General features: G+C 62.9%; 61 protein-coding genes (2 of these 61 cut by a window edge). 36 read left to right on the top strand and 25 right to left on the bottom strand.

What is annotated here, in order from left to right; translation table 11 throughout:
* Positions 1-1,178 carry the 5' portion of a putative bifunctional diguanylate cyclase/phosphodiesterase gene (locus AC4EEV_RS12165; RefSeq protein WP_491329061.1) on the bottom strand. The gene continues 940 nt to the left of window position 1, outside the view, so 1,178 of the gene's 2,118 nt are visible here — the first part of the coding sequence; the start codon lies at positions 1,176-1,178; its stop codon lies off the left edge, out of view.
* Positions 1,179-1,294: 116 nt separating this feature from the next.
* Positions 1,295-1,954, bottom strand: a complete 660-nt coding sequence (locus AC4EEV_RS12160; protein WP_491329060.1) for a GntR family transcriptional regulator — start codon at positions 1,952-1,954, stop codon at positions 1,295-1,297.
* A gap of 334 nt (positions 1,955-2,288) precedes the next feature.
* On the opposite strand from AC4EEV_RS12160, the gene AC4EEV_RS12155 reads away from it, so the two are divergent.
* The 6 genes from AC4EEV_RS12155 to AC4EEV_RS12130 are packed head-to-tail and all read left to right on the top strand — an operon-like array spanning position 2,289 to position 8,286.
* Positions 2,289-3,383, top strand: a complete 1,095-nt coding sequence (locus tag AC4EEV_RS12155) for a 4-oxalomesaconate tautomerase (protein WP_491329059.1) — start codon at positions 2,289-2,291, stop codon at positions 3,381-3,383.
* Complete coding sequence (locus AC4EEV_RS12150) at positions 3,380-4,405, top strand: amidohydrolase family protein (RefSeq protein WP_491329058.1); 1,026 nt, start codon at positions 3,380-3,382, stop codon at positions 4,403-4,405. Before AC4EEV_RS12155 ends, AC4EEV_RS12150 begins: the two co-directional genes overlap by 4 nt.
* Positions 4,406-4,424: 19 nt before the next feature.
* On the top strand, positions 4,425-5,108 hold the full coding sequence (gene ligK / locus AC4EEV_RS12145; protein ID WP_491329057.1) for a 4-carboxy-4-hydroxy-2-oxoadipate aldolase/oxaloacetate decarboxylase: 684 nt from the start codon (positions 4,425-4,427) through the stop codon (positions 5,106-5,108).
* Between the two features lie 46 nt (positions 5,109-5,154).
* Complete coding sequence (locus AC4EEV_RS12140; protein ID WP_491329056.1) at positions 5,155-6,075, top strand: amidohydrolase family protein; 921 nt, start codon at positions 5,155-5,157, stop codon at positions 6,073-6,075.
* Positions 6,076-6,104: 29 nt separating this feature from the next.
* Positions 6,105-7,511 carry an MFS transporter gene (locus AC4EEV_RS12135; RefSeq protein WP_491329055.1) on the top strand — a complete coding sequence of 469 codons (1,407 nt, stop codon included), beginning with the start codon at positions 6,105-6,107 and terminating at the stop codon, positions 7,509-7,511.
* Between the two features lie 34 nt (positions 7,512-7,545).
* On the top strand, positions 7,546-8,286 hold the full coding sequence (locus AC4EEV_RS12130; protein ID WP_491329054.1) for an SDR family NAD(P)-dependent oxidoreductase: 741 nt from the start codon (positions 7,546-7,548) through the stop codon (positions 8,284-8,286).
* A 5-nt stretch (positions 8,287-8,291) separates the two neighbouring features.
* Here the strand turns inward: AC4EEV_RS12130 and AC4EEV_RS12125 are convergent, their stop codons facing one another.
* Positions 8,292-9,845 (bottom strand): glycoside hydrolase family 32 protein, encoded by a 1,554-nt coding sequence (locus AC4EEV_RS12125; protein WP_491330881.1) that lies wholly within the window; start codon positions 9,843-9,845, stop codon positions 8,292-8,294.
* A gap of 275 nt (positions 9,846-10,120) precedes the next feature.
* On the opposite strand from AC4EEV_RS12125, the gene AC4EEV_RS12120 reads away from it, so the two are divergent.
* The 5 genes from AC4EEV_RS12120 to AC4EEV_RS12100 all read left to right on the top strand — a co-directional run bounded on the left by AC4EEV_RS12120 (position 10,121) and on the right by AC4EEV_RS12100 (position 15,868).
* Entirely contained in the window at positions 10,121-11,557 is a 1,437-nt protein-coding gene (locus AC4EEV_RS12120; protein ID WP_491329053.1) for a glycoside hydrolase, read from the top strand.
* 65 nt (positions 11,558-11,622) lie between these two features.
* Positions 11,623-12,957, top strand: coding sequence for an ABC transporter substrate-binding protein (locus AC4EEV_RS12115; protein WP_491329052.1), 1,335 nt, complete (start codon positions 11,623-11,625; stop codon positions 12,955-12,957).
* 9 nt (positions 12,958-12,966) lie between these two features.
* Positions 12,967-13,848, top strand: a complete 882-nt coding sequence (locus AC4EEV_RS12110; RefSeq protein WP_018762754.1) for a carbohydrate ABC transporter permease — start codon at positions 12,967-12,969, stop codon at positions 13,846-13,848.
* Positions 13,845-14,750 carry a carbohydrate ABC transporter permease gene (locus AC4EEV_RS12105; RefSeq protein ID WP_133831363.1) on the top strand — a complete coding sequence of 302 codons (906 nt, stop codon included), beginning with the start codon at positions 13,845-13,847 and terminating at the stop codon, positions 14,748-14,750. The genes AC4EEV_RS12110 and AC4EEV_RS12105 overlap by 4 nt, the downstream gene beginning before the upstream one ends.
* Before the next feature lie 47 nt (positions 14,751-14,797).
* Positions 14,798-15,868 (top strand): LacI family DNA-binding transcriptional regulator, encoded by a 1,071-nt coding sequence (locus AC4EEV_RS12100; protein WP_491330880.1) that lies wholly within the window; start codon positions 14,798-14,800, stop codon positions 15,866-15,868.
* A gap of 25 nt (positions 15,869-15,893) precedes the next feature.
* Here the strand turns inward: AC4EEV_RS12100 and AC4EEV_RS12095 are convergent, their stop codons facing one another.
* From AC4EEV_RS12095 to AC4EEV_RS12080, 4 genes are all read right to left on the bottom strand, one after another.
* Entirely contained in the window at positions 15,894-16,862 is a 969-nt protein-coding gene (locus AC4EEV_RS12095; RefSeq protein WP_491329051.1) for a ribokinase, read from the bottom strand.
* A complete protein-coding gene (uriT, locus tag AC4EEV_RS12090; protein WP_491329050.1) occupies positions 16,859-18,286 on the bottom strand; it encodes a uridine transporter UriT in 1,428 nt (475 codons plus the stop codon). The genes AC4EEV_RS12095 and uriT overlap by 4 nt, the downstream gene beginning before the upstream one ends.
* On the bottom strand, positions 18,287-19,360 hold the full coding sequence (gene uriH / locus AC4EEV_RS12085) for a uridine-preferring nucleoside hydrolase UriH (protein WP_491329049.1): 1,074 nt from the start codon (positions 19,358-19,360) through the stop codon (positions 18,287-18,289).
* A 68-nt stretch (positions 19,361-19,428) separates the two neighbouring features.
* Positions 19,429-20,370, bottom strand: coding sequence for a GAP family protein (locus AC4EEV_RS12080; RefSeq protein WP_491329048.1), 942 nt, complete (start codon positions 20,368-20,370; stop codon positions 19,429-19,431).
* Positions 20,371-20,495: 125 nt separating this feature from the next.
* Between AC4EEV_RS12080 and AC4EEV_RS12075 the strand changes: the two genes are divergently transcribed.
* From AC4EEV_RS12075 to AC4EEV_RS12055, 5 genes are all read left to right on the top strand, one after another.
* Positions 20,496-21,701, top strand: a complete 1,206-nt coding sequence (locus tag AC4EEV_RS12075; RefSeq protein ID WP_491329047.1) for a sensor histidine kinase — start codon at positions 20,496-20,498, stop codon at positions 21,699-21,701.
* Entirely contained in the window at positions 21,698-22,003 is a 306-nt protein-coding gene (locus AC4EEV_RS12070; RefSeq protein WP_491329046.1) for a response regulator, read from the top strand. The genes AC4EEV_RS12075 and AC4EEV_RS12070 overlap by 4 nt, the downstream gene beginning before the upstream one ends.
* Entirely contained in the window at positions 21,970-22,329 is a 360-nt protein-coding gene (locus AC4EEV_RS12065; RefSeq protein ID WP_491329045.1) for a LuxR C-terminal-related transcriptional regulator, read from the top strand. Before AC4EEV_RS12070 ends, AC4EEV_RS12065 begins: the two co-directional genes overlap by 34 nt.
* A gap of 141 nt (positions 22,330-22,470) precedes the next feature.
* The gene (locus AC4EEV_RS12060; RefSeq protein ID WP_491330879.1) at positions 22,471-23,460 is read left to right on the top strand and encodes a LacI family DNA-binding transcriptional regulator; all 990 of its coding nucleotides are present in this window, start codon (positions 22,471-22,473) and stop codon (positions 23,458-23,460) included.
* Positions 23,461-23,505: 45 nt separating this feature from the next.
* Entirely contained in the window at positions 23,506-24,612 is a 1,107-nt protein-coding gene (locus AC4EEV_RS12055; RefSeq protein WP_026264859.1) for a GTP pyrophosphokinase, read from the top strand.
* 59 nt (positions 24,613-24,671) lie between these two features.
* Here the strand turns inward: AC4EEV_RS12055 and AC4EEV_RS12050 are convergent, their stop codons facing one another.
* Positions 24,672-25,013 carry a YegP family protein gene (locus tag AC4EEV_RS12050; RefSeq protein WP_133831371.1) on the bottom strand — a complete coding sequence of 114 codons (342 nt, stop codon included), beginning with the start codon at positions 25,011-25,013 and terminating at the stop codon, positions 24,672-24,674.
* Positions 25,014-25,310: 297 nt separating this feature from the next.
* Between AC4EEV_RS12050 and AC4EEV_RS12045 the strand changes: the two genes are divergently transcribed.
* Positions 25,311-25,526: a transcriptional regulator gene (locus AC4EEV_RS12045; RefSeq protein ID WP_109044167.1), complete on the top strand. Its 216-nt coding sequence runs from the start codon at positions 25,311-25,313 to the stop codon at positions 25,524-25,526.
* 147 nt (positions 25,527-25,673) lie between these two features.
* On the opposite strand, the gene AC4EEV_RS12040 is transcribed toward AC4EEV_RS12045, so the two are convergent.
* Positions 25,674-25,928 (bottom strand): IS1096 element passenger TnpR family protein, encoded by a 255-nt coding sequence (locus tag AC4EEV_RS12040; protein ID WP_491330878.1) that lies wholly within the window; start codon positions 25,926-25,928, stop codon positions 25,674-25,676.
* A 9-nt stretch (positions 25,929-25,937) separates the two neighbouring features.
* On the opposite strand from AC4EEV_RS12040, the gene AC4EEV_RS12035 reads away from it, so the two are divergent.
* Complete coding sequence (locus AC4EEV_RS12035) at positions 25,938-26,393, top strand: IS1096 element passenger TnpR family protein (RefSeq protein ID WP_491330877.1); 456 nt, start codon at positions 25,938-25,940, stop codon at positions 26,391-26,393.
* Between the two features lie 117 nt (positions 26,394-26,510).
* On the opposite strand, the gene AC4EEV_RS12030 is transcribed toward AC4EEV_RS12035, so the two are convergent.
* Complete coding sequence (locus tag AC4EEV_RS12030) at positions 26,511-27,164, bottom strand: GntR family transcriptional regulator (protein WP_133832764.1); 654 nt, start codon at positions 27,162-27,164, stop codon at positions 26,511-26,513.
* 104 nt (positions 27,165-27,268) lie between these two features.
* On the opposite strand from AC4EEV_RS12030, the gene AC4EEV_RS12025 reads away from it, so the two are divergent.
* From AC4EEV_RS12025 to AC4EEV_RS12010, 4 genes are all read left to right on the top strand, one after another.
* Positions 27,269-28,711, top strand: coding sequence for a purine-cytosine permease family protein (locus tag AC4EEV_RS12025; RefSeq protein WP_491329044.1), 1,443 nt, complete (start codon positions 27,269-27,271; stop codon positions 28,709-28,711).
* On the top strand, positions 28,708-29,364 hold the full coding sequence (locus AC4EEV_RS12020; protein ID WP_476741550.1) for a flavin reductase family protein: 657 nt from the start codon (positions 28,708-28,710) through the stop codon (positions 29,362-29,364). The genes AC4EEV_RS12025 and AC4EEV_RS12020 overlap by 4 nt, the downstream gene beginning before the upstream one ends.
* 982 nt (positions 29,365-30,346) lie before the next feature.
* Positions 30,347-30,784 (top strand): hypothetical protein, encoded by a 438-nt coding sequence (locus tag AC4EEV_RS12015; RefSeq protein WP_476741549.1) that lies wholly within the window; start codon positions 30,347-30,349, stop codon positions 30,782-30,784.
* A gap of 317 nt (positions 30,785-31,101) precedes the next feature.
* Positions 31,102-31,455 carry a DUF3846 domain-containing protein gene (locus AC4EEV_RS12010; protein ID WP_491329043.1) on the top strand — a complete coding sequence of 118 codons (354 nt, stop codon included), beginning with the start codon at positions 31,102-31,104 and terminating at the stop codon, positions 31,453-31,455.
* A gap of 287 nt (positions 31,456-31,742) precedes the next feature.
* Here AC4EEV_RS12010 and AC4EEV_RS12005 read toward each other — a convergent pair whose 3' ends face one another.
* The 8 genes from AC4EEV_RS12005 to AC4EEV_RS11970 form a co-directional block, all read right to left on the bottom strand.
* Positions 31,743-32,216 (bottom strand): DUF488 domain-containing protein, encoded by a 474-nt coding sequence (locus tag AC4EEV_RS12005; RefSeq protein WP_491329042.1) that lies wholly within the window; start codon positions 32,214-32,216, stop codon positions 31,743-31,745.
* A gap of 283 nt (positions 32,217-32,499) precedes the next feature.
* Positions 32,500-34,644, bottom strand: a complete 2,145-nt coding sequence (locus AC4EEV_RS12000) for an amylo-alpha-1,6-glucosidase (protein WP_491329041.1) — start codon at positions 34,642-34,644, stop codon at positions 32,500-32,502.
* A gap of 341 nt (positions 34,645-34,985) precedes the next feature.
* Entirely contained in the window at positions 34,986-35,480 is a 495-nt protein-coding gene (locus AC4EEV_RS11995) for a hypothetical protein (RefSeq protein WP_491329040.1), read from the bottom strand.
* A 245-nt stretch (positions 35,481-35,725) separates the two neighbouring features.
* Positions 35,726-36,034, bottom strand: coding sequence for a DUF3040 domain-containing protein (locus AC4EEV_RS11990; protein WP_491329039.1), 309 nt, complete (start codon positions 36,032-36,034; stop codon positions 35,726-35,728).
* 198 nt (positions 36,035-36,232) lie between these two features.
* Positions 36,233-36,445 (bottom strand): DUF488 family protein, N3 subclade, encoded by a 213-nt coding sequence (locus AC4EEV_RS11985; RefSeq protein WP_491329038.1) that lies wholly within the window; start codon positions 36,443-36,445, stop codon positions 36,233-36,235.
* A gap of 136 nt (positions 36,446-36,581) precedes the next feature.
* Positions 36,582-36,812 (bottom strand): hypothetical protein, encoded by a 231-nt coding sequence (locus AC4EEV_RS11980; protein ID WP_476741543.1) that lies wholly within the window; start codon positions 36,810-36,812, stop codon positions 36,582-36,584.
* Between the two features lie 57 nt (positions 36,813-36,869).
* Positions 36,870-37,283 (bottom strand): VOC family protein, encoded by a 414-nt coding sequence (locus AC4EEV_RS11975; RefSeq protein ID WP_491329037.1) that lies wholly within the window; start codon positions 37,281-37,283, stop codon positions 36,870-36,872.
* Positions 37,284-37,443: 160 nt separating this feature from the next.
* Positions 37,444-38,109 carry a helix-turn-helix transcriptional regulator gene (locus AC4EEV_RS11970; protein ID WP_476741541.1) on the bottom strand — a complete coding sequence of 222 codons (666 nt, stop codon included), beginning with the start codon at positions 38,107-38,109 and terminating at the stop codon, positions 37,444-37,446.
* 28 nt (positions 38,110-38,137) lie between these two features.
* Here AC4EEV_RS11970 and folE point away from each other — a divergent pair, with 28 nt between their 5' ends.
* The 13 genes from folE to AC4EEV_RS11905 all read left to right on the top strand — a co-directional run bounded on the left by folE (position 38,138) and on the right by AC4EEV_RS11905 (position 48,921).
* Positions 38,138-38,824, top strand: a complete 687-nt coding sequence (gene folE, locus AC4EEV_RS11965) for a GTP cyclohydrolase I (protein WP_476741540.1) — start codon at positions 38,138-38,140, stop codon at positions 38,822-38,824.
* Between the two features lie 45 nt (positions 38,825-38,869).
* Positions 38,870-40,126: an NAD(P)/FAD-dependent oxidoreductase gene (locus AC4EEV_RS11960; protein WP_491329036.1), complete on the top strand. Its 1,257-nt coding sequence runs from the start codon at positions 38,870-38,872 to the stop codon at positions 40,124-40,126.
* On the top strand, positions 40,123-41,109 hold the full coding sequence (gene folP, locus AC4EEV_RS11955) for a dihydropteroate synthase (protein WP_476741538.1): 987 nt from the start codon (positions 40,123-40,125) through the stop codon (positions 41,107-41,109). Before AC4EEV_RS11960 ends, folP begins: the two co-directional genes overlap by 4 nt.
* 89 nt (positions 41,110-41,198) lie before the next feature.
* Positions 41,199-41,897, top strand: a complete 699-nt coding sequence (locus AC4EEV_RS11950; protein ID WP_491329035.1) for a pyrimidine reductase family protein — start codon at positions 41,199-41,201, stop codon at positions 41,895-41,897.
* 217 nt (positions 41,898-42,114) lie between these two features.
* Positions 42,115-42,591: a hypothetical protein gene (locus AC4EEV_RS11945; RefSeq protein ID WP_491329034.1), complete on the top strand. Its 477-nt coding sequence runs from the start codon at positions 42,115-42,117 to the stop codon at positions 42,589-42,591.
* A 41-nt stretch (positions 42,592-42,632) separates the two neighbouring features.
* Positions 42,633-44,495 (top strand): glycoside hydrolase family 15 protein, encoded by a 1,863-nt coding sequence (locus tag AC4EEV_RS11940; RefSeq protein WP_491329033.1) that lies wholly within the window; start codon positions 42,633-42,635, stop codon positions 44,493-44,495.
* Between the two features lie 32 nt (positions 44,496-44,527).
* A complete protein-coding gene (locus AC4EEV_RS11935) occupies positions 44,528-44,917 on the top strand; it encodes a DUF488 domain-containing protein (protein ID WP_491329032.1) in 390 nt (129 codons plus the stop codon).
* A gap of 144 nt (positions 44,918-45,061) precedes the next feature.
* Positions 45,062-45,355 (top strand): DUF3040 domain-containing protein, encoded by a 294-nt coding sequence (locus tag AC4EEV_RS11930; protein WP_491329031.1) that lies wholly within the window; start codon positions 45,062-45,064, stop codon positions 45,353-45,355.
* Between the two features lie 45 nt (positions 45,356-45,400).
* Entirely contained in the window at positions 45,401-45,901 is a 501-nt protein-coding gene (locus AC4EEV_RS11925; RefSeq protein ID WP_491329030.1) for a YegP family protein, read from the top strand.
* A 199-nt stretch (positions 45,902-46,100) separates the two neighbouring features.
* Positions 46,101-46,274: a hypothetical protein gene (locus AC4EEV_RS11920; protein ID WP_491329029.1), complete on the top strand. Its 174-nt coding sequence runs from the start codon at positions 46,101-46,103 to the stop codon at positions 46,272-46,274.
* A gap of 85 nt (positions 46,275-46,359) precedes the next feature.
* On the top strand, positions 46,360-46,650 hold the full coding sequence (locus tag AC4EEV_RS11915; RefSeq protein ID WP_491329028.1) for a hypothetical protein: 291 nt from the start codon (positions 46,360-46,362) through the stop codon (positions 46,648-46,650).
* Positions 46,651-47,421: 771 nt separating this feature from the next.
* On the top strand, positions 47,422-47,652 hold the full coding sequence (locus AC4EEV_RS11910; RefSeq protein ID WP_491329027.1) for a hypothetical protein: 231 nt from the start codon (positions 47,422-47,424) through the stop codon (positions 47,650-47,652).
* A gap of 111 nt (positions 47,653-47,763) precedes the next feature.
* Complete coding sequence (locus tag AC4EEV_RS11905) at positions 47,764-48,921, top strand: Fic family protein (protein WP_491329026.1); 1,158 nt, start codon at positions 47,764-47,766, stop codon at positions 48,919-48,921.
* Between the two features lie 257 nt (positions 48,922-49,178).
* Here the strand turns inward: AC4EEV_RS11905 and AC4EEV_RS11900 are convergent, their stop codons facing one another.
* The 7 genes from AC4EEV_RS11900 to AC4EEV_RS11870 all read right to left on the bottom strand — a co-directional run bounded on the left by AC4EEV_RS11900 (position 49,179) and on the right by AC4EEV_RS11870 (position 55,033).
* On the bottom strand, positions 49,179-49,538 hold the full coding sequence (locus AC4EEV_RS11900) for a cupin domain-containing protein (RefSeq protein ID WP_491329025.1): 360 nt from the start codon (positions 49,536-49,538) through the stop codon (positions 49,179-49,181).
* A gap of 42 nt (positions 49,539-49,580) precedes the next feature.
* Entirely contained in the window at positions 49,581-50,339 is a 759-nt protein-coding gene (locus AC4EEV_RS11895; RefSeq protein ID WP_491329024.1) for an SDR family NAD(P)-dependent oxidoreductase, read from the bottom strand.
* Positions 50,340-50,507: 168 nt separating this feature from the next.
* Positions 50,508-50,765: a hypothetical protein gene (locus AC4EEV_RS11890; RefSeq protein WP_486416345.1), complete on the bottom strand. Its 258-nt coding sequence runs from the start codon at positions 50,763-50,765 to the stop codon at positions 50,508-50,510.
* A 139-nt stretch (positions 50,766-50,904) separates the two neighbouring features.
* Complete coding sequence (locus tag AC4EEV_RS11885; RefSeq protein WP_491329023.1) at positions 50,905-51,168, bottom strand: hypothetical protein; 264 nt, start codon at positions 51,166-51,168, stop codon at positions 50,905-50,907.
* Between the two features lie 394 nt (positions 51,169-51,562).
* A complete protein-coding gene (locus AC4EEV_RS11880; protein ID WP_486416344.1) occupies positions 51,563-52,387 on the bottom strand; it encodes an IclR family transcriptional regulator in 825 nt (274 codons plus the stop codon).
* 387 nt (positions 52,388-52,774) lie between these two features.
* Entirely contained in the window at positions 52,775-53,581 is an 807-nt protein-coding gene (locus AC4EEV_RS11875) for an HpcH/HpaI aldolase family protein (protein ID WP_491329022.1), read from the bottom strand.
* A gap of 90 nt (positions 53,582-53,671) precedes the next feature.
* Positions 53,672-55,033 carry an MFS transporter gene (locus AC4EEV_RS11870; RefSeq protein WP_486416342.1) on the bottom strand — a complete coding sequence of 454 codons (1,362 nt, stop codon included), beginning with the start codon at positions 55,031-55,033 and terminating at the stop codon, positions 53,672-53,674.
* A gap of 301 nt (positions 55,034-55,334) precedes the next feature.
* On the opposite strand from AC4EEV_RS11870, the gene AC4EEV_RS11865 reads away from it, so the two are divergent.
* Positions 55,335-55,493 carry the start of an LLM class flavin-dependent oxidoreductase gene (locus AC4EEV_RS11865; protein ID WP_491329021.1) on the top strand. Its footprint extends 1,239 nt past the window's final position, so 159 of the gene's 1,398 nt are visible here — the first part of the coding sequence; it begins with the start codon at positions 55,335-55,337; its stop codon lies beyond the right edge, outside the window.

The raw sequence follows: 55,493 nt of genomic DNA, 5'->3' as shown, positions 1-55,493 counted from the left end.
CTCAGGCTCGGCGTGATCTGGACACCCCCCACATCTATGGGTCGACGGGACAGATCTACGAGCCTCTCCGCGATACTGTCCGCGTCACAGCCGTCTGGGATGATCACGACAAACTCGTCGCCCCCTATCCTGGCGACAATGTCGTCGTTACGGATAACGCCACGGATACGTCGGGCGAGCTCGATGAGCATCCGGTCTCCGGACTGGTGCCCATAGACATCGTTGACCTCTTTGAAATCATCCAGGTCCAACAGCAGCAACGCCGCATGCTGCGGACCGCCGGAGCTGCATGCCCTTCGCAATTCCTCATTGAACAGCGCCCGGTTCCCCAAGCCAGTCAGTGGATCGGTAAACGCGAGCCTCCTCAGGTCATCTGCCCTTTTGGCCAGGTCGCGCATGGCTTGATCGGCCTTGACCTCAGCCTGCCGCTTCGCAGTAACGTCCCGGAAGCTCCATACCCTCCCGACGATTCGATCCCCAATCATCTGGGGGCGGGAAAAACGCTCGAAAACCCTGCCGTCCTTGAACTCCAAAACATCCAGGCTCTCGGCCTGCGGCTGGTCATAGAGCTCCCGGACCTTGGCCAGGAATGCGTCCGGTTCCTCCAGCTGCTCTACCACCAGATCAATCACTGCTTGATCGTCGTGGGTCGCCAGCATGGTGCGCGGAATCCTCCACATAGACGCAAAATTTGCGTTGATGCCGGTGATCCGGCCATCCACTCCAACGACCAAGAGCCCGTCAGCAGTAGACTCAAGCGTCGCGTTTAGCAGCGAGACGAGATTCTGCAGCTCTGCCGTTCCACCCTCATGGTCCCGCAGTTCACGAATGGTGAGCACCACGTACGGGTCCCGGCTCGATCCGCCGAAGCCGACTTCAACCGTAAAGCTGTGGCCCCCTACCCACTGTCCACGCGTATGGAAAACGTCGGGGTCGCCTGCGGGTTCATTTGCCCCGGCGACACCCGTGGTTGTTTGCATCTTCCACTCAGGAAGCAGGGACGTGACAGGTACTTCGTCAAGCTCTCCCGGGCCGCGCCCGAACAGTTTTTCCGCGGACGGATTCGCCGAGACGATAATCCCGTCTTCCCGCCTCAGGACGAGAATGGCGCACCGCGCCAGCTCAAGTACCTTCATGGCCGAAAAGGCGGGCCGAACAGCTGCCGCGTGACTGTCCATAAACCCCTCACATCCTCGAATCAGTTGCTGTCCAAGGTAACTTACTCCCGGGTAACCATGTGTGCCGGGTCCTCAGCACGCGTGGCGGGACCGCACGTTGTGCGGGGTGGCGCGTCCTAGGTGTGCGTTGAGCGGATGACGTCAGCGACGCTTTCCAAGTGCACCCGCATCGCATCAGCGGCCGCATCCGGATTGTGCGCGCAGACGGCGTCGATGATCGCAAGGTGCTGGGGCAGCGAAACTGCCGGCCGGCCAGGCTGCCGGGCGAGCCGGAACTGGAAGCGAACGGCCTGGCCGCGGAGCCGGTGGATGGTAGCTGCGGCCGTTTGCTGTGCGCTGATGTCGATGACCCTGGCATGCAGGATCTGGTTGCACTCCGAATAGGAGTCCCGGTCGCCGCGTTCCACGGCGTCCTTCATCCGCCCGGCAAGCTCCTGAAGCTCGACGGCTTCATCGTCCGTGATCCGTTCGGCCGCCTTCCGTGCGCAGAGCGCCTCGAGGGCGGCACGGACCTCGGTGATCTCAACCGCCTCTTCCACGGAAACAGCGCGCACGCGGGCGCCGCGGTTCTGGACCCGCTCCACCAAGCCTTCGACCGTCAGTTCTGCCAACGCCGCCCGAATGTTTCCCCGGCTGGCTCCATATTCGGCGGCCAGGTCCGCCTCCACCAAGCGCTGGTTTGGCACCAGGTCTCCGCCCACGATGGCAGACCTCAGCATATCCACCAGTTCGGTAACCGTAAGGGACCGGGCCGTGGTACCTCCCAGGGTTTCCATGCTTCGCCACCTCCGTGCGCCTGTCCAAGGCAAGCAATATTGTCAACAACTTCGTACCAGCCTACTTGCCCCTCCTTCCAGGGACATCCACGGCAAAGCAGACCGTCAACATAAATGTATAAGAAATTGTTGACAATCCTGAATGTAACTTGGTTCACTTGAGGCGACGGCGTCGCAACCGAGGGCGCCCTCCCACATCACGGAAGGACAGACCATGGATGAGGGCATTCCCTTGACGGCGAGCGCGGGCCGTGTGGACCCAGTGGCGCCGCATACCAAGCATGCTCACGTCGGACAGCCAGACGGGGGCCAAACCCCCGTACCCTGTTGGCTTATGCGCGGCGGGACGTCGAAGGGCCCGTTCTTCCGTGCCACCGACCTCCCGGCCGACACAGCCACCCGGGACGCGGTCCTGCTTGCTGCCATGGGCTCGCCGGATCCGCGACAAATCGACGGACTGGGCGGCGCTCACCCATTAACCAGCAAAGCCGGGATTGTCTCGATCTGTGATCGGGATGGGGTGGACCTTGAGTTCCTGTTTGCTCAACTCCAGCCGGACAGCAGCCAGGTGGATACCACGCCCAACTGCGGTAACATGCTGGCGGCCGCGCTCCCGTTCGCGATTGAGTCAGGCCTTCTAACTCCCGACGGCGACACCACCACGGCGCGGGTCCTCACCGTGAACACCGGCATGGTCGCCGAGATTACGGTCCGGACGCCCTTGGGGCCGGCAGGACGGTACGTCGAATACGCCGGAGACGCCCGGATCGACGGTGTTCCCGGCACGGCCGCGCCAGTGACCATCAACTTCCTGGACACGGCGGGCTCGGTCTGCGACTCACTGCTGCCCACCGGCAACCTCCGCGACACCGTGGATATCGCCGGGATGGGGGCGGTGGAGGTGACCTGCATCGACAATGGCCAACCGCTGGTGATCATCAACGCCGGTGACCTGGGGCGCACGGGGCGGGAGTCCGTCGTCGACCTTAACAAGGACACCGAACTCAAGGGCCGCCTTGAGGACCTGCGGCTGGCATGCGGAAAACTCATGGGCCTCGGCGACGTGACGGGCAAGAACTACCCCAAAATGACCCTGGTCTCAGCGCCGGCCTCCGGCGGTGCGGTCAATACCCGCAGCTTCATCCCGCACATCTGCCATGAATCCATCGGCGTGCTCGCCGCGGTCACGGCCGCCACCGCCGCAATCCTCAAAGGGACTGTGGCGCACGACGTCGCCGTACTGCCAGACGGAACCGCGCCCACGGTCGCAGTTGAACACCCCAGCGGTGAATTCACCGTCGAGCTCGGCCTGGACGCCCAAGACCCCACCAAAGTGGTCAAATCCGCGCTGATCCGCACGGCCCGGCTTCTCATGGCGGGCGCCGTCATGGTCCCCGCCCATCCCTCATTCCAGGAGCACACACTGTGATTATCGACATCCACGGCCACTACACCACGGCCCCGGCCGCCCTGGGGCAGTGGCGGGACCGGCAGGTCGCCGCACTGCAGGATCCCGCCTTGGCGCCGTCCCCGTCAGATTTGAGAATTTCCGACGACGAACTCCGGGAGAGCATCGAAGCGAACCAGCTGCGGCTCATGGACGAACGCGGGATCGACCTCACCGTCTTCTCGCCGCGGGCTTCCTTCATGGCACACCACATCGGTTCCTTCGAGACCTCGGCCGAGTGGGCGTCGATCTGCAATGAGCTCTGCTACCGGGTCAGCCGGCTCTTCCCGGACCGGTTCGTCCCGGCCGCGATGCTTCCCCAGTCCCCCGGCGTGGATCCGGCCACATCCATCCCGGAACTCACACGCTGCGTTGAGGAATACGGAGCCGTGGCCTTGAACCTGAACCCCGACCCTTCCGGCGGGCACTGGACCGCTCCGCCGCTGACGGACCGGTACTGGTACCCGATCTACGAAAAAATGGTCGAATTCGACATCCCCGCCATGGTCCATGTCAGCACGAGCGTCAATCCAGCCTTCCACACCACGGGCGCGCACTACCTCAACGCCGATACCACCGCTGTCATGCAACTCATCCAGGGCGACCTGTTCACCGACTTCCCCACCCTAAGACTCGTCATCCCGCACGGCGGCGGTGCCGTCCCGTACCACTGGGGACGCTTCCGGGGCCTGGCCATGGCACTGGGCAAACCGGCCCTCGAAGAACACCTGCTGCGCAACGTCTTCTTCGATACCTGCGTCTACCACCAGCCCGGGGTCGATCTGCTCCTGGACGTCATCCCCAACAGGAACATCCTGTTCGCCTCCGAAATGATCGGCGCCGTCCGGGACATCGACCCCTGCACCGGCCACAATTTCGACGACACTGCCCGCTACCTCGACGCCGCCGGGCTGAACGAAGCCGACCTGGCCGCCGTCCACGAACAGAACGCCCGCACCGTCTACCCCCGCCTCAACGCCCTGCTCAAGCAGCAGGGCCGCTAGCCATCCCAGGAGCCCGAACATGCAGGAACTCGGCGTGGTCCACACCACCATCACCCGCGCAGCGGAACAGGACGTCAAAGCCCTCTCCGCCTTCGGCGTCAGCACCATCCACGAAGCCATGGGCCGGCTGGGCCTCATGCGCCCCTACCTTCGCCCCGTCTACCCCGGCGCCGCCATGTGCGGCACCGCCGTCACCGTGCTGCTCCAGCCCGGAGACAACTGGATGATGCACGTCGCCGCCGAACAGGTCCAGCCCGGGGACGTCGTGGTGGCCGCGTGCACCACCGAAAGCGAAGACGGCTTCTTCGGCGACCTGCTCGCCACCTCACTCAAAGCCCGCGGCGCACGCGGATTGATCATCGACGGCGGCTGCCGCGACGTCGCCGCGCTGGAGGAGATGGACTTCCCGGTCTTCAGCCGCGCCATCAACTCCAAAGGCACCGTCAAAGCCACCCTCGGATCCGTCAACATCCCCGTTATCTGTGCCAACGCCCTGGTCAACCCGGGCGACGTAGTGGTCGCGGACGTCGACGGCGTCGTCGTCGTCCCCGCCGCGCGCGCCGCGGACGTCGCGGAGGCTGCGCGGAAGCGCGAAGACAACGAAGAGGCGAAACGCCTCCGTTTTGCCAACGGAGAACCCGGACTCGACATTTACAACATGCGCGGACCCCTCGAAGCGGCAGGCCTGCGCTATGTCCACTGACGCACGCGGGACTGCCGCCCATTCACCTGCCGGCCAAAGGAACCCCATGGACAGCACCTTCACCAAGTCACCCGGCTGGCTCGACTGGTACAGCAACCCCTCCACGCCACGCTTCACGCTTCCGGCGGGCACAGTGGACGCGCACTGCCACGTCTTCGGGCCCGGGAACGAGTTTCCGTTCGCGCCGGAGCGGAAGTACACGCCCTGCGACGCCGGCAAGGACCAATTGTTCGCCCTGCGGGACCACCTGGGCGTCAGCCGCAACGTGATCGTGCAGGCCACCTGCCACGGCGCCGACAACAGCGCCATGGTGGACGCCGTCCGAGCCTCCAAGGGCCGCGCCCGCGGAGTGGCCACCGTCCGCCCGGACATCAGCGACGCCGAGCTGGAACGGCTGGACGCCGCAGGGGTGCGTGGTGTCCGGTTCAACTTCCTGAAGCGGCTGGTCAACGCGGCACCGCAAGAGGAACTGGCCGCAATCGCCCGCAGGATCGCCCCGCTGGGCTGGCACGTGGTCATCTACTTCGAAGGCCAGGACCTCGAAGGGCTGGAAGGTTTCTTCGGTTCGCTGCCCACGCCGCTGGTGGTGGACCACATGGGGCGCCCCGACGTGGCCAAACCGGCGACCGGGCCGGAGTTCGGCAGGTTCCTGCGCTTCGTGGAGAACAATGACGTCTGGGTCAAGGTCAGCTGCCCGGAACGGCTCAGCATCTCCGGTCCGCCCGCGCTGGACGGGGAGCCCGCCCCGTACCGCGACGTTATGGCGTTCGGCCGCACCGTCGTCGAGGCATTTCCGGACCGTGTCCTGTGGGGAACCGACTGGCCACACCCGAACCTCACGCACCACATGCCGGACGACGGACTCCTGGTGGACTACATCCCGCACGTGGCCACCACCCCGGAGCTTCAGCACAAACTGCTCGTCAGCAACCCCATGAACCTCTACTGGCCCGGCGAAAACGCCTAGCCTGCCTCCCTCTTGCCCCAAGGATTCCAATGATGCATTCCAACGCCGCCAACCGCCTTGACCGGTTGCCAATCTCAAAGTTCCACAAGATCGCCCTGGTGGCCGTCTCGTTCGCCTACTTCTTCGAGTTCGCCGACATCAACAGCTTCGCCACCACCGTGCCCAAACTGATCAAGCTGTGGGGTGTCAGCGTCAACGAGGTGGCGTACGTGACGTCCGCTTCCTTCGTTGGCATGTTCTTCGGCTCACTCATCGCCAGCTGGATGGCAGACCGCTGGGGCCGCAAGAATGCCCTGGTCATCACCACCCTCTGGTACGCGTCCTTCTCGCTGGTAGCCGCGTTCTCCTGGGACATCGTGTCGCTGGGCCTCTTCCGGATCCTCACCTCGGCCGGGCTCTCCGCCATGACCGTGGTGGCGGTCATCTACGTCAACGAACTGTTCCCCGCGGCCAAGCGCGGCAAGTACCAGGCATACGCGATCGTCATCGGCATCTGCGGGACACCGGCCACCAACCTCATCGCCAGCCTGGTGGTCCCCCTGGCGGACTGGACCTGGCGGCTGGTCTACGTATGGGGCGCACTGGGCATCCTCTTCATCCTGTTCACGCGGCGGCTCAAGGAATCCCCGCGCTGGTATGAAAACAAGGGCGACTACGCCAAAGCAGACGCCATCCTCAAGGAAATCGAGGCCACCGTCAGCGCGGAGAAGGGAGCCCTCCCCGCGCCCGCCGCCCCGGTCGAAACTCCCGCCGCCGCCAAGGCACCCCTGACGCTGCTGCTGCAGAAGAAATACCTGGCACCCACCCTCCTCCTCACCGTCCTCTGGGTCACCCAGACCATCGGCTTCTTCGGCTACTCCAGCTGGGCACCCACGCTGCTGGCCAAGGAAGGCTTCAGCGTTGAAAACTCCATCTTCTACGTGGCACTGACCACGGTCGGCGCACCCCTCGGCTCCTACCTCGCGTCTCTGGTCACGGACCGCTTCGAGCGAAAGTGGTGCCTGGTGGTCTTTGGCACCATCATCGCCGTATGCGGCCTCCTCTACGGCCTCACGTTCAACCCGGTGCTGATCGTCCTGTTCGGCTTCCTGGTCAACCTGTTCGAGCGCGGCTACACGGCACTTGCCTACGCCTACTCGCCCGAACTGTTCGACACCAACGGACGCTCCATGGGCACCGGCGTGTCCTACGGCCTGGGCCGGCTTTCCAATGCCGCCGGTCCGCTGATCATCGCTGCCCTCTATAACGGCAGCGGCTACCAGAGCGTCTTCTTCTTCATCGCCGGCACCTGGCTGTTCGGCGCCGTCGCCCTGGCCATCTTCGGCCCGGCAACGCGGAAGGCACGCCTGTTCGCGGCAACGGGGGCAGACCCCGCAGCCGGCCCGGTTGATGGCGCCGCCGCCGTCGGGACGCCCGACGGCGGCATCCGCCACTAGTCTGGGGACAACACCACCAATCCGGGAGGACCCAGTGGCACGCATCTTCATCACCGGCTCCACTGACGGGCTGGGCCTGGCGACGGCGGAGACGCTGCTCCGGGACGGCCACGAGGTGATCGTGCATGCGCGGTCCTCCCGGCGGCTCCCCGCAGTACAGCACCTGCTGGACCGCGGGGCGCAGAGCGTCGTCGGAGACCTGGCCGTCCTGGCGGACGTCAGGCAACTGGCGGCGGACGCCAACGGAATCGGCGGCATCGACGCCGTCATCCACAACGCCGGCGTACTCAGCGGCCCGGCGCTGCTGCCCGTCAACGTGGTTGCCCCTTACCTGCTGACGGCCCTCATGCCCGGTCCGCGCCGCCTGGTCTACCTGAGCAGCGGCATGCACCGGGGCGGGGACGCCGGCCTAGGCGGCCTGGACTGGGAAGGGCGGACGACGACGGCCTCCTACTCCACCACCAAGCTCCAGGTCACTGCGCTGACCTTGGCGCTGGCCCGGCTGGTGCCACACGTCGCCAGCAACGCCGTCGACCCCGGCTGGGTGCCCACCCGGATGGGTGGCCGGTCGGCGCCTGACAGCCTGGAACTGGGCCACCGCACCCAGGAGTGGCTGGCCACCAGCGATGATGCGGAGGCCTTGGCCAGCGGCGGCTACTGGTTTCACCAGGAGCGGCAAACCCCGCATCCGGCAGCCGGCGACCCCCGTTTCCAGGATGCTTTGCTGGCGCAGCTCGCGGACTGCACCGGCACCACCCTGGAAGCGCTCAGCTAGACCGTTCAGAAGGCACGGATGGTGATTCCGGAAAAGACGGCCGGTCCCCCGTCACTGTAGAACGAGATGCCGGTATCGCCGCCGGTGAACTGCACCTGCTGCGACAAAACCGTGTGCCCGGCGTTCACGAACACCTCCACGCTCTGGGTGTCCACGAAGATGCGCAGGTGCACGGACCTGGCGGCGGCGTCAATGGGGGCCGCGGCACGGGTATACGGCACCAGTGAGTAGCCGGCAAGGTCCGAGGGTGCGCGGTCGACGTAGAGCTCAGCACCGTATTTGCCGATATTTGTGTGGCGGGCACCGTCCGCGGAGCGGCCGACGGACACGCCCACATTTGCCGCGGCGCTCCAGGAGATGTCCAGCTCCAGCTCATAGGCCCTGCCATTCCAGGGCAGGACGACGCTGCCCTCCACCGTCCGGTCCGGGAGCACCGTGGTGGAGGTGGCGTAGCCTGCCAGCGCGGGAACCGGGCTGCTCAACAGGCTGTACCAGCCTCCGCCCTGGCGCACCAGGCGAATTTCGCGGACGATCGAGTTTTGGCCGTTGTACCCGTCGGTGGCGTCTGTGGGAACATCCCGGGCCGCATATTTCCAGTTGTTCATCCAGGCGACGGCGTACCGGCGCGTCTCCGGCGCATTCGGCACCGGCCAGGTCACCGCCGCATACCAGTCCCAGCCCCAGTCCAGCCATTGCGGATTGTCCACGTCGTCGGCAAGGAACTGGTTACCGTCCCAGGTTCCGGTCCAGTAGGCGTACGTCATGGGCAGCCCGATGCTGTAGGCGTCCATGCTGGCGCCCAGCACCCAATGCCAGGTGCCGTCGTCGGCCTTCATCTGGAACAGGTCCGGACACTCGATGCCGCCCAGCGCGTGGTTGGGGTAGTCGAAGTTGCGTTTCAGCTGCCAGTCCCGCAGGTTCACGGATGTGTAGAAGGCGGCGTACCGGGCGCGGCCGATCACGCACACCCATTCGTTGCGGGCAGCGTCCCAGTGGATCTTGGGGTCCCGGAACCATTCCGCGTTGTCGATCTCTGCCTGTGTGGTGGCCGCCCGGCCGTCCGTGTTGACGATTACCGGGTCCGCGAGGGCCGTGAACGTGTAACCGCCGTCGATGGACCAGTAGAGGTACTGCTCCTGGTATTTCCTGATGCCGTCCGTGGGCTGCGTGGCGAGCACGACGATCGCTCCGGCGCCGAAGCCTGCGGTGTTGGCGGTGTCCACCACTGCGGATCCGGACCACACGGGAAAATCGGGCTGCAGCGGCAGCGCCACGCCGTGATGGGTGAAGGCCACGGCGTCGGTGGTGCTGGCATGGTCCCACCCGCCCTGCCCGTTGTTTTGAGTGGAATGCAGGTAGTACAGGTGGTGGGCACCGTTGACGAACACCGGCCGCTGGGGATCGCACAGCCATCCCGATGGCGGGGTCAGGTGGAAGACCGCGCGCAGGGAATCCCGAGCGTGCGCGGGTGGGGCGGAGATGGCTCCGGCCGCCAGGAGGGCGAACGCTCCTGCTCCGGTGCCTTGCAGAATGTGGCGGCGGGACATGGCATGGGTCATCATTGACTTCCTCTCGCGGGGGCGGCTCCTCCGCCGCCGGGCGCTCCGTGGGGAACACTCGTTGGTCCGCACGGTCACCGCAGTGATTAAGCGCTTTAGCAGGACAAGATACCCAGCGGCGGCCGGATGGTCAAGCGTTTCAGCAAAGTGACCCATGTCATAAATTGAGCCTCGGGCCCTTAGGAAAGTATTTTTGCTAAAACGCTTGATCAGCGCCTGCTTTCACGCTAGCTTCTAGGTGATCAAACGCTTTAGCAGAACGGACATCACCGCTGATGAGCTACCCAGTCTTCTTCCAGCCCGCCGATGCGTGGGTTGGAGACCTTATCCCCTTCCAGAAGGATGGCGAGTTCTGGCTCTTCTATCTTCATGAAGTGCGCGCCGATCCGAAGCCCGGTACGGCGTGGAACTTGGTGACCACCAAAGACCTCACGCAGTTCCAGGACCATGGCGTGGCCCTCCCCCACGGCACCGCAAACGACCTGGACTTCAACTGCTATACCGGCAGCATCGTCGCCGACGAGTCCGGCGTCCACCACCTCTTCTACACTGGCCAGAACCCGGCCAACCTCGGCCCCGGCGGACTGCCCTTGCAACTGGTCATGCATGCCACCAGCACCGACGGGATGGCCACCTGGACCAAGCACCCCGAACTCACCTTCGGCGCCCCGGACGGGTACGATTCCGCAGACTGGCGGGACCCCTTCGTCTTCCGCGATGAGGCAGCCGGCGTGTGGCGGATGCTCCTCGCCGCCAGGCACTCCACCGGACCGGAACGCAGGCGGGGCGTGATCGCGCAGCGCGTCTCCACCGACCTGATGACCTGGTCCCATGCCGAACCCTTCTGGGATCCCCGCCGGTACATCACCCATGAGTGCCCCGACGTGTTCCAGTGGGGCGGCTGGTGGTACATGGTCTACTCGGAATTCTCCGAAACCTTCACCACCCGGTACCGGATGGCCACGAGCCCCGACGGCCCGTGGACCGTTCCGGCCCGGGACAGCGTCGACGGGCGCGCCTTCTACGCTGCAAAGACGGCGGAGCGGGACGGCAGGCGGTTCTTCTTCGGCTGGATCGCCAGCAAGGAAGGAAATTCCGACGACGGCGCCTGGCAATGGGCGGGCACCATGGCCGTGCTGGAGGCCCGCCAAAACGCCGACGGGACCTTGGCGTTCGGGTTCGCCGACGAACTGGTGGACAGCTTCTGGGACGATGTCCCGCTTGAGCTTGGGAGCGGGCTGCCCCTCCGGCTGGACGTCCCGGACGGCTACGCTGCCGCCATGTCCGCGAATCCGATGCCCACGCAGTTCTACGCCAAGGCGGTGCTGGACATCGGTCCCGGCACCACGGAATGCGGGCTGCTGCTGCGCTCGACTGCGGACGGGGACCACTCCTACGTCCTCCGCCTCGAGCCGAAACGCGGCCGCCTGGTGTTCGACCGCTGGCCACGAGCCGTCACCGGCGACGCCCAATGGCACGTCTCGGGCGACGTCCCGTACGCCATAGAACTTGAACGCCCGTGCGACCTCGCACCCGGACGCCACACGCTGGAAGTGGTGGTGGACGGCGATCTGTGCGTCGCCGTCGTGGACCGGCAGGTGGCCCTGAGTACCCGCATCTACGACCTCCCCACCGGTGCACTGGGCGTGTTCGCCGGCGAAGGTTCGGTCACTGTCACAGATCTCGAAGTCCGCAAGCGCACCGACAACTGAATACCCATCCTCCATTCCATCCGACCCGTTCCAACGATCCGTTCAATCAAGGGAGATTGCCCCAAATGAAAAACCTGCTCCGCGCTGCCGCCGTCGCAGCCGCCACCGCCCTGGCACTGACCGCCTGTGGCGGCGGCAGTTCCACGAATTCCTCCGACGTCAGCCCCACCGGCGAGATCAAGCCCCATGAAATCTCCTGGCTCCTCTCCCGCCCGGCAGATGGCGCCGTCATCAACATCATGAAGAAGCTGGCCGACGAATACGCCGCGGACCACCCCGGCTTCAAGCTGAACCTGATCACCACCCCTGACCGGCCCTCCTACATCCAGAAGCTTGAGACCCTGGCCGCGGCCAACAAGCTTCCCGAACTTTTCGACACCGATGCCACCCCGTTCGCCCAGCAGCTGGCCAAACAGGGCAAGATGCTCGACGCCGAGAAGCTGCTGAAATCCCTGGACATCTACGGCAACTACCGCCCCGCGGCACTGGACTACCAGCGCTTCGACGACGGCTCCCTTTACATGATTCCGTTCCAGTTCGAGCTGGAGTTCATGTGGTACAACAAGGCACTGCTGGCCAAGGCCGGCGTGGCCGTACCCAAGTCCCTGGACGATATCCCCGCCATGTGCACCGCCCTGCGCAGCAAGGGAATCACCCCCATTGCCATCGACGGCCAGGACCAATGGCCGCTGGAGCGGTACGTCGCCTACCAGCCGTTCCGCGAAGCCGGCCCCGACTTTGTGCAGAAACTGAAAAAGGGCGATGCCAAGTTCAGCGATGCCGCCGGGCAGAAGACCGTCAACTGGATGGCCGAACTGGGTAAAGCCAAGTGCTTCCAGGACGGCTTCTCCGCCCAGGGCTACTCCGACGCGCAGAACCAGTTCACCTCCGGCCAGGCCGCCATGTACAACATCGGAACCTGGGAGCTGCCCAGCCTGGCCACCGACAAGCTCAACCCCGCCGTCCGCAACGACGTCGACTTCTTCACCCTGCCCACCACCGCAGGATCGGTGACGGCGGCGAACGAGTTCGTCTCGCCGTCGGGCATTGGCATGGCCGTCAACGCCAAGACCTACGATCCCCTGGTCAGCGACTTCCTGAAGTTCGCCCTGAAGAAGTACCCCGCCCAATACGCGGCCACCGGCGCACTGTCGCCCACCACCGACGTCCAGACCACCGTCCCCGCCAACGCCACGCCGCTGTTCCAAAAGGCCCTGGACCAGGCAAAGGACCTCGGGTCCAAGCAGGCCATGCCGTGGGACACCCAGCTGGACCCCACCACCAACGGCCGGCTCCAGCAGGAACTGGTCCTGCTGGTCCAGGGCGAGGTCACTCCCCAGCAGTTCACGGAAACCCTGGACAGCACCATCGCCCAGAACGCCCCCAAGTTCTTCAAGTAAAGGTCCGCCATGCTGCCCAACAGGTCACGGACATCGGTCCTGGTCTTCCTGCTCCCGCCGCTGCTGCTCTATGGCGCTGCGGTCCTCTTCCCCATCCTGCAGTCCCTGTTCCTGAGCTTCTTCTCCTGGAACGGCATCAGCGAGATGGAATTCGTCGGCCTGGCGAACTACATCCGGATGTTCGTCGGCGATGACATCTTCTGGCGGGCGTTCCTGAACGCGCTGATCTACCTCGCCATCTGCCTGGTGCTGCAGCTCGGCGGGGCCCTGGCGGTCGCGAGCCTCCTTACCTCCCTCCGCCGCGGACGGGAGCTCATCAAGACCCTCTACCTGCTGCCGGCCGTGATTTCCACGGTGGCCATTGCCTTCCTCTTCGTCCGGATCTACTCGCTGGAACCAGTGGGGCTGCTGAACCAGCTGCTCCACTGGATCGGACTGGGCAGCCTGGAACGGCCGTGGCTTTCGGATGTGAACACGGTCCTGGCGGCCGTGTCCGCACCGGAAGGCTGGCGGTTCACCGGGTTGTACATGCTGATCATCTACGCGGCACTGCTCGCGGTGCCCAAGGAACTGGAGGAAGCGGCCGTCCTGGACGGCGCGTCCCGCTGGACCCTGTTCAGCAAGATCCGGTTCCCGTACATCCGCCCGGTGTGGATCACCACCACCATCATGGCCACCACCTACGGCCTGCGGGGGTTCGACATCCCCTACCTGATGACCAACGGCGGTCCGGGGCAGTCCTCCGAGCTGCTCACCACCTATATGTACAAGACGGCGTTCACCAGCACGGACTTTGGCTATGCGAGCACCATCTCGGTGTTCATCGTCATCGAGTGCCTCGCCGCCGTCGGCCTCATCCTGTTCCTGCTGAAGCGAAAGGCAGACGCATGATCACCCAGGCAGCCCCGCCCGCCCAGCCGCCCGCCGTCGTACCTCCCACACCCGCCGTGAGGCGCCGCAAGCGCCGGCCGGACCTGTTCCGCACACTCTCCCGCGTGCTGATCATGCTCATCGTGATCGTGCAGGTGTATCCGCTGGCCTGGCTGTTCCTGACCAGCCTGCGCAGCGAACACGACTTCGCCACCGGCGACCCCTTCGCGTTGCCGAGTTCGCTGACGTGGGAGAACTACGCCCGGGCCTTCGAAACCGGCGACCTGGGCCGGAACATCCTGAACAGCTTCGTGGTGACCATGGGCGCCAACGTGCTCATCGTCCTGCTGGGGATGATGGCCGCCTATGCCATCCAGGTGCTGGGGTTCCGGCTCAGCAAGCTGGTCCGCGGGCTGTTCCTCATCGGCATCATCGTCCCGGTGCAGATCGCCCTGGTTCCGCTGTTCATCGACTACTCGCAGGTGAACCTGCTGGATACGTACCAGTCGATGATCATCCCGCTGGCCGGTTTCTCCCTGCCCATGTCCGTCTATCTGTTCTCCTCGTTCTACGAATATATTCCCAAGGAGACATATGAGGCGGCGTCCCTGGACGGTGCGGGACCGTACCGGATCTTCGGCCTGATCACGCTGCCACTGTCAGTGAACACGGTGGTCACCGTGGTCCTGGTGAACAGCATCTTCATCTGGAACGACTTCATTTTCGCCAACACGTTCGTGCTCTCCGAGGACCTCAAGACCATCCCCCTGGGCCTGCAGAACTACATCGGCGCCATGGGCAAGGTGGACTGGACGGCAACCTTTGCGGCCGTGTGCGTGACCATCACCCCGCTCCTGCTGGTGTTCCTGGTGCTCAACAAGGCCATGATCCAGGGGCTCGAGAGCGGAGCGACCAAGGGATGACGGCACCTGCTGCTGGATATACTCCTGAAGGAGGGCAGATGAGTTCAATGGAGAATGGTGCGGGCGCGGCCGGCGGCGTGCCGCAGGATCCGCCGCACGCGCCGGAGCGGGCCCACCCCGTGACCCTCCGCGAGGTCGCGGAAGCGGCCGGTGTTTCCACCGCCACGGTATCGCTGGTGGTCAACAAGAAGAAGGACGCCCGCATAGCCGAGGAAACCCGGCGGCGCGTAAAGGAGGCCCTCCGCACCCTGGGCTACCGGCCCAACGCGATGGCAAAGACCCTGGTCAGCGGCACCTCCAAATTCATCGGGCTGGTGGCCGACGGCGTGGCCACCACGCCCTTTGCCGGCCAGATCATCCACGGGGCGCAGGACGAGGCGTGGAAGCACGGGTATGCGCTGCTCATCGCCAATACCGAGGGCAATGGCGAGCTGGAGCAGGATGCCATCAGCATGATGCTCGAATACAAGGTCCGCGGCATCCTCTACTCCACCTGGTTCCACCGGGCCACCGATATTCCGGCCCCGTTGCGCGAAGCCGACTTCGTCCTGGTGAACTGCTTTTCCGATGAGCCGGGCGCCCGGGCCGTCGTCCCGGACGAGGTCCAGGGTGGCCGGTCTGCCACGGAGATCCTGCTGCGGAACGGCCACCGGCGCATTGCGTTCATCAATGCCACCATTCCGGCGCCGGCCAAGGATGGCCGGCTGGCCGGATACCGGCGGGCCCTTGAGGAGGCCGGTGTCCCGTTCGATCCGGCCCTGGTGATGGAGTCCTATCCGGACCAGGAAGGCGGCTACCGGGCCACGGCGGAACTGCTCACACGGGATGTCACCGCTGTGTTCTGCTACAACGACCGGATGGCCATGGGCCTCTACGACGGCCTGCGGGAACACGGCCTGGCCATCCCGGAGGACATGGCGGTGGTGGGGTTCGACAACCAGGAAGTGATTGCCGCCCACCTGCGCCCGCCGCTGTCCACGGTTGCCCTGCCGCACTACGAGTTGGGCGCTGCGGGTGTCCGGATGCTCCTGGGCCTCGACCCAGCCGTCGGCGGGGCAGCGAAGATCCACTGCCCCGCCGTCGAGCGGACCTCCGTCCAGACCAAGGCCCGGGCGTAACCCCCGGCTGATCCCGCCGGCGGCGTCAGGACGCGCGGAGGCGGCGTTCGACGTCGGCCGTCTCCGGATACGCCGACTGGGTGCCTTTCCGGGTGGTGGCCAGGGCGGCCGCCACAGAGGCGAAGGCGGCAGCTTCGGCGAGGGCGTCTCCGGCGGCCAGCCGGACGGCAACCGCTCCCGTGAAGGCGTCGCCGGCCCCGGTGGTGTCCACGGCGTCCACGCGCGTGGGCGCCACGAAGGTCACCTGGGCGCCGGGAGCCGCCTCCGAATCCAGCACCACGGACCCGTGCGCGCCGAGGGTCACCAGGACCTGCCGGATCCCCCGCCCGGCAAACCGCTCCCGGACCGTATCCCATTGCGCCGCGTGGGCGTCCGCGCCCGGGACCGAAGCCCCGGGGCCAAGGAACAGCGCCGCCTCGTGGGCGTTCACCAGCAGGACGTCTGTCAGTTCAGCCAGCTCCGCCGGAATGTGCGCGTACGGTGACAGATTCAGCAGAACCGTTGCGCCGGCGTCGTGCCCTGCCTGGGCTGCGGCCAGCACGGTGGGCATGGCCACCTCCAGGCAGAGGCTGACGACGGCGGCACCGTCCAGGACGTCCGCGGCGCCGGCGACGTCGGCGGGGGACAGCGTGCCGTTGGCTCCTGCGGAGATGATGATGTTGTTCTCGCCGTGGGCGTCCACGGCAATCACCGCGACACCGGTGGGTTCGCTGGAGGTCCGCACGTGCCCTACGTCCACCCCTGCACCGGCAACCGAGGCCTGGAGCATGTTGCCGTTGGCATCATCCCCCACGGCACCCACCAGGCTGACGTGTCCGCCGAGCCGGCCCGCGGCCACGGCCTGGTTGGCGCTCTTGCCGCCCGGGTTCACGGCGAATCCGTTGCCGTGCACGGTCTCGCCGGGCTGCGGCAGGCGTTCGCAGTAGATGGTCAGGTCTGCATTCAGGGAGCCGACGACGACGATCCGGCCGGTGTTCTGCGCCGCGGCACTCACGGGGCCACCTCGGCCTCAACCGGCTTGGGGATCAACAGCGAGGCGGCGAACGCCGCCACGGTGAGGGCCAGCCCGACAAGCACGACTGTCAGGTAGGAGGCCTTCGCATCGCCGAGCGCCTGCGTGGCCACCAGGACCGCGGGCAGGATGAGGAAGCTCAGGCCCGCACCCAGGTTGAAGGCGCCGGCATTCATGCCGGGCAGGAAGCCGGGGTTGCCGGCGGGCGAGAGGACAACGCCGAGTCCGTTGAGCATGATGTTGACGGTACCGGCGTACATGATGCCCAGCAAGACGGTGCCGCCAATCATCATCGGCAGGCTGCCCAGGCCGAAGAAGGCGATGACGGCCAGTGCTGCGATGCTGCCGAGGAGCCCGATCCGCAGCACCTTGGTGTACCCGAGGACGGGGGCCAGCCGCCCGCTGAGCGGACCCACCAGCCAGCCGAGCAGGGCGTACGGGGTGAGGATGATCAGCGACATTTCGGTGGGGCCGATGCTGAAGCCGGGCGCCGCGGCCTGGACGTAGGCCGGGACGATGCCGTTGATGACGGCGAAGATGCCGGTCATGGTCAGGGTGGTGGTGAGCAGGGGTGCCCAGGTGGCGCGCTGGCGCAGGTGCACGGTTTCCACCATCGGCTGGGCGGCCCGCTGTTCGGTGCGCCAGAAGGCAAAGAAGGCGACGGCGGAGACGAGGACCAGCGCAATGCTCAGCACCAGCGTGGCGGCGGAGAAGCCGGCCACGAGCTTGGAGCCTTCGTTCAGGGCGGTCAGCAGGGCGCCCACGGCCACGACGATGAAGAAGACGCCGCGCCAGTCCATGGTGGTGCCGGCGGCAGGCTTGCTCTCCCTGGCAAGGACCAGGACGAGGGCGGTGGCGGCAGCGGCCAGGACCACCATCAGCCAGAAGATGCTGCGGAAGCCGAAGTGCTCGGCGAAGTAGCCGCCCACGAAGGAGTCGACGCCGGCCACGCCGCCGTTGACGGCGGTGATGAGGCCCATGAGCGTGCCGTATTTGCGCGGGTTGCTCACCGCGGAGCGCAACATGATCAGGCAGAGCGGGACGGTGGGTCCGCTGACGCCCTGGACGATACGGCCCACGAAGAGCCAGGTGACGTCCGGGGCGAGCGCGGCGATGACGGAGCCCGCGGCCATCAGCACCATCATGCCCACCAGGACCTTCTTGCGTCCCACAATGTCGCTGAGGCGGGGCAGGAACAGTGAGAACAGGGCGGCGGCGGTGAAGAACCAGGTCTGGGAGAGGCCGATGACGGCCTGGTCGGTCTTGAGTTCCTCGCCCATGGTCACCAGGGCGGGGCTGAGCATGGAGGCGTTGAGCTGGAACGCCACGCAGGCGGCCAGCAGGGCGGTCATGAGGGCTGCGGTATTGCCGCGGCCGGTGGCGGTTTCGGTGGTCATGGCAGTCATTTACTTGACCCCTCCGGCGGTGAGGTGGGCACTGTGGCCGGGTTCGACGTCGGACGCGGTGCCGTTGTCCTTAAGGTCACCGGTGCCGGGCTCGCCGATGCGGACCAGTGCGTCGGTGACAAGATCCCAGAACCGTGCGTGGTCCAGGTCCACGGCAACGCTGGTGTGGCAATCGGCGGGAGCGGGGGCGCGGAAGTCGGCCACGGTCATGCCGAGGGTGAGGGTGCCCTGCAGTTCGATGTTGACCGGCACCTTGCGGGTGCTGACGATGCTGGGATCGATCACGTAAGCCACGGCGCAGGGGTCGTGGACGGGCGGATAGTCGAAGCCCTGGGCGTCCTTGTAGGTGTGGGCGAAGAAGTCCATCAGTTCGGTGACGAACTTCGCCGGGGTGGTGCCGATGGCGGCGATTTTCGCCACGACGTCCGGGGTGGCGAGCGCTTGGTGGGTGAGGTCCAAGCCCACCATCACCACGGGCCACTTCTCGTTGAAGACGATGTGGGCTGCCTCGGGGTCGATGATGATGTTGAACTCGGCCACGGCGCTCCAGTTGCCCACGTGGTAGCCGCCGCCCATCAGGACCACTTCCTTGACCCGTTCCACGATGCGCGGTTCCTTGCGGGCGGCCAGGGCGATGTTGGTCAGGCCGGCGGTGGGGACCAGGGTGACGGTGCCGGGTTCGTGGGCCATGACGGTGTCGATGATGAGGTCCACGGCGTGGCGCGGGTCCAGCTCGATGGTGGACTCGGGCAGGGCGGGGCCGTCCATGCCGGACTCGCCGTGGATGTCCGGGGCGGTTTCGATGCTGCGGACCAGGGGCCGCGGGCAGCCGGCGGCGAAGGGGACGCCGGTGATGCCGGCGATGGTGCCTACGGCCAGGGCGTTGCGGGTGACTTTTTCGAGGGTCTGGTTGCCCACCACCGTGGTGACGGCCAGCAGTTCGATGTTCGGGTTGCCGTGCGCGAGCAGCAGGGCTACGGCGTCGTCGTGGCCGGGGTCGCAGTCCAGGATGATCTTCCGGGGCTGGTGCTGACTCTCTTGCGGGTTTGGTTCCACGATGGTTCTCCACGTCATTGGGGCCTGCCGGGGAGGCAGGGGTCCAGTATTCCGGGAGTGATCATGGCACCGTTTTGTGGTCTGCGTCAAGCGCTTAACGTGGCGATGGCGTTTGCCCACGTCAAACGCTTGATGCCTTGCGGCTGCTGACTGGCCCAGCGGCTGCCTAACCGAAGGGATTCCAGGCCGCATCCGGGAAGAGTGCCGCCAGTGCGGCCCGGAGCATCAGGAACCCCACAATGCCTGCCACCCACAGCACCGCCTCTCCGGCCACGCGACAGCCACGCGCCAAGGCGCGCCAGCGGGGCATCCAGCACGCTGCCAAGGGCAAGCCTGCCGGCCACCAGGAGCCCGGCAGGCAGCAGCATCACCAGGCAGTAGGCGCCAAGCAGGGCAGCGGAAAGGGCCCAGCCAGCACTGGAGGTCGTCAGCAGCCCAATTGCGCCGACATACGGCAGCATGGTGGGCACCTCGAGCAATCCCGCGAGCAGCGCCAGGCCCAGCAGTCCGCCGGGGGTACCCACTGCACGGCCGATCCTCCGCTGCCACCGGGCCTCGACCGGTGATGGCCCGGGCTCCTGCGCAGCGGCCACCCCGCTGGACCGCTCGGCACGGGCGCCGCGGCCCTGGAGGCGTGCAGTGTCCGGGGAACCGGTCATCCTGCTTGGAAAGGGCGGCTCCGTCGCCGTGGAAACCCCGCGCCCGGGCCTTCCTCCCAATACGGCCCACGCCAGCAAGCCGCCGCCCGCCACCAGCATTCCCCACTGCACCGCAGGCAACCCGCCGAGGGCCCCGAGGTCCGCACCCCACGCCCCGGCGGCCCCGGCCACACCTGTCAGCAGGCCAAGTCCGAGCAGGAAGTAGAAGAGCCCGATGGCTGCGAGGTAGGCCGCCGCCTTTCCGGTGACGGCTGCCCGCCCCCCGGAGTCCCGGCGCAGGAGCAGCCACACGGGAATCACCAGCGTGCCGATGCTGGTGCTGTCGATCAGGGCGAGGATGGCCAACTGGGCCAGGAGTTCTGCAGTCACAGGAAGAGTCTTCGCCAACCTGCCTCCTGGCGCGTCAGGCATCGGGGGGAGGGCGGACTCATCCTTTAGTCGCAGAAACTGCGCTTGAGACAGGCCGGCGCTCCCCTCTGCGGCAGGATGGGACCATGCATTCAACACCGGGCACCATCCGCCGTGAGGACGTGGTCCTGGCCCTGGCTTACGCGGGGCTCACCTGGCTGCTGCACTCACTGGGCATTACCGCTACCGGCGCCCCGGCAGTCCCTTCGCTGGAGCCATGGTGGCCCGCGCTGGCGCTGGCCGGATCCGCCGTTGTGGTGCTGCGCCGGAGCACCACCCGGGTAATGGTTCCGGTTTCCCTCCTCGCAGCGGTGGCGCTCCTGCTGGCGGGGGCGGCCGGCGGGTTCTTCCTGCTGTTCGAAGCCGTCTTCTCACTGGTGTTGTTCGGCACCGCGAAAGCGGCCAAGACGGCGGAGGTGGCGGTCCTTCTCCTGTGCGCGGCCGGAGGGGCGGCGGCATGGCTGGCAGGTGGGTCCTTCGCCGATGGCGTTGTAGCGCTGCTCGCCGGTGCCATGGTGCTGCTGCTGCCGGCCGAATGGGCAGGGAATGTCCGCAAGGCCAGGGAACTGGCCGTCAGCGAGGGGGCGCGTGCCGCTGCAATCCGGGGCGCGGCACGCGACCAGGCACGGCTGGCGGCCCGTGAGCACGAACTTGAGCTCGCCGGCGCGCGGCAGGAGATGGCGCGTGAGCTTCACGACGTCCTTTCGTCCAGGCTGTCCGCGATCGCGTTGCAGTCGGCTGCTGCGCTGAACACCGCGGACCCGGCATTGGACCGGGAGGTCCTGGCCCACGTGCGCCGCGAAAGCGTAGCGGGGCTGCGCGACCTGAACGCCATGATCCGGATGTTGAACGCCGGGGAGCCGCGGGCCCTGGCCGGCGATGTCGGGGATTTGGACGCCGTCATTGCCGGCCATCGCGCTGCCGGGATGGACCTCGAATGGAACAACACCCTCCCCGGCGGAGGCGAGGACCTTCCCGGCGGCACGCAGGCTGCCATCCACCGGTTGATTGCCGAATCACTGGTCAACGCCGGGCGGCATGCCGCGGGAGCCAGCGTCCGGGCCAGCCTTGAGGAAGTTCCTTCCGGCATCCGGCTGAGGGTTGCTGACGATGGCGGCACCGAGGAACCGCGGGGATACACGGCCGGAACAGGGACGGGACTGCCCAGCATGAAGGCCCGGGCTGAGCAGCTGGGCGGGTATGCGATCGCCGGCCCTGAAGGCCACGGCTGGAGAGTAGAGGCGTTCCTTCCGACAAACGGCACGGGCACGGTGGAGAACGAGGCACCATGAGCGGACGAATCTCGGTATTGCTCGCGGACGACCATGCCGCCATCCGTGTGGGGATCAGGATGGTGCTCCACGGGGCACGCGGGTTCGATGTGGTCGGCGAGGCAGGTGATGGTGCCACCGCCGTCGCCATGGCCCGGACCCTCCGGCCGGACATCGTCCTGATGGACGTGCGGATGCCGGTGAGGGATGGAGTGTCGGCTACTGCCGAAATAGTCTCTGCCGGGTTGTCGAAAGTCTTGGCTTTGACCACGATTCCTATCTTTTTGGCATGCTGTCCGCCGGCGCCGCCGGCTTCCTGTTGAAGACCGCTGAACCCGCAGAAATACTCCATGCGCTGGGCCGCGTCCACGACGGCGGGACTGTGATCGCCCCCGAAGTGGCCGGGAAGCTGGTGTCGGCGGCCATCAATGGAGCAGCGGCGGCACCCACCCCGGCAGCGCCGGCCGGTGAGCTGACCGCCCGGGAACGGGAGGTGCTGGACTGCCTGGGCGATGGCCTCAGCAATGCCCGCATCGCACGCCACCTGTCCATCTCGGAAGCAACGGTCAAGACCCACGTTTCGAACGTATTGGCAAAGCTGCAGGTGGAATCCCGCCTGCAGGCTGCGTTGGTTGCGAGGACCCTGTAGCGGGAACGGCGCCATACCGCGACGGCGCGTCCATGGCAAGCGGCCCGATCAGCTGCCGGCACCGGGTCGCACTACGATCGAGGTATGGATTCCGGGGAACAGGTTCAACAGCGGGCGCGGCCCCGGAGGGTGACGGCGGCCATGGTGGCCGCGCGGGCCGGTGTTTCGGTTGCCACGGTGTCGCTGGTGGCCAACGGCAAGACGGCCGGCCGGGTCTCCGAGGACAACATTTCCCGGGTGCAGGAGGCAATTGCCGAGCTTGGCTACGTGGTGGATGGCATCGGCAGCTCGCTGGCCAAGGGCGTCAGTTCGATCGTGATCCTGGTGGCACCGGATATCTCCAACCCATTCTTCGCCAAGGTGATCAGCGGGGTCCGGGAATCGCTGGGGCCCAATTACCAGCTGCTCCTCTCGGTCACGGACTCAGGTGAATTTCCCAAGGCTGCGGACGTCCGGAAGCTGATGTCGCTGCGGCCGGCAGGGCTTTTGGTTGATGCCCCGAATGCCGGGTTCCTGGCGGACCTTTCGGTGGCCGGCCCCCTGGTCCTGCTGGATGCTCCCGGCCTGGAGTCATTTGCGCCGGCCGTGAACCTTGACGTCGCCCAGGGTGCGCGGGAGCTGGCCGCGCACCTTGCCGGGGCGGGCCACCGGCGCGTGGCCTACCTCGACAGCGTTACCGGAACCGCCACGTTCACCATCCGCCGGGAGGCCTTCCTGGCCGAAGCCGCATCACTGGGCATGACCGTGGATCCGGACCATATGCCCGCTACCACCATCGATGTGGGTGCTGCCGCGGCTGTCTTCGCCGACGCGTGGCCGGACTGGCAGCGCGCGGGGGTGACCGCCGTCGTCTGCGCCACGGACACCCATGCGTACGGGGTGCTGCAGGAAGCCCGTGTGGCCGGGGTGCGCATTCCCGCGGAGCTGGCCGTGGCGGGGTTCGATGACCTGCCGTATTCGGCGACCAGCAGCCCGGGCCTGACCAGCGTGCACCTGCCGGCGGCAAGCCTGGGGCTGAAGGCTGGTGAACAGCTGCGCCGGCTGATGGAAGGGCGGGCGTTGGAGCAGGAGGAACTGGTCCTGGAAAGTTCCCTGGTGGTGCGCGGCTCCACGTCGGCAGGCGAAACGTAGCGGCGCCGGCGGGTTCCTGTCGGACCCCGGCCGTAAGCTGGGATTATGCCGAGTAACTGGGAGAGTCTGGACGCGTCGCAGCGTGAGTCGGTACAGCACAATGTGGAGATCTATGAGCGCGTCCGCCCTGCCCTGAAGCTCATCACCCGGGACGTCCTCCTCACCCTTCGTGACATGCTCAAGGGTACCGAGGTGACGCCGCTGTTCGTCAGCGGCCGCACCAAGACCGTGGAGTCCTTCAAGGAAAAGATCTCTCGGACCGAAGAGCCCCTGGAGCCCGGCGGCCCGCGGCTGCTCAAGTTCCCGGACCCGTTCCGGACGCTCAATGACATGGTGGGCATCCGGGTGATCACCAAGCTCCCGGCGGAGAACGCCGTGGTGGCCAACATCATCAAGCGCCAGCGGCAACTCTTCGACTGCCGTGGCGACCGGGAGAAGGACATCGGCTCCATCGAATCCGGCACCTATGGATACTCCAGCCGGCACCTGATCCTGCGGACCATCCAGAACGAGGCCGTCAAGGAGTACCAGCAGGTCTTCAATCCGGACGCCGTGCCCAACGGCAGCTACTTCTTCGAGTGCCAGATCCGTACCATCTTCGCCCATGCGTGGAGCGAGATTGAGCATGACATCAGATTCAAGGCCGAGGATCCGCGCGCGTGGACACCGCACTTCGACCGGCAATTCACGGCCACCGCCGCCATGCTGGAGACCGTGGAGACGGCTTTCGCGGACCTGCATGAACGGTACGAGGAAGTCCGCAGCTTCTGGGACATGGACGGGGAAGGCGCGGCAGCCCTCACCCCGAACCGGATCCGCGACGTCTGGCGGACCCTGCTCCCGCACGTTGACCGGAAAGTGGACGACGACTGGGGCTGGGCCGCGGAACTCCTGGCCGCCCACGGCCTCAACCAGACCGTGCAACTGGCGGGCCTGCTCAGCGCCAACCGCATCACCGAGGTCCGCAAGGCCCTGGACCACCGCTACTCCCCCGGCCCCGACCGGCTGATGGACGACCTCCTGCTGTGGCAGTACGGCACCAAGCACATCGACCTCACCGCTGAACCGGCCGACGCCGTTCCGCACCCCCGGCGCGACAGCCTCCTGCGGCGGCTGCGGCAGATCGAGCGGTACAGGATGACGAAGACGTAGGGGTTCGTGTTAGGAGCCTTTGGCTGGCTCCATGGGGCGAAACCCTCCTCCCACGCCGTTCAGGAAAGGTTGTGGACTGCTCCGGCCCAGCGGGGGCCGGAGACGGCCCGGCGGACAGCCCGGGCGCGGGCGTGGAAGTCGATCTTTGGCATTCGCGGAGAAGGGTCAGCGCGACTGCCGGGATCATTCAAGATGGGGGGCGGTGCCGCTTTGGCGGCTGTTGTGCTGTGGTCGGCGATCAGTCCCATGCCGGCGTATTCGCGTACAGCGGCGATGCCGGCAACGGCGTCGGTCTTGGTATCGAAGGGCTTGGACACTGCCATAACGGTTCCGTCGGGTGCTGTCAGCCGGAACCTGAACGCTGATTCTGCGTCGATAAATAGTTCGAACATTCCTGCCATTGCGATCCTTTCGTCTGCGGGATCTTGAGGCGGCACCGTTGCCGCCAGAGGGGCACGAGGCATCGTTGCCTTCGTTTTCCCTGGTAGATCCCGCCGTCCAAATTTTCATCAATTCAGCATGCGTTCCTCGAGTTTCTCGTGGGACCGCTTGCCGGCGCAAGGTGTCCCTCGGCATCCGGTAGAAGTGATCACCCGCTCTCGGGTGCGGGCGCACTCGCTTTCACGAGACGGCGTCGGCTCGCCGCATGTCGTCAACACATGTTGACCCAACTTCCATGCGTCAACTAATGTTGACGCATGGAGGTGGAGCAGATGAAAACTTTGGTTGCATCCATGGACGGGAAAGGACCGGCTGAAGCACTGCAGGCAGTCGCCCAGCTGCAAAAGGAAGTCGGGCGCGCGGAAGCGTCCCTGGTCCGGAAAGCCCGGCAGGCCGGCCTCTCCTGGGAAGCCATCGCCCTGTGCCTGGGCGTGAGCAAGCAGGCCGTCCACCGTAAATACGGGAAGCGGTAGATGCTTCCGGCTCTTGGCTGCTGGCGGCGAGGTAGCTTCAGCTTTACGTAACGTCGGTTATCGGCTGTCGAAAACAGGCAGGGGAGTGCCTCCAGAAGGTGTCGTGTTGCTGTCGTTCCTGGCAATTTTTCCTGGGGACACGGGAGGTCAGAACTGCTCTGCCAGTGCTCGGTTTATGGCAGAGATGTCCAGGAAGGCTGGGTCGAATGGTTCGGCAGATCCGGTCATGTCAGCCACCCATGCGGAGTGTTCGTTGTGGTAAGGATGCGACGGATCGGCCAAGGCATCCATGATGTCCTCGTAACCCGGCAAACCTCCGGAATCTTCCAGCGGGCCGCGCCGGGCGCCGTCGATCAAGCGGGCCGGCGGAATGTCGTCGTCTACTGGCCGGCGCGAAACCAGCTCGAGCCGGTGAAGCCAGCTGTCACCGAAGTCGTATTCGTAGAACGCTTCACCCGACCCCAGTGCGGCGTGCCTGGGATTTGGCGTCGATTCGAGCTCCGGGGCTACCTGACTCTAAGCCAGGTACATCAGGTCCTGCAGGCAGCATTTGGCTGGGAGGACGCGCACCTGCACAGGTTTGTAACAAGCGACCCGTTCGCGCCGCTGCGGCCGGTCGACGGTGAATTTCCGGAAGTCCCGCAGTGGCTTCCAAGGCAGCAGTGTGAAGAACCGGGTGACAGGCCCGAGGAGAACTGCACTCTGGATCAACTACTATGTCGACGAGGGCCACGCGAACCTCCAGGACGGAGCCTTGTCCATGTCCAATACCCGGTCTCGCCTCTGAGTTGTCCATGGCACCCATTTTTACAGGCCTCACGGCCCCGCCGTAGGAGGCAGGCCCCTTCCCCCAGCCTCGGCCGTTAGCTTGACGAAAGGTCAATTATCGGCGTTCGCAAATCGGCCCGGGAGGAGCCCTAAGAGTGGTGCTTTCGAGCGTTTCGCCAGGCTTCCCCGACCTCTGCCATCGAAGGCTGGTGCTGGCTAGCGGCTTTCCACGCGTGCGCGCACAGTTCGGTAGGCGAACTCTACGAGGTAGTCGTTGAGGGCATGGCTTGCTTTTTCGGCGTCCTCTGTTTCGCTGTTGAGGATGGCGCGGAGGATTTGGGCGTGTAGGCGTGATCCCTGGCTGACTTCGGCTTGTTCGTCCCGGACGTGGGTGATCCAGAATCGGCGCGAGAGTCCTTGGAGGGGGGCCATGGCGTCGGCGAGGTATTCGTTATGGCTCGCGGCGACGATCATCTGGTGGGTTTCCTTGACTGTGTCCAGGTACTGCCTGAGCGTGAAGCGGTCTGCCTCGAGCAGCTGAACCATTTCCTGCATTGCGTTGCGCTCAAGGCTGGTTGCGGCTTCACAGGCCAGACGCACCGCCAGGGCTTCGAGTACCCGCCGGAGTTCGAGCATCCTTAACTGGGCTTCTACCGAGGCGGGTGGGACGAGTACGCCTTTGTTGGGGTGGATCTCCACGAGCCGGTTCCGGGCCAACTGCTGCAGGGCCTCCCGCACCGGGGTCCGGCCCAAGCCGGTCTTCTCCATCAGGACCGCCTCGGAGACAAGTGAGCCGGGAGTAAGTTCCTGGAAGACGATGAGGCGTTCAATCTCCTCGTAGGCTTGGGCGGCTTTTCCTTGCTGCATCATGCTCCCACTTTAGCCGAACCCCTTGCACAACCGGTATATCGGTCGCATACTGGTGTGACTGGCTTCACCTCCCCTTCCCACTTTCAACAGATTTGAGGTCTGCAATGGCGAAGACCCTTACCGTCGAACGGCGTTCCATCGACTACATCCCACCTGAAGAGCGCCATGGCAAGCCCAGGAGCCTGCTCTTCGTATGGTTCGCTGCCAACACATCCATCACCGCAGTCGTAACAGGTGCCCTGTTTGTCATCTTGGGCAACAGCGCTCTCTGGTCGATCCCGGCCATCATCCTGGGCAACGCGGTAGGCGGGTTTTTCACCGCCCTGCACTCCGCCCAGGGCCCCAAACTCGGTGTGCCACAGATGATCCAGAGCCGGGCGCAATTCGGCTACTTCGGGGCGATCCTGCCGCTGGTCCTGGCCCTGATGATTTACGTCGGCTTCTACGCCACGGGCCTGGTCCTTGGCGGCCAGGCGATCGGCACCCTGCTCCACGTCCCGCCGCAGGTGGGCGCCATGGTCTTCGCACTCATGTCGGCGACACTGGCCATCATCGGCTACGGCTACATCCACAAGTTTTCGCACATCGCCGCCGTCCTGAGTGCCGTCGTGTTCGTCATCCTCCTCGTCCGCATCATCGCCGACGGGAACATCGGCCCAGTCGTGGAGACCAACGCGTTCGATGGGGCCGCGTTCGTCCTGGGCATCTCCCTCTCGGCCTCATGGCAGCTGACCTTCGGACCGTATATTGCGGACTACTCGAGGTACCTACCCGAGGACACCCCCAAGCGCGCCACGATCGGCTGGACCTTCCTGGGCAGCGTCCTGGGCGGCTCCCTGGCCATGACCCTGGGCGCTCTCGCCGCGGCCCTGGGCGGCAAAGCCTTCGGTCACGACCAGGTCGGCTACCTCGCCGGGCTCGGCGGCGCCATCTGGCCGCTGGTCCTGCTCGCCGTGATCCTGGGCAAGCTCACCGGCAACACCCTCAGCTCCTACGGCGGCTACATGTCACTCGCCACGATCATCACCAGCCTCACCGGCCAAGACCGGGTCAGCCCCCGTCAACGCTCGCTCTACGTCATAGCGATCTCGGTCGTTTCACTGGCCATCGCGTTGGCGGCCACCAACAACTTCCTGACCAACTTCACTAACTTTCTGTTGTTCCTGCTCTACTTCATGACCCCCTGGTCGGCCATCAACCTCGTCGATTACTACTGGGTCCGCAAGGAGCGCTACAGCATCGCCCAACTCTTCCTCCGAAACGGCGAATACGGCCGTTTCAACAAAGGCGCCTTCCTGGCATACGCCGTCGGAGTGCTCATCCAAATCCCGTTCATGAACAGCTCGCTCTACGTCGGCCCCATCGCCAACCTGCTCGGAGGCGCAGAAGTGGCCTGGCTCATTGGCCTCGTCGTCGCAGGCGGCCTGTACTACGCCACCTCCCGCGCCGTCCGGAACCGCGCCAGGACCTTTGAATCAATTTCAGAAAAGCCGCATGGGACCGCTGTCCCCGCAACGGCAACCATCACCTCTGAGGAGACCTTGTGAAATACGACCCCGCGCTCGAGCGCAGCCCCCTTCCCTACTCGCCCTTCAAGAGCTGCACCGTTCCCCGACCCATCGGCTGGCTCTCCAGCATCAGCCCGGACGGCGTGGAAAACCTGGCCCCTTACAGCCAGTGGCAGAACCTGACCTTCGACCCGCCCATGGTCATGTTCTCCGCCAACCAATACCCGGACGGGCGGCGGAAAGACACCGTCCTCAACGCGGAGCAGACCGGCTGGTTCATCTGGAACATGGCCACCTACGACCTCCGTGAGGCCGTCAACATCAGCGCCATGGCACTGCCTTTCGAGGAAAACGAGTTCGACCGCGCCGGCATCAGCAAGCGATACGCCGAGCTCTCCCCCACACCCATGGTTGCCGAGAGCCCCGTTCATTTCGAATGCAAGTACCTCTCAACACACAGAATGACAGGCAACTCCAACGTCGGGACCATCGACATCGTCTTCGCACAGGTCGAACGGATCCACATCAACGACGAAGTCCTCACCCCCGACGGCCGACTCGACATCCCGAAAATCCGGCCCCTGGCCCGAATGGGATACCACGACTACACCTCCATCACAGAGACCTTCGAGATGAAAATCCCCCAAGCGTCCGACGACGAGGCATACGGCCTCGCCGGCCAACCCGCCTAACAAACCCCGCGATCCCGAAGACCCTGCACTCCCCCTGCAGGGTCTTCGGCTACACAGCGGAAGTCACCCAATCGGACAAACTACTCCCGGCTCGGCCCAGCCGGTACAGATTTACAGAATCACCATTATCGGTGCTTCGAATAGGCACTAATCTGACGTGAAAATCACGCAGCGGTCGGGTGCGACGCTGTAAAAATTCAAGCGACCGGCGATCTATTGAGCCACTGAGCCACTGGAATCTTCCCTGGTCCTGTAGGTAGTCAGTAACCTTGACTTGCGAATGGGTGTCAGCAGAGAGGCATCGCACTCCACTCCCACTTATGAACAAAGGTCGCTAAACTCCCGGTTCCAGTTGCCGAGTGGCTACCGAAACATCCTGCGCACGTCCACATTATCGGCCGCGGTGGAGAGGCACAAAATCCCGCTGGCCTTGACCGATGTCCACCTCATCCCGAAGCAAGCACACCTCTGCCACCGATCTGATCGCTGCCACCGATAACAAGCAGTCTGCGGCGATCCCCCTCGTCCTTGCACCCTGTGGGGTGAGCCCTATCTTCTGCGTCCTGAAACATCGAGACTGCCCCTTCATCCAACGGTCCACCAAGGTATGAAACAGTGGCGGAATTTTCGGGTCAGGCACGTCTGAAGTTCTCACTCCCACCTCGCCTCATCCCGAATTGGGGGGGGGAGGGGCTCGATACCCTCCCTGCAAGACGGCTCCTCTTGATCCGTATTGCGGAGGCTCTTTAATTCGTAGTACCCGTTTCTTGAGAACCTTGTGATCCCGGAACCGTTCTTCGCGTGTTGAAACATCTGTCTGCCTCTTTGTGATTTTCCTTAGCTTGTATAATGTGACCTCGAGTAACCGGCCTCTCTGCTTTTCCACAAGTGAGCGGAAAGGCCGAGGACTGGATTTAAAAAAAATATCAGCTATAAATAGAGGAGTGAGATTTTCCTTTGCGTGATTGCCTGTGAGGAAAATATGATGCTTTTTATTAGTAGTGATCGTAAAATTCAAAAACTGTACCAGGGCGGGGAACTTTCGGCGGCCTCGGGGATGGGGCTGCCTCCGGCGAGGCGTCCCGGCCATTGCGGTGCCGACATGGAGCTCACCATGCAGAGCTCGGCTGCGGCAGGGGATTTCTTGTCGCCCATTTTGGGCGGTCCGGTGCGGGATCTGCATCTGGTGTGGCAGTGCCGATGCGGGTTCCGTCTAGATCCACGGTCGGATCCGAGAAATAAGGTGTGGGCGGCCGCTGCTGCAGTTGAAGGCTGTCAGTGGGAGATGGATCATGCCGTCCTACAGCTGGATATGGCTCTTCGTGCAGCATCGGCAATGGGTGTGGCAGATGAGTTGCTTGCAAAATGGGCCCAGCTATCCCCTCGTGAAATTAAGAGAATTCTCGATCAAAATGCGTGAATTGAGGTTGCCGGAGACGGCGTCGAGCGTATGGAATAAACCGGCTGATCGTAAAGACGAAGGAGTGGAAATGCTGACAAGGGGGCACTCTGTGGTAGACGGAAAGAAGCAAGGAAGAGCTATTGAAGAGTAACGATCTGAAAATCGTGCCAAGCACGTGGAAGCCTCTACGCCGATACACAGAAAGGGCCTCTAAAAATAAACGGACGGGCGTCGGGCCCGCGCAGGCATCCACGTCGGGGAGCTCGACCCCCAGGATCCTCGTCAAGGCCTCAGGCCTCCCGTTTCTGCTAAAGAATAGAAAGGAATAGCTAGCCATGACCACGGCGGCGTGTACCGCGCTCATCATCCCAGCTTCCCTCCCCCAGCCCATACGCGTCGAAGGGATCGTTTTGACCGTTGCCAAAAGGCAGGTCTTGGTGCAAGGAAATTTCGAAGCAATTAGCTACAGAGATTGGCACGTTTACCTAAACGACGAAGCGGACCATATCCCTCTCCCCGTCAACCCGCGGGCCGAAGTGTTGATCAGGGAAGCAGGAGTTGATATCGAAGGGGATATTAGGGGGGCCGCAGTGTTCTTGGGTCACAGCAACGACGGTAAGGATACAGACATACCGACACCCCTGCTTCAACTCGCGGAACGTCTCTTTGACATGGGTCCGGCCCGGTAGCGGACCTGAGGTGAGCCGCTTAACACAGTGTTCCTTCCCTGCCTGATCTGTAGATCCCGGGTGTCGTTCCGCCCCTCAGATGACGGATGCTCCTTAGGTACTCTTGTGGCTGTCAACATGACGGGGACGGACTGCCCGAGGGCTACTTGGGAATTCATTATCAGCGCTCGAACCACGGGATTAGAAGCAGCTCCGAGAGGTTTCGTTTCAGGCTCATTATATGGGCGCATCTTCGTCGAGTAGCGGCAGGCACGGCCCGGCTCACCCATCTTCTCTATCATCCCCGGCTAATCCTCGCCCTGATGCGGGTAAGTGATCCCGCCGTTTTCGACCCGTGCGAACGCATTCATGCTGGCTTGACGAGTTACGGAGATGGACATTATGTCGAAGACCTTTACGCCTGCGACAATGAGTGCATCAGAAATCAGCCGCCTATGGCATCGCCATGGAACAGCTTCGCTGCACATGATCGCAGGCACCCCCTGACTCGCGATCCTCACCAGTTCAGCGAGTCCGGAGCTGAAATTCGCGGTTGCCATGTAATCGGCGTAGTCGCGGAACGCTTTGATTCTCCACGCACCGTTCGGACTGATCGAACCCGCCGGCGTATGTCGGCGGCCGCCGAGGTCCCGAATCCATCTGTACTCGATCTCCTGGGGCATGGCTTTCTGGATCTCCAACTGGTTCCACTGTGGATACTTCCGGGAGGATGGAAACGAACGCACGTCAACCAAATGCGTCACATCGTTGGAGTGCAGCATCGCAATCACCTCGTCAAAGCTACGAGTGGAATGACCAATTGTGTATACTCGCGGTTCCAAGGATCTCGCTCTTTTCCGCTTGTCATCAACTCCCCCATTGCTTGCACGCTACAGAATGAGCATCCTGAATCGGGTCGTCGAGCAAGCTTAGTCCGGCAGACTGAGAGTCACTGCGACTCTCTACTGTGGGATGGCATGGGGCGACCGGAACCCCGATGAATACCGGCGGTCACGTTCGCCCACCACCGGTGATCTGTTTCCATCTGCTGCGCCTGGATGTGAATCAATCAAGGCCATCATTGCCGGCCAGGTTGAGGAGTTCGCTGAGTGGAGGCCGCGGTTCACGGCGCAACCGGATAGCCTCGGGTAGGCCGTGCACGTCGACCGATCCGTCATCGATGTGAATCGAGATCCGTCCTTCCCCAGAAAATGGAACGTTATCGAAGTGAAAGTGCGTGTTCTCTGCCGGCATGGTCGGGGCCAGCCATACTTCGTCCCAGGGTAGGCCGGGGTCAAAACGCAGCAACGTGCGGATGAGCTGGACAGGTGCCGCCGATGCCCAGGCCTGTGGTGAACATGAAGCAGGATAGGGGACAGGTTCAGGGTATTTTGATCGGTCCAGGCCGCAAAAAAGTTCCGGGAGCCTGCCATTGAATCGGTCCGCGGCTTCAAGTAAGGCATAGGCAACTTTGCGGGCTTCATCGACGAAACCGTGCCGCATGAGCCCTGCAGCGGCAATCGCGTTGTCGTGGGGCCATACTGATCCGTTGTGGTAGCTGGCCGGGTTGTATGCACCCATGTTGGCCGCCAGCGTCCGGATCCCCCATCCGGTAAACATTTCAGGGGACAGCAAATGTTCTGCCACCCTGGGCGCCTTGTCTTCGTCAATTATTCCCGTCCACAGGCAGTGGGCCATGTTCGAGGCCACAGCGTCAACAGGTGTCTTATTCCTGTCTAGGGCAACAGCAATATATCCATCCTCGGGCAGCCAGAACTGGTCGTTAAACGCCCTTTTCAGCTTCAATGCCTTCGTTATACAAGAATCAGCGGTCTGCGGATCACCTGCAGCCCTGGCTAATAATGCGCGGCCAACGTAGGCGGCATAAGCGTAACCCTGTACCTCACACAGTGCGATGGGAGGCTCGGCCAAGGTGCCATCTGCGAAATTTATACCGTCGCCGGAGTCCTTCCAGCCCTGGTTTCGCAAGCCCTTGTCTGTCTTCCGCTTGTATTCGATGAATCCATCACCGTCCAGGTCGCCATAGTCCTCCATCCACCCCAACGCCCTGTCTGCTACAGGAAGAAGCCGGCGCATTGCCTCGTCATCGAGTCCCCACCGGCTTAGCTCAGCCAGGACAATAACGAAGAGCGGCGTTGCATCAACACTGCCGTAATACACTCCGTGGCCGCCCAGCGCCAAACCAGCAGAGGCTCCCAAACGGACTTCGTGAAGGATCCTGCCGGGTTCTTCCTCTGAATCGGGATCGACCTTCGTTCCCTGGTGATCCGCCAACGTCAAAAGCGTCCCTTTGGCCAGCGAAGGGTCCAGGAGTAAGGACATGAACGAGGCAAGCAGGCTGTCCCTTCCAAACAAGGCCATGAACCATGGTGCGCCGGCGGCCACCACCGCCCGGTCCGGATGATCGGGGTTATAGATTCGGAGCGAACCTAGATCTTCCTGGCTGCGCTCGATTACCCGCTCTACCGCTTCATTCCGCAGCTTTGCTGTTGGCATGGACTTGCGCCACTCCATGACGCGGCGCAGGGCATCCTCGCCCGAATCGCCTGCTCCTTTGTGCCCGGGGCCAAGGGGAAGATCCACCACGGGCGTGGCAGTGATGGTGCCGGACCACTGCGCGTGCCCCGCAATGACGACGTCCAGGACCAGAGCTTCGCCCTCATTCCTGGAACCGGGAAACGCCACAGTGATCCACTGTTCCTGACCTTCGCGTCCGGAATCGAGCATTAGTGCATCCCTGCCCGACTTTCGAAAACAATGCCCCTGTTGCACGCGCCCTTCCTTTACTTCAAACAAACTGGCAAAGTCCGAGTCGGCCAACAACTCAACCCGGCATCGCACGGGGTTCTTGGAATAGTTGTGCACCGTCACCGTCTCGACAAGCGCTGCCCCCAGCGTCCGTTCCCGGTCAATGAGCAGCGAAGAGTCGGTGTGATCATTCCTGCGGGCCCTACCAACGAAAACGCAGCGAAAGGGCTCAGGAACGGTAAACGACAAGCCCTCGACCGGGAAGCCCTGAACCTTTAGCGTCCAGTCGCTGATGAATCGGGTGTCCCCGAAGAACACCCCGTGCGGTAGGCAGCCCGACATATCCCCGTTGAACGATGAGATACAGAATGAAGTTCCCTGCACCAGCGTCACCGCTCCCGGCCCGGCTGAATCGGCGCTACTTTCGTTCCCCTGAGTCACTTTTTTGCTTCTTCCACGCAAACACGCTGGAGGACCACTGCCCTTCCTAAAGTGAGGAAGACGCACTCCCCCGGCAATGGGGCAATGCCCTATTGCCAAACCCGGCAGCGGATCGCCGGAGACGGTTTGAGTCTTGATAACAAGGATGTCTCCTGCCGCCACCGGATATCGAACAGTGGTCGTTAAACCCGCTCAGTTGACGCAGTGATGGCAGGAGGCACAGTTGCGTTCGACGGCAGCCGTAAAATCGGTCTGCCATGCTGCCGGTCTGTGGACTGCTGCAAAGTCACAGCAGGTGAGGTGCCTATCAGTTTCATCACGACGGCCCCCACGTGGGTTCGTCACCTTCGAGAACTGCTTCTTGTAGCCCCCGATTCCCGGCGCCAGCCTCGCCGGCTGCTTCTGGGGTCATACCTGCGGGCCAGTTGCGCCAGCGCCAGGGCGGCGACGAGGAGCCCAAAGTCACGGAGGGCAATGTCATAAAAACCAGAAAATGTCAGCAGGTTGATGATGATGCCCGTTAGCCAGAGCGCCACCACGTACGCTGCATAGCGCGGCTTGATGGCCATCATGATTCCGGCTGCAATCTCCACGATACCTACGATGAGCATTGCCGTATGCGCGCTGAAGGGCAGCAAGTCGACAAGCCATGGAGCCAAGTACCGCTCCCAGTCAGTGAGGATGTTGGTGAACTTGTCAAGGCCGAAAAAAATGGGCAGGATAACGAAGCCGGTCAACAATGTCAGAAACGCCCCGTACGTCGGTTCTGTTCGCGCCCTATCTAGCACTCGGCTGATCCATCCGTTGCTGGAAGCGGGAATTGGGTTCGCAACCACGATGATCTCCTTATGGCACTGATATTAATATGAGGTGAGTCCCGGAACGCGTCCTCGGGAACCTGCCCGTCTTCGCTTAAGAGAAGGGAAGGGGTGAGTTCCCGGGAGGCTTCGCGAGAAGTGGACGTTCCGCCCGTGCGTCAATGTATGTCGGCGTACCGTCTGTGGCCGCTGATAGGTCCAACGTTTATACACTCCTTCAGCCAATTCCGGGTTTCCCCTCCGCTCTGGAGTCGGCAGAGGCATCAAGGCGATGATGGTTTCCCTGGCTTGGGTCGCCCTGCCAGGTTGATGGGGCTGTTCCCCACAAGAAGGTAGGTGCCTATTCCCATCAGGAGGAAGCCCAGGACGCCGACTGCCGTCACTTGCGAGGCGATTCCTGCGATGAGCAACACAACGCCGATCAGGCACGCCATGACGGCGAAGTAGGTAGTGGCCCCAAATCGTCGTTCGATCAACCCGGAAGATAGTTCCTCGGCCAGACGCGGGTCCTTGGTGACCAGGTCGAGTTCCAGTTCGTCGAGCAGTTTCTGCTCTTTGTCTGACAAAGGCATCTGACGCCTCCCCTGATACCGCTGCCGGGCCTTTTGAAGGGCCCTGCAGCTCAGCCTTTCAAGTAGCATGTGAGCCGTTGAAGGATTCTAAATCTAACATTTCAAATGTTAGTAATCTGACCATAGGAGGGTTCCTGGGGGAAGTCAAGGACTCTCCTCCAGACAGCGAGGGTGGCCGGATCAGCCGGCGCCGTGGTCTTATGGCTCACGGTCTTCTTTGATCAGGGTGCACAGGACTGCTGCTTCACTGATGGCAGGCTCCCTTATCGCCGTCAACAGCGTTAGTGGCCGGTGTTCGGCCAGGACGCGGAGGCGTTCAAGGACATCGGCAGCTTCGGGCGCCCGAAGTTCGGACTGGTATCGCCGGTTGAACTCCTCAAAAAGCCCGGGATCGTGGCGCTGCCGGTTCATTCATGCCTCGCTTCCGCACCGTTTTTCTGGCAACTCCGCCGGAGTTGTCACGTTAGTGGCGTGAGTTCTTCCAGGGTGGCATGTGAGGCCGGGCGGCCGGGGCGGCCTGTGGTTTTCATTGCGTCTTTGATCCTGCTCAGCCAGGCCTGAAGTTTCCACTCCATCTTGCCGCATCCGGAATTGGTAGTCCGAATACCTTCACCGTGCGGCGGAGGTCCTCTTCAGCAACATGGCAAAGCCGTTCCAGTTCATCGAGTCTTTCCTTCGGTATCTCACCAAGCTTGAACTGCACTTCCGCATGCCTAAAAAGTCGTTCAGCCTCTTTAAGGTTGGCTTGAGCTTGTGAAACGGGGTCCACGGCTACCATGACCCCATGATGGCACTTCTATTGACAAAGACCTATAGGCCGGGTGTTCCTAGGCGCTCAGAGGAATAGGTGGCTGTCGAAGACCGAGCGCGGTTGTTGTGCGGGATCGGGGTGGGTGATGACAACGCGCAGTCCGTCAGGGTCGCGTCCTTCGACAAACGTGACGTCGCCAGCGGTGTGAGTGTCGACGTAGTTGCCGGTTTCCTGAAGCGCCTGCTTCAAATTTTCCAGGTCTTTCTGGTTGTCCGTTGCCCACATGAGCAGGTGGAATCCCAAGCCGCTCGGATGGCGTTGAGCATGCCGGCCGCGTTCGATGATGTACAGCTGGAACCCTTCTGTGGTCAGCAGAAGGGCAGCCTCCGCCGATCGGAGGGTTACTTCGCATCCGAATAAGTCGCGGTAAAAGGTCACGGACCTGTCGAGCTCGGATACGTACAGAACGGAAGAGGCTGGTTTGGCCGGGTATCCCATTGAGCCATTGTTGACCTGGAACGTGCGTTTGGCCAGAATTGCGGAAGTTATCCATCGGGACTTTACTCCAGCCAAACGACAGCGGGCAGCCAAAACCAAATGACCGCGGGCCGCAACTCCTGCTGACCGCTGGTTTTCCGCCGGCGGCGTGCTGGGACGATTATTCGGTTGTAGTTGTGAGCCTGGCGCAGCAGGCGGAGCCGTCGGGGGCGGGGGCGACGCGGTGTTGCTGGTCGTTGGACCCATCCAGGGTGCCTTGCAGGAGGGCGGCACTCAACCCGCAGACAAGCTGGGTGTGGTCGGCGGCAAGACGGCGGAACGGGCAATTACATAGGACCAGACCTTGCCCGTCCCGCTCGGGTGCGTAACCGTTGTCAGTCAGAGCCTTTTCGAGATCTCCCGCAACCAGCCCACGTCGATGACCTTCAGCGTAGGCCGCTGAGGCGACGGACATTTCCACTGGTTCTCCGGTCTCGGCGGAGGTTTCGATTGCCGAGGCCAACAAACGCCCTGCCAACTCGTACTCGCGTGCAGGAATCGATAGCTGGACTTCATCCAGTGCCGGGCTGTAGAGCTTGCTGGGCCGGCCGGAACCGGGACCGGTCCGGGATCCGAGCTTCTTGCTTTCGGTCTTCAGGAAGCCGTCTTTAACCAGTTTCTCAAGATGGAAGGACGCCGTACTTGGCGCGAGATTCAACATCTTGACGAGTTGGTCGCGTGTGAGGGGGACCGGGCTGCGTATCAATGCCTGGTAAAGAGCGCGCCTCACGGGGTCGGCGAGTGCACCGACGTCGGGGTTTCTGATGTTGATTTGCGAGGACTTCATAGGGAAATTCAATCACCTCCGGAGGAGCTTGACGGAAAATATTATACGCTCTAAATTCAAAGTAGCCGACTTTAGAGAGGGCGCCATGTTATCTGAGTACTCCACACGGCAAAGCGTGTACTCCGCGCCGGTTGGTGAACTCGACCGGCTCGATCTTGAACGGACAGCACCGACGGGAATTGACCTGGAAGGGGCCCGCGCAGCCGTCACAGACTTGCTGGTTTCGCTGGGCCGGGACGTTTCGGATCCCCATTTGTCGGAAACTCCGCGGAGGGTGGCGCAGGCGTTTGCCGAGATGCTTACCGCCCGGCCCGCTTCGTGGACCACTTTTCCGAACAGTGAGGGGTACTCGGAGTTGGTGATTGTAAAGAACATTCCTTTTCATTCGCTGTGCCAGCACCATCTGTTGCCATTCCGGGGCGTCGCCCACATCGGATATCTTCCGGGCAGCAGGCTAATAGGACTGTCAAAACTTGCCCGTGGTTTGGAAATGTTCGCCCGGGATCTGCAGGTTCAGGAACGACTCACTGTGCAAACGGTCCAATGGCTGATGGACACGTTGGATGCCCGCGGCGCGGGAGTCGTTCTGGAAGCCGAGCACCTGTGCATGTCCTTGCGCGGCGTGCAGGTGGCCGGAACAACCACGACCACGGTGGCCTTCCGGGGGGAGCTTGCGGTACCGGGACCTTTGTCTGACCGCTTCTTTACCAGGTAGGACAGGTGCCCGGCCTGTCGCGCTCGGGAACAGGAGGAAAGAGTCATGATGAGAGACGTAGTAATCATTGGTGGTGGCCTTGCCGGGGCCACGGCAGCGCAAACTCTCCGCGCCGAAGGTTTCCCAGGAACCATCACTGTCGTGTGCCAGGAGAATCGGTACCCGTATCTGCGTCCGCCGCTGTCGAAGGATTTTTTGGCAGGCCGTGACGAAGAGGCTGCCCTCCTGCCGTATACCGTGGAGGATTACAGCAAACACGGCATCGAGGTGCTGCTCGGCGAAACAGCAGTAGCCATCGATCGGGACGCGTCGATCATCACCTTGGCGCAGGGCCAAGTGCTTGAATTTGACCAGCTCCTCCTGGCAACGGGTGCATCCCCCCGTACCCTCGGCGTTCCGGGATCCGGCCTGCCGGGCGTTCATTACCTACGCACCCTGGAAGACAGCCGACACCTCAGGGATGAACTGCGCCGGCTGCGTACAGGACAAAAACGGTGCCAGGTGGTTCTGATCGGTTCGGGCTGGATCGGCATGGAAGTCGCAGCGACGGCGAGGACCATGGGAGCCGAAGTCACGGTAGTGGGCAGGGATAAGGTCCCCTTGCAGGCCGCGATTGGCCCGGAACTGGGGACAGTTTTCATGGAACGGCACAAAGAGGCCGGTGTTGTTTTCACCACCGATACCGCCGTCACGGAGATTGTTGAAGGCAGCGGCAGAGCCGCGGGCGTCATCACCGGCAGCGGCCAGTATCTGCCTGCTAACCTGGTGGTCGTCGCTATTGGGGTCAACCCCAACACGCTGCTTGCAGAAGCCGCCGGGCTAAGCATTGACAATGGTATTCTCACAGACTCGTCATTACGGACCGACGACCCGCGGATCCTCGCAGCCGGTGACGTGGCAAACGCCTTTCACCCTTTCACGGGCAGCCATCTTCGGAGCGAGCATTGGGCAAACGCCATCAACGGCGGCAAAGTAGCCGCCAGGACGATGATGGGTATGCCGGCCGCGTTGGATGAGGTTCCATACTTCTATACTGACCAGTTCGACCTGGGGATGGAGTACTCGGGCTACTCCTCGCTGACGCCCGACGCGAAGATGATCCTGAGGGGAGACCCGGCGGCACACAAGTTCATAGCGTTCTGGCTCATCCCTATGTCATCCACCAAGGGAAGGGTCGTGGCGGGAATGAGCGTTAACGTCTGGGATGTTCAAGACGACATAAAGTTCCTGATATCCAGCGGACAGGAAGTCCAGACGCTGCAGCTCAGGGATGCTGACGTTCAGCTTCGAGAGTTGTCATGACGTCGGCTGTGCCCTTGGCAGGGGAAAAGCCGGAAGCGGCTGGGCATGGGGCGTGCCCGGATATCGCCTACTCGCCGGCGCTCCTTCACCCCGTGCATTGCTTCGGCGCCAGAATCATGGATTTCCGCAGGCAGACCGCCCTTATGGCCATCATCAACCGAACCCCTGATTCGTTCTACGACGCAGGACGAACCTTCGACCTTGAAGCTGCCGTGCACGCTGGCCTGGAGGCGGTGGCGGCAGGAGCCGACTGGATAGACATCGGTGGCCAGCCCTTCGCCCCAGGCAGGCCCTTGACGACAGGAGAGGAAGCAGACCGTGTCATTCCTGTCATCGAGGCGATCCGTGGCCAGTCAGACACGATCCTCTCCGCCGATACGTTCAATCCGGAGGTGGCCGCACTGAGCATCGAAGCAGGCGCGAACGTTATTAATGACACCTCCGGGCTGAGAAATCCGGACATGGCTGCTGTCATCGCAGGGTCAAAGGCCCACCTGGTCATCACGCACAGCCTCGCCCCGCCAAGGACGCCCTGGCCGGGACCTCGCTATCGGGACATCGTTCAGGATGTCCGCGACTTCCTGAGACGGAAAGTCGATCAGGCCGTTGACCTCGGTGTCGCAGAGGAACAAATCATCATTGATCCTGGGCACGATTTGAACAAGAACACCCTTCATTCGCTGGAACTCACCCGCCGGCTTGATCTCATCGCGGCTTTGGGTTTCCCCGTCCTGGCGTCAGTGTCGAACAAGGACTTCATCGGCGAGACACTGGGCAAGGGCAGCCATGAACGGCTCGAAGGATCTCTGGCAGCAGCAGTCATCTGCGTACTGAAAGGGGCACGTATCCTTCGAATGCATAACGTTGCCCCTGCCATATCAGCGCTGCACCTCACAGAGGCAGTCTTGGGTTGGCGGCAGCCACTCTCGCTCCATCACAACATAACCAGTGCCCAGTCTTGCCATACAGGGGGCCAGCCGTGATCGACCGATTGATTCCCAGCCCGATCAGGGGCGCCACTGACGCCCAACTCCTGAGCTGGTACACCCAGCCGCCAGCTCAGAGCACCCGCGTGAGCTTCAACTTTATCTCCAGCCTGGACGGTGCAGCCACCCTGAACGGCCGCTCGGGAGGTTTGGGCAACGCAGCGGACCGTCGAATCATGGTCCTGATGCGCCGCACCGCAGACGTTCTTCTCCTCGGCGCAGGCACGGTCAGGACTGAGGGGTATTCAAGGGATCTGATCGGCACGGCCGGCGTGGAATGGCGTCAAAGCCAAGGTAGAAGCCCACAACCAACCCTGGCCGTCGTCTCCGGCAGCCTGCGGATAAACCCTGACCTGCCCTTCTTCACGACAGCGCAGGAGCCACCCCTGGTGATCACCACGGCCGAGGCCAACAGGGTGAGGAGAAAAGCATTGGAGAAAGTCGCCGAGGTCGTCGCCTGCGGGCAGCGGCGCTTGAATGTGGACCTTCTGATCCAGGAATTAGAGCGGCGCGGTCATTCGCGGATCCACTCCGAGGGAGGACCCCGCCTGTTCGGAACATTCCAACAGGCCGCGCGGGTTGATGAGCTCTGCCTGTCGGTCAGCCCTTTGTTGACAGCAGGTCCCGGCGCCCGTATAGCTGCCAGCTCGCAGGAAAACCTACCCCCTCGACGAATGCGTCTTCAACACGTGCTCCGCTGCGGAGATATGCTCTTCCTCCGCTACCTGGCCCGGCAACCGCACGAGTTGCCCGAAGAGCCACCTGCCGTCAGCAACCGCTTTTAAAGAAGATCAAACAACCCCGCACGGGAAGCCCAGGCAGAGCTCTTCGAGCAGGTACACGGAAGGAGGCGGAACATGGTTCCGCACACGGTTGCCCACAGGTCCCCAGGCACACCGCGGCCAGGGCCAGGAAGGGACTCGGTCCCCTGGGCGACAGCAGGGCCGAAAGTGCCAAGCATGCTTTCCTGGCTCCTGCGTGGTCGACACGGCGGCTGTTGACATGGACTGGTCCGGGTGGGCCCTTTTCGGGCTGTTGGCCACGGGTGGGCTGACGGCCGTGATGATCACAGCCCAAATGGCCGGCTGGACGCGACTGGACCTCCCCCTGGTGCTCGGCACGATCCTGACTCCTGATCCTGATCGGGCCCGGGTCGCCGGATTCCTCATCCACTTGGCCGTAGGTCAGGTTTTTGCCTTGGGCTACGCTGCCGCGTTCGCGCTTCTTGGCTCGGCAACCTGGTGGACAGGTGCGCTTCTTGGACTCTTTCACGTCGCCGTAGCTTTGACAGTGATCCTGCCGCTGCTGCCGGGGGTCCACCCCAGAATGGCATCGACCAGGGCCGGACCTGCCAATAGGGCCGTTCTGGAACCTCCAGGCCTGCTTGCCCTGAATTACGGCATACAAACCCCGGTCATCACGGTCGTCGCCCACCTTCTCTACGGAGCAGTCCTCGGAGTCCTGTTAAGGACCGCGTGACTGGGTGGCGTCTGCACGAGACTGCCGAACAGGAAGTAACAATGTCAAGCCACCACCACACCACGCCGTGGCAGCCTTCCCCCATCGCCGACTACGGGCTGGTCGGTGACACGCGTACGGCAGCCTTGGTTTCCGCTCGAGGTTCTGTGGACTGGCTCTGCGTCCCGGCCTTTGACGGCACACCGGTCTTTGGCGCGCTCTTGGGTGGCGCACAGGCCGGCTCGTTTCTGGCCGGCCCATCCGAGCAGGCACAGTCGGCTACCCGCACGTACCGTCACCACAGCGCCACCCTGGAAACCGTGTGGTCAATCGGTCAGGGTCAACTCATCCTCACCGAGGCCATGATCGCCGAAGTGGCTGGCCAATTTCTGCCCACCACGTTACTCATCCGAAGACTCAGCGCCACGGGGTGCCCCGTGCCCGCTGTCATTAATTACAATCCGCGGCTGGGCGAACAGCATCGTCGTCCCCACATTCGCCGGGGACCCAATCTCGTCTGCGACTGGGGCCCACTGGCCCTGTCCCTGGGATGCAGCCAGGAATTGAGCGTGGAACCGGGCCGGGCGACACACGTCACAGTTCACCCAGATCGTCCTCTGACCCTGGTATTGGCCATCGCCTATGGGGAACCCCTGATCCACGTGGACCCATCAACGGCTTGGGCCCTCGTCGAAGCCGACGAAGCAAAATGGCGTGCGTGGACGGAAGACATCGATGAGGGGATACCTTTCCGGGAAACGGTTCTACGCAGCCTGCTCACCCTCCAACTGCTTACGTACTCGCCTTCCGGCGCGCCAGTGGCCGCCCCGACCACATCCCTTCCTGAGGACCCCGGCGGGGTCCGCAACTGGGACTACCGGTACGCCTGGCCACGGGACGCCAGCATAGGGGTGGGTGCATTCCTCGCTGTAGGCAAAACACCTGAAGCACGAAAATTCTTCGGCTGGCTGCTGCACGCCAGCCGGCTCGAACGCCCCCGCTTGCCATCACTGCTAACACTTGCCGGAGGACATGTCCCGGCGGAACGTAGCCTTCCAGATTGGCCCGGATTCGCCGGGAGCACGCCCGTCCGCACCGGCAATGGTGCCGCTGGCCAGCACCAGCTCGACGGCTATGGTTGGGTCCTGGACGCCGCCTGGGTCCTCGTCAAAAGCGGCCACCGTCTGTACTCAGAGACCTGGCGGGCGATGCGAGGCTTCGCGGACCTGGTAGCAATGCGCTGGCAGGACCCAGACGCAGGGATCTGGGAAATCCGCGATGACGCCGCCCACCACGTGCATTCCAAGATAATGGGCTGGCTGGCCCTCGACAGGGCCCTGCGGATCGGACGAACCCACCGCCTCGGAGCGCGGCAACGGAAGCGCTGGCAAAAGGCAAGGCTCGATCTTGCCGAGGCGATCAGGGCAAAAGGCTTTGATCCGGTCAAAAACACCTACACCCGCACCTACGGATCCTCTGACTTGGATGCTGCGCTGCTGCTCCTTCCGGTCACGGAGTTCGAGGACCCCGGCTCTAACCGAGTTAAAGGAACAGTGGATGCGGTCAGCGAAGAGCTCTCTGCCGGCTTTCCCTTCCTGTACCGGTACCCTCCGGGCCAGGACGGACTCCCTGGAAAGGAAGGGGCCTTCCTGCCCTGCTCCTTCTGGCTCGTCCAAGCCCTCGCCCTCACGGGAAGAGGCCACGAGGCGACAGAACTTTTCAAAGCACTCCTCGAGCACGCCAACCCCGTCGGACTCTACAGCGAAGAAATCGACCCCATGACAGGAGGTTTCCTTGGAAACTTCCCGCAGGCTCTGACTCATGCATCCCTTATCCAGGCCGCCCTCGCCCTGCGCGACTCCAGCAAAGGAAGCCCGACTTGCCCCAGCCCCGCTTCCTGCACCAGTAAGGCACACCCCACTTAACTCCACCACAACCCGCACAACGGAGAAAACCAATGGTTGCTCATGAAGTGAAAGTACGACGAATCTATGAAGAACCCCTCGACACAGATGGGTACCGTATCCTTGTGGACCGGCTTTGGCCACGGGGCCTTAGCAAAGAAAAGGCACACCTCGACGAATGGTGCAGAGCCATAGCCCCGTCGGATGAGCTACGCCGATGGTACGGCCACGATCCCGGGCTTGTTGAGGAGTTCAACCGGCGATACCAGTCCGAACTTCGGGTGCCCGAAGCTGCCGATGTCCTTGAACGCCTCCGCGTCCTGGCCGAACACCGGCCACTAACGCTGTTGACGGCGACGAGGGAACCTGCCATCAGTGAAGCAGCAGTCCTGTGCACCCTGATCAAAGAAAACCGTGAGCCCTGTCTGGAGGAGAGTCCTTGACTTCCCCCAGGAACCCTCCTATGGTCAGATTACTAACATTTGAAATGTTAGATTTAGAATCCTTCAACGGCTCACATGCTACTTGAAAGGCTGAGCTGCAGGGCCCTTCAAAAGGCCCGGCAGCGGTATCAGGGGAGGCGTCAGATGCCTTTGTCAGACAAAGAGCAGAAACTGCTCGACGAACTGGAACTCGACCTGGTCACCAAGGACCCGCGTCTGGCCGAGGAACTATCTTCCGGGTTGATCGATCGACGATTTGGGGCCACTACCTACTTCGCCGTCATGGCGTGCGTGATCGGCGTTGTGTTGCTCATCGCAGGAATCGCCTCGCAGGTGACGGCAGTCGGCGTCCTGGGCTTCCTCCTGATAGGAACAAGCACCTACTTTCTCGTCGGCGACGAACCTGATCTCCCCGACGGCATGTGGCCCCCCCTCTGATCAACAGCCCGGAAGACAAAAGGCAGCGGAAACTGACTCCACAGCATGACCTCGCAAGTAGGTACCCGTACAGGGAAGAGAGGCTCCAAAATGGGAAATTCAAGTACAGACAATATACGGGTGCACAGCGAGGCACCGGCTGAGGGAGATAACTCCCGGGAATATCCCGAAATACGCTCCCACTCCCAGGACCCGGCCGAAGGCGCGGATCGGGCCCCGGAAACAGAAGACCTCAAACTCCGTCCGGTCAGTCCAGTTGAAACAACAAATCAAGCACCCGTCACAAGGACAAGCGCAGCCAGAGCCGGCACGTTCGAACTCTTGCTAACAGACCCCAGGGATTTTGAGTTCAGACTACTCTCCCCAGCCGGTGAAGTACTGGCAGTGTCCGGTGTGTATTCGAATCGGAACTCGGCGATTGCTGGCATCCGAGATGCACGGGAATGTGCCGCAACAGCTCTGTTCAAGGACCACACCACACGGCTTCCATCAACCACGAAGCCAGTAAAGCCCGGGCAGCAGGGCCCATCGCGATGGTTCGGATGACCTGAACCAGGTGTCGCTCGAGGGCGTCGATGCCGCCAGTGGCACTTCGAACCTTCACCATGAACCGGCCCTCTCAGTAATGCCTCTGGAGGAGCTTGGGGCACCAAGATATCCGAAACATAAACAAGGCGGACAAAATGTTTCACATCGAGAACTCGCACCTCGCGGCAGGTTTACGAATTCGCTGGAGCGACTAATAATGAACCTGTTTGGACCGCCTGATAGAAGTCCGATCGACATGCCCATCATTCACAAAAACGATGATGCTGAAGCCTCAGCCGTGCAACAGCTCATGGACATAGAGATAGAGCGCGACGACGAAGGGAACGTCTGGGCGGAACGGAAAGACCACACCGTTGCTGACCAGGAATAAGTCGGCTCAGGCACAGTTGGGACAGCGATGACAGCCCAAGAGTAGGAGGGCTAGGCGTTGTCTGGGAGCGGAAGGGACGGAGCCTGTGGATAATTCGTTCAAGATAAAACTTGTAAACGCGAACGAGTACTTGGTGCGGGCTGACGCGGAGGGACAAACCGTGGAGTCTCTCGTCCGCTTAAATCCCGACTTTCTCGAGGAAATCGGCTTGGGAAACCGTGACGAGCAGAAGATTATTGAAGAAACGCTGCAGTTCATGGCCGAGCACCAGTCGGTCGTTGACTTCCCTCCGATGGTTGACCTTGAAGACGTCGCCGCGGCCTACAGCGACTATGCCTCCGAGCTCCGGCGCCGGCTTACTCCTCCCACCGGGTGACCTTATCGCATCCGGCACCATACCAGGCTTCCGAAACCCGGCAACGTGGGCTCTTTCATGGAACTCTCCTAGGGGCGTTGAACCATTCGCAATCGCCCGAGACAGGATCCACGACATTCCTTGATGAGGACCTACAAACCATCACCATCCGGCCCGACCCGGCTGGCACCTACGGCCTCGCCGGCCAGCACGCACAACACCCAATGACCCGCAGCCCCCTGCTTACCCCCCCTTGAGCAGGAGGCTGCGCCAGGAGTACCAGAACCGACAAAGTGGTGCCGCGCCTAAGAGTGAATGCAGATAATGGCGATGTCAAGCACGACTTCCGCACCACGAGTCCGCAAAATCCGGAGCACCACGATAACGCTGACACCCGCAAATAGAAGTACCTGAGACAGCTTTTTCGCGTCCGTTCCCCTGAGACCCTCTCAGCTCGAGCTACACCCCAAGCTGACGTCCCGGGCGTCTGACAAGGGAGGACTCCGCGCGTGAGCGGAGCCATGGCTTGTTTCAGACGCCCGCCCGGTCCCAACATGTGACACAGCCACCCCTTGCCAGGTCAATTCATCAAAAACCAACATTCGTTGGGCTATTACGACTACTACCCACTCGGATCTTCTGCTCCTCCGACTGTCAGGGTGGGATCTGAGAACATGAAGAACCACTGTCTATAAAACGGAATTCCGCACTATTCTGACGCCAGCGTCCGTACCTCAGGCCAACTGCTAGGCATGCGGAACGCGTGCGGGCGGTGCGGACCGCTGCCGCGGCATGCTTAAGGGCCGAAAACCGGCGCAGGCGCGCACGGCCGCTGCCCTGGTCCTGAGTGAAGGGGGTCCGAGCACCGACGCCTTTACTACCGTCGTCATCGCTACCGTGGTGGCCACCGCCCTTGTCATCGCTACCGTGGTGGCCACCGCCCTTGTCATCGCTACCGTGGTGGCCACCGCCGTTGTAATCCCCGTGGTCGTCGTCGGTGCCGCAACTCGCGCTCATTCATGAATAAGCAGGGCAGTATTCATACTTGCTTGCTAAAATCTGAATAAGAGTTTGCCTGTTCAGGGTTTCTGGGAGGACGTCATGGGCGATTGGCCGACACATGGCAGCTTGGTTATGCCTTGGAAATCTCAGGGCAGGCCGCCGCGGGAGGACCGTGAATTCACCGAAGTCATGGTGTCTGTGCCTCCAAAGATCGCAGAGTGCTGGTTCGAGCCGGGACGGGAGACGATCGTTGCCTTGGAAGAGGCCGCTGTCGCTGTCGCTTCACTTGACGTAACGGCAGGTTCCAGGATGGCTGCCATCAGCGGGTTTCTGCTGCGCAGCGAGGCGGTGTCCTCATCAAAAATCGAACAGGTAGACGCCAACCGGAACGACTATGCCAAGGCCATGATCGGGCTCAGGGCAAGTGACAACGCCAAGTCCATGGTTGCCGCTGCCGAAGCTGTACAGATGATGATTACTGACGCAGGAACGACGGGCGAGATCAGGATGGAGGCCATACTCGCAGCCCATCGTGCACTGATGAAGGATGATCCGGTCGATGCGGCCTATGCGGGCAAGATCCGGGATATGCAGAACTGGATCGGAGGCAGTGACTATTCGCCGCGCGGCGCCATCCACGTCCCCCCTCCGCCGGAGCGGGTGCCAGGTCTCATGGCCGACCTGATGGCCTTCTGCAACCGGACCGACGTTCCGATCATGGCCCAGGCAGCGATCGCCCACGCCCAATTCGAATCCATCCACCCTTTCACCGACGGCAACGGCCGCATCGGCCGGGCCCTGATCGGCGCGATCTCGCGGCGCCGGCGCCTGACGAGAAACACTGTCACCCCTATCGCCTCAGCCATGGTCGCTGATGTGGACAGGTACTTCGCCTTGGTCAACAACTACCGCAACGGTGTGGCTGATCCGTTCGTCCTGTACCTGGCCAGGTGTGCCGTCCACGCATCGGAAGCGGCAGCGGAGTCCGTCAAAGCCTTGGACGCCCTGCCGGCCATGTGGTTGGAGCTTGCCCGTCCCAGAAAGAACTCCGCGGATGCGAAGATCATCCCGTGGCTGCTGGAACGGCCCGTCTTCGAAGCGCATAGCGCCGCATACGTCGCCGGCGTCGAGGAGAGGTCCGTCTACGGCGCCTTGGAGCGTTTGACCACGGCCGGGGTCATCACCCAGATCACCACCTCACTGAGGAACCGTGCCTGGGCGGCCACGGAAGTACTCGACGAGGTGGACAGGCTTAACGCCCGATTGGCGCAGGCGGAGGCCGGCAGCTGACCCTATGGGGTCAGCGCTGGCGCGCTGCGTCGCCGAAGACCCCTCGCCCTGGAAAGGCCGGAGTTGTGCATACAGCTGGGACCAGTCCACGCTCAGAGACCTGCAAATGCTGAACCATTTGAGTGGTCACTTCTTGACGAAATCTCCATTATCGGCGTTTGAGGGGACCTGGCTTTAGGGCTGCGATCCAACCTTTATGCTCCTGGTTTGCTCGCAAATGACCCCGGCCAAGTGCGCAGCTGCAGGACAGGGGCGGCTTAAACGGACATGCTGACGTACTGCTTCTTGAAGTGCTCGTGAATCTCCCATACACCGCTCCAGCCATTCGGAATTAGCACGATATCGCCGGCTTTGTGGTCCACCCGTTCACCGGTATCCGAAACGAGAGTGCCTTTGCCCTCGAGCACGAAGATCACTTCATTGACGCCATTGCGGGCAGTCTTGAAGCTGCCTGGAGAGCACTCCCAGAATCCGAGGTCGACCAGGCTTGCGTTGATCGTCAATGCGTTATCGGTGGCATCTTTTGGTTTAGATCCATTGACCGCTGTTGCTTTCTCGACGAGGAACGGGAAGGAAAGGGTGCTTAGGGAACGGAGAATTTGTGCTTCGGCGCTCATCGTTCTGTGGTGTTTCCTTGTCGTCGGTGGTGGGCGGTGCGGTCAGAACGGCAGCGGCAGTTTCGCTGTCCTGCCGCCGTCGAGGGTGATGACCCCACCGGTGAGGAAACCTGCTCGATTGCTTGCCAGAAAGACGGCGAGGTTGCCTATGTCGGCGGGTTCTCCGAGTCGTCCGGCCGGATGCAATTCATGCAGGGCCTCGCGTGCGGCGGCTGGGTCTGGTTGGGATGCCAAATATATTTCGCTGAGTTCTGAGGTAATCCAGCCCGGGGCTATGGCGTTGCAGCGGATGTTGTCAGCGCCCAGGTCGATTGCCAGGGCCTTCGTTAGCCCGTGTATCCCGGCCTTGGAAGCGCAGTAGACGGTGTGCTCGGGGTTGGCGGCCAGACCTTCGATGGAACCGATGTTGATGATGGATCCGCCGCCTCGTTTGCGCATGTGCGGCAGGACGGCCTGCGTGAGGAACAGTGGCGCGCGCATGTTCAGCGCGATCATCCGGCCCCATTCGTCCGCCTGAATATCGGAGACGCTTCGCTCGAACATGATGCCGGCGTTATTAACCAGTACGTCCATGCCACCGAAGCGGCCAACGGTTTGCTGGATGATGGCCGGGATCACGGCGGGGTCGGTGAGGTCTGCTTGGATACCGAGAACAGCGGGATGGCTATCGAGTTCCCGGTCCAGCGGACGCCTCTGGACCACGGCGACCTGGGCGCCCTCGTTCAGGAAGCACTCGGTGATGCCCCGGCCTATGCCTTGTCCCCCGCCTGTGACCAGTGCTATTGAGCCTTCGAGCTGCATGGTTTTCCTAAGTTGTCGTTGGGGCAGCATACCGCTTCGGCTTAGTCCGTTTCGGGGCTGGTGCAATAGAAGCAGTTGTTGGAGTCGCAGTCGTCTTCTGCGGATGCCTGGACAGATCCTGCCGCGGCTTCGGTGTACAACAGGGTGCTCAAGGGCTTGGGCCTTGACCTACTCGCCGTACATCAGGCTGGCAAGGAACGACTCAAGCTCCCGGTGGGTCGCGGCCTGGGGCGCTTCCGTTACCGGTTGTGCCTGGTCAAGATAGAGACCCTCCCATGGGGAGCACTTCAACTCCCCTGTCCCTTCTGTGGACGGTACGTCTGCGTCTTTCCTGGGGGAAGGTGCGGCCACAGTGACGGGCCGGATGGCGGTGTGGCGGTGGCCGAATGCGTTGAAGATGGCCCGATGGCCGAGAGAGATTGACATGAGATCTTCCCTTCTATGCAGGGTCATTGAAACGGCTGTGTTTCAACGACGGTCACTGCCATTTTCCTTGAGAATGAACGTGACGTTCAAAAGATGAACGTAGAATGATTGTGGCACGCCTCACGTCGGAGGGCAAGCTTTAGTCTGTATTTTTCGCCGGGGCGATGACGGTGACTTGTGGCCGGTCGGCGCTGCAGACCATGACCCTCCCGAGTCCGCCGTCCTGGATGATCCAAAAGATTTTGCGGTCCAGGGCCACCATGTCGATACGGCCGGTTGTTACCGTGCCGTCCCTGCGGGCCACTTGTACCGCATCATTTTTTGAGAGCTGGGACCAGTCGGGCACGGGCCTGTTCGCGACAACGCTGCGGCGGGTGCGGGTGGTGATTGGGTGACGATACATCCTTGTGCTCCATTTCCTGTGGCTGGGTCGTGCGCCCGTTTGCGTCGGTACGTGATCGGGGACACAATAAATAAGTGTTCACCAAATGAACGCCACGTTCAATAGTTACGGCGTAAGCCGTGAGACCTGATGGAGTGACGATGAAGTACCGGCGCCAGCTGCCGAAGCGAAAGCCCCGCCGGCCGGTGGCCGAAATCATTCGGGACAGGCACGAGCGCACAACGGAGGCGCTAATTGCCTGTGTCAGTGAAATGGCCCGGCGTCATGGACCAGGGGCGATCACGCACAGGGTAGTCGCGGAGCGAATTGGCGTTCCTGTGCGGTATGTGGAGTGGAAGTACCCGTCGGTGGAGACAATGCTTGCAATGGCGGAAGCGTCCCGTGTGGTCGGCGCTTAGGAGAGGGCTTTGGCCACTTCAGCGGCAGCCTGACGCAGTGCTTCGATGGCTTCCTGCAGCTTTTCGGACCGGAAGCGCTGGACGGGACCCTGGGCGGCGAGCACGCCAATGAGCGCGTCCGCATCGTCACGTACGGGGTAGGCGACGGCGAAAAGGCCTTCTTCAAGTTCCTCGTCAATGACGGCATAGCCGTTGGACCGGACGTCGCGGATCTCCTTCAGGAGGGCTTTCCGGTTGGTGATGGTCCGGGTGGTGAATGACTCGAGTTTGTCCGGAAGGCTCGCGGCGATTTCGTCATCGGTGAGTTCGGACAGGAGGAGCTTGCCGGTGGCGCTGGCGTGGGCCGGGTAATTTCCGCCCACATAAAGGTGCGAGGCATTCAGGTAGCGCGAACCGGATGCTTCGGCGATGACGTCATACGTCGTTTCGCTTCGGACCATCGCGAAGCTGATGGTTTCATTGAGGGTGGTTGCGCACTCGTCAAGGATGGGCTGGATCCGGGCGACGGCACCCGTGTAGGGGTCGGCGAGGCGACCGAGCCGGGCCATCTGCCATCCGAGCATGTAACGGTTGTCCACGCGGTCGACGAAGCCTGTCTGTTCCAGGCTCAGGAGCAGGCGGAACGCGGTGGGGCGGGTCATTCCCGCCGCTTGCGCCAGCTCGGTGACGGTGATGCCTTTGCGGTGGCGTCCGAGCTCAGTGAGCAGGACAGTGGCCTTGACGACTGACTTGTTGGTGAGGTCCACGGCGTCGCTGGCCGCGGCCGCCTGCTCTTCATCCGCCACTGCCGCCTGCACGTCGACGTCTGTTTCCGTTGCCATACCGGTCCCCGATTCGGTTCGCGTGTCAGGGCGCACGCCGCCCTGACTGGTGTCTGAACCCATCCTATGCTCTTCCCCGTGGTTTCGAACGGGACGTTCAGTAGGAGCGTGCCGCAACGTGGGCATCAGGTCCTTGCGGAACCGCCGGCGCTTGTCGTCTCGGTCTTCATGGCGCGGGCCAGGCTCCGCGCTGCGGCTGAGCTTCTTGGCATGAAGGACGCCACACGGAGGGATCTTGCAGGTAGGGGCTGGGCATATCCATTAAATGCAGCCTCCTGGTGGGCCCGAGTGAGTCGGGGCCACCAGGAGGATGCAGATCGCACAGGGCATGGTGACATCAGAGAACAGTGCTCGGCGGGCAGGCGCGGCTGGTGAGGTTTTGGTGGTTCAGATGACTGCTTTTTCTGCCTTCAACGGTGTGGAGGCTAGGACGGCGGTGTGTGCTGCCGCGGCCAGTAGCCCGGTGTCGGTGGCCGTGGGCATGAAGCGGAAGCCAAGTGATTTCATGGTGTCGGCCAGCTCCAGTTCGCCTGCGTAGATGCCGGGTGTGATGCCGGCGGCGGTGCAGCGGCGGGCGATATCTGCGAGGATCCCGTCAAGGCCTTCGCCGGTAAGTTCTTCGAAGGTGATGCCAAGGCTGAGGGAGAGGTCGTAGGGGCCGACGAAGATGGCGTCCGGTCCGGTGGCCAGGATGTCGTCGAGGTTGGCCAAACCTGCCGCTGTCTCGACCATCAGGATGCACCGGGCGTCGTCCATGGGATTTCCGGGATCGGGCGTGGGTTGCCAGGGGCGCAGCCGTGTGGGCCCGTAGCTGCGCGCTCCGCGCGGTGCGAAGCGGGTGGCGGCGCCTAATGCTGCGGCCGTTGCGGCGTCCTCCACGGTTGGGAAGATAATTCCGGCCGCGCCTGCGTCCAGCACGCGTGTGATGGTGGCCGTGTCATGGCCCGGTACCCGGATGAGGCAGGGGACGCCGCCCAGGTGGGCGGCCTCGATCAGGGGCTGGAGTTCGGATGTTTCGGGGCCGCCGTGTTGGCTGTCGACGCAGATCCAGTCGAATCCCGCCGCGGCGAGAACGTCAATGACCAGGGAGTCTCGCAGGCTGATCCAGGCGCCCGGATGGGTGCCGCCGTCGTTGAGGGTCAGGGGCGGTGTTACCTGTCGGCTTGAGTGCCCGCGTGCAACGTACGTGTTCATGATGGTCCTCTGCAGATCTGGGTGTATGGGCAGTCATGATGACTGATGCCTGGCCGGGTGCCGGCCAGGCATCAGTAGTTGGAGGTGAAGTTAGGAGACCGCGGCTTTGCCCAGGGGTGCGGAGGCTGCGCCGAGGCTAAGTCCCTTCGTTTCGGGTGCCAGGTACTGGGAAATGACCGCGCCCAGGACGCAGATGCCGGCGGCGATGAGCATCGTGGCGCCTACGCCCAGGCCGGCGACGGACATCGGAAGGATGAAGGTTCCGATGGCGGCGCCGATGCGGGAGAAAGCGGTTGCGAAGCCTACGCCCGCGCCGCGGATTTCGGTCGGGAAGACCTCTCCCGGGTAGACGCCGGTCAGCGCGGTCGAGACGGCGTTGAAGAAGGAGAAGATCATGAAGCAGACCAGGATGATGATGGGCGAGACGTGGGCGAAAAGGCCGATCACGACCAGGGCGATGGCGGCGATCCACATCGGGGGGATGGCGAGTTTGCGGCGGCCTACGCGTTCGATGAGGAACATGGACAGCAGGGAACCGGCGACGACGACCCCGTTGAGCAGCAGGGCCCCGGCGAGTCCGTCTTCAACCCCGAGGCTTTCAAGCACGATCGGGGCGAACGTTGCGATGGCGAAGTAGGGCGTGACGTTGCAGACCCAGTACATGCAGACGAAGACCGTGGATTTGATGTACTGCGGGGAGAACAGCTTGCCGAAGCTTGTCGTGCCCTGCTTTTCGTTCAGCATCTCCGCGATGTCGACTTCCTCCATGTATTCCTTGGCTACGGCCATGCCCTCTTCGACGCGCCCCTTGCTCAGCAGCCAGCGGGGGGATTCGGGAGTGCCGAGACGCAGCAGGAAGACGATCAGGGACGGGATGGTGCTCATGCCGAGAATGATCCGCCAGTCGGCGTGGATTGCCGAGGACATGAAGTACCCGAGGGCGTAGGACAGCAGGTAGCCGACGTACCAGGCAACTTCCTGGAAGGCCAGGAGTTTGCCGCGCAGCTGAGCGGGTGAGAACTCAGCCAGCAGGGGCCAGCCGATGGCGTAGTCGGCGCCGATTGCCATGCCCATGACGAGGCGGATGACAAAGAGGTGCCAGGGCTCGGCAACGAAGAACTGGGCGGCCGAGCCGACCAGGAAGATTGCCAGGTCGACGATGAACATGGGCTTGCGCCCGATTTTGTCGGCAAGGTAACCGCCGATGGGTCCACCGAAGAAAATGCCGATCAGAGCGGAGGCGCCGATCAGGCCCTGCCACACGGCGGAGAGTCCTAGGTCGGCGGTCAGAGCGGGCATCACCAATCCGATGCCACCGAGAATGAACCCGTCGATGAACATGCCGCCGGCGATGATGGCGCTCAGCCGGTACAGGAACCGCCGTTTCCGCGGATCGTAGGACTGGTCCGAGCGTAGCGATGGTCCGGAGATCGGTGTTGCAGATGAATTCACGATGGACTTCCTTGTGGATCGTGCTGTCTGGAATGGAGGAACCGCCGGGCGGAGAAGCACCTGGGGCGAATTGGGGGGCCTCTGGAAGGGCCCGAGATCGTTCAAAATTCGAACGTCGTGGTCAAAATATGGCATGCGCCACATTGGCTGTCAATAGCGACTGTTATGTTTCATCCCTTTCACCCAAGGGCCTTGACAGTGAGGTGGCTTACACTCCAAACTGAACGCAGTGTTCATAAAATGAACGTCGAAATCTCCTCCACGGCATAGTCCGGCACGAGTCCAAGGAAGCACTGCTGCCATGAAAAACGAACCTTTGAGCCTCTTCGCTTTTGACGTCTTCGCCCCGTCCCACCTGACCTCCGGGTCCTGGCGCGACGAACGGGACCAGGGCTACCGCTACACCGATCTGCAGTACTGGACCGGCATCGCCCAGATGCTGGAAAACGCCGGCTTCGAC

This window comes from Pseudarthrobacter sp. MOO14 (assembly GCF_058267675.1).
Note: the sequence above shows the minus strand (reverse complement) of the source record. Positions and strands in the feature narration are given on the sequence as shown.

What these genes read in the sequence shown, in the direction of transcription:
- AC4EEV_RS12160 (WP_491329060.1), bottom strand. Translation starts at nt 1,954, where the DNA reads ATGGAAACCCTGGGAGGTACCACGGCCCGGTCCCTTACGGTTACCGAA.
- AC4EEV_RS12155 (WP_491329059.1), top strand. Translation starts at nt 2,289, where the DNA reads ATGCGCGGCGGGACGTCGAAGGGCCCGTTCTTCCGTGCCACCGACCTC.
- ligK (WP_491329057.1), top strand. Translation starts at nt 4,425, where the DNA reads ATGCAGGAACTCGGCGTGGTCCACACCACCATCACCCGCGCAGCGGAA.
- AC4EEV_RS12140 (WP_491329056.1), top strand. Translation starts at nt 5,155, where the DNA reads ATGGACAGCACCTTCACCAAGTCACCCGGCTGGCTCGACTGGTACAGC.
- AC4EEV_RS12135 (WP_491329055.1), top strand. Translation starts at nt 6,105, where the DNA reads ATGATGCATTCCAACGCCGCCAACCGCCTTGACCGGTTGCCAATCTCA.
- AC4EEV_RS12125 (WP_491330881.1), bottom strand. Translation starts at nt 9,845, where the DNA reads ATGACCCATGCCATGTCCCGCCGCCACATTCTGCAAGGCACCGGAGCA.
- AC4EEV_RS12120 (WP_491329053.1), top strand. Translation starts at nt 10,121, where the DNA reads ATGAGCTACCCAGTCTTCTTCCAGCCCGCCGATGCGTGGGTTGGAGAC.
- AC4EEV_RS12115 (WP_491329052.1), top strand. Translation starts at nt 11,623, where the DNA reads ATGAAAAACCTGCTCCGCGCTGCCGCCGTCGCAGCCGCCACCGCCCTG.
- AC4EEV_RS12110 (WP_018762754.1), top strand. Translation starts at nt 12,967, where the DNA reads ATGCTGCCCAACAGGTCACGGACATCGGTCCTGGTCTTCCTGCTCCCG.
- AC4EEV_RS12105 (WP_133831363.1), top strand. Translation starts at nt 13,845, where the DNA reads ATGATCACCCAGGCAGCCCCGCCCGCCCAGCCGCCCGCCGTCGTACCT.
- AC4EEV_RS12100 (WP_491330880.1), top strand. Translation starts at nt 14,798, where the DNA reads ATGGAGAATGGTGCGGGCGCGGCCGGCGGCGTGCCGCAGGATCCGCCG.
- uriT (WP_491329050.1), bottom strand. Translation starts at nt 18,286, where the DNA reads ATGACTGCCATGACCACCGAAACCGCCACCGGCCGCGGCAATACCGCA.
- uriH (WP_491329049.1), bottom strand. Translation starts at nt 19,360, where the DNA reads ATGACGTGGAGAACCATCGTGGAACCAAACCCGCAAGAGAGTCAGCAC.
- AC4EEV_RS12075 (WP_491329047.1), top strand. Translation starts at nt 20,496, where the DNA reads ATGCATTCAACACCGGGCACCATCCGCCGTGAGGACGTGGTCCTGGCC.
- AC4EEV_RS12070 (WP_491329046.1), top strand. Translation starts at nt 21,698, where the DNA reads ATGAGCGGACGAATCTCGGTATTGCTCGCGGACGACCATGCCGCCATC.
- AC4EEV_RS12065 (WP_491329045.1), top strand. Translation starts at nt 21,970, where the DNA reads ATGCTGTCCGCCGGCGCCGCCGGCTTCCTGTTGAAGACCGCTGAACCC.
- AC4EEV_RS12060 (WP_491330879.1), top strand. Translation starts at nt 22,471, where the DNA reads ATGGTGGCCGCGCGGGCCGGTGTTTCGGTTGCCACGGTGTCGCTGGTG.
- AC4EEV_RS12055 (WP_026264859.1), top strand. Translation starts at nt 23,506, where the DNA reads ATGCCGAGTAACTGGGAGAGTCTGGACGCGTCGCAGCGTGAGTCGGTA.
- AC4EEV_RS12050 (WP_133831371.1), bottom strand. Translation starts at nt 25,013, where the DNA reads ATGGCAGGAATGTTCGAACTATTTATCGACGCAGAATCAGCGTTCAGG.
- AC4EEV_RS12045 (WP_109044167.1), top strand. Translation starts at nt 25,311, where the DNA reads ATGGAGGTGGAGCAGATGAAAACTTTGGTTGCATCCATGGACGGGAAA.
- AC4EEV_RS12030 (WP_133832764.1), bottom strand. Translation starts at nt 27,164, where the DNA reads ATGATGCAGCAAGGAAAAGCCGCCCAAGCCTACGAGGAGATTGAACGC.
- AC4EEV_RS12025 (WP_491329044.1), top strand. Translation starts at nt 27,269, where the DNA reads ATGGCGAAGACCCTTACCGTCGAACGGCGTTCCATCGACTACATCCCA.
- AC4EEV_RS12015 (WP_476741549.1), top strand. Translation starts at nt 30,347, where the DNA reads ATGATGCTTTTTATTAGTAGTGATCGTAAAATTCAAAAACTGTACCAG.
- AC4EEV_RS12010 (WP_491329043.1), top strand. Translation starts at nt 31,102, where the DNA reads ATGACCACGGCGGCGTGTACCGCGCTCATCATCCCAGCTTCCCTCCCC.
- AC4EEV_RS12005 (WP_491329042.1), bottom strand. Translation starts at nt 32,216, where the DNA reads ATGCTGCACTCCAACGATGTGACGCATTTGGTTGACGTGCGTTCGTTT.
- AC4EEV_RS11990 (WP_491329039.1), bottom strand. Translation starts at nt 36,034, where the DNA reads ATGCCTTTGTCAGACAAAGAGCAGAAACTGCTCGACGAACTGGAACTC.
- AC4EEV_RS11985 (WP_491329038.1), bottom strand. Translation starts at nt 36,445, where the DNA reads ATGAACCGGCAGCGCCACGATCCCGGGCTTTTTGAGGAGTTCAACCGG.
- AC4EEV_RS11980 (WP_476741543.1), bottom strand. Translation starts at nt 36,812, where the DNA reads ATGGTAGCCGTGGACCCCGTTTCACAAGCTCAAGCCAACCTTAAAGAG.
- AC4EEV_RS11975 (WP_491329037.1), bottom strand. Translation starts at nt 37,283, where the DNA reads ATGGGATACCCGGCCAAACCAGCCTCTTCCGTTCTGTACGTATCCGAG.
- AC4EEV_RS11970 (WP_476741541.1), bottom strand. Translation starts at nt 38,109, where the DNA reads ATGAAGTCCTCGCAAATCAACATCAGAAACCCCGACGTCGGTGCACTC.
- AC4EEV_RS11960 (WP_491329036.1), top strand. Translation starts at nt 38,870, where the DNA reads ATGATGAGAGACGTAGTAATCATTGGTGGTGGCCTTGCCGGGGCCACG.
- folP (WP_476741538.1), top strand. Translation starts at nt 40,123, where the DNA reads ATGACGTCGGCTGTGCCCTTGGCAGGGGAAAAGCCGGAAGCGGCTGGG.
- AC4EEV_RS11945 (WP_491329034.1), top strand. Translation starts at nt 42,115, where the DNA reads ATGGACTGGTCCGGGTGGGCCCTTTTCGGGCTGTTGGCCACGGGTGGG.
- AC4EEV_RS11940 (WP_491329033.1), top strand. Translation starts at nt 42,633, where the DNA reads ATGTCAAGCCACCACCACACCACGCCGTGGCAGCCTTCCCCCATCGCC.
- AC4EEV_RS11935 (WP_491329032.1), top strand. Translation starts at nt 44,528, where the DNA reads ATGGTTGCTCATGAAGTGAAAGTACGACGAATCTATGAAGAACCCCTC.
- AC4EEV_RS11930 (WP_491329031.1), top strand. Translation starts at nt 45,062, where the DNA reads ATGCCTTTGTCAGACAAAGAGCAGAAACTGCTCGACGAACTGGAACTC.
- AC4EEV_RS11925 (WP_491329030.1), top strand. Translation starts at nt 45,401, where the DNA reads ATGACCTCGCAAGTAGGTACCCGTACAGGGAAGAGAGGCTCCAAAATG.
- AC4EEV_RS11920 (WP_491329029.1), top strand. Translation starts at nt 46,101, where the DNA reads ATGAACCTGTTTGGACCGCCTGATAGAAGTCCGATCGACATGCCCATC.
- AC4EEV_RS11910 (WP_491329027.1), top strand. Translation starts at nt 47,422, where the DNA reads ATGCTTAAGGGCCGAAAACCGGCGCAGGCGCGCACGGCCGCTGCCCTG.
- AC4EEV_RS11905 (WP_491329026.1), top strand. Translation starts at nt 47,764, where the DNA reads ATGCCTTGGAAATCTCAGGGCAGGCCGCCGCGGGAGGACCGTGAATTC.
- AC4EEV_RS11900 (WP_491329025.1), bottom strand. Translation starts at nt 49,538, where the DNA reads ATGAGCGCCGAAGCACAAATTCTCCGTTCCCTAAGCACCCTTTCCTTC.
- AC4EEV_RS11895 (WP_491329024.1), bottom strand. Translation starts at nt 50,339, where the DNA reads ATGCAGCTCGAAGGCTCAATAGCACTGGTCACAGGCGGGGGACAAGGC.
- AC4EEV_RS11890 (WP_486416345.1), bottom strand. Translation starts at nt 50,765, where the DNA reads ATGTCAATCTCTCTCGGCCATCGGGCCATCTTCAACGCATTCGGCCAC.
- AC4EEV_RS11885 (WP_491329023.1), bottom strand. Translation starts at nt 51,168, where the DNA reads ATGTATCGTCACCCAATCACCACCCGCACCCGCCGCAGCGTTGTCGCG.
- AC4EEV_RS11880 (WP_486416344.1), bottom strand. Translation starts at nt 52,387, where the DNA reads ATGGCAACGGAAACAGACGTCGACGTGCAGGCGGCAGTGGCGGATGAA.
- AC4EEV_RS11875 (WP_491329022.1), bottom strand. Translation starts at nt 53,581, where the DNA reads ATGAACACGTACGTTGCACGCGGGCACTCAAGCCGACAGGTAACACCG.